At 66.4% G+C, this 57,671-nt stretch carries 47 protein-coding genes (2 of these 47 cut by a window edge); 28 read left to right on the forward strand and 19 right to left on the reverse strand.

Translation table 11 applies throughout. From position 1 onward, the window contains the following. Nucleotides 1-398 carry the 3' portion of a TetR/AcrR family transcriptional regulator gene (locus IHE57_RS06840; protein ID WP_209371933.1) on the forward strand. Its footprint begins 310 nt before the window's first position, so only the last 398 of its 708 coding nucleotides appear in the window; its start codon lies beyond the left edge, outside the window; its stop codon occupies nt 396-398. Beyond that, nucleotides 395-2,134, forward strand: a complete 1,740-nt coding sequence (locus tag IHE57_RS06845; protein ID WP_209371935.1) for an MDR family MFS transporter — start codon at nt 395-397, stop codon at nt 2,132-2,134. The genes IHE57_RS06840 and IHE57_RS06845 overlap by 4 nt, the downstream gene beginning before the upstream one ends. 137 nt (nt 2,135-2,271) lie before the next feature. On the opposite strand, the gene IHE57_RS06850 is transcribed toward IHE57_RS06845, so the two are convergent. Both IHE57_RS06850 and IHE57_RS06855 read right to left on the reverse strand, forming a co-directional pair. Next, nucleotides 2,272-2,619, reverse strand: a complete 348-nt coding sequence (locus IHE57_RS06850) for a hypothetical protein (RefSeq protein ID WP_246475898.1) — start codon at nt 2,617-2,619, stop codon at nt 2,272-2,274. Next, complete coding sequence (locus IHE57_RS06855; RefSeq protein WP_209325323.1) at nt 2,616-4,196, reverse strand: acyl-CoA carboxylase subunit beta; 1,581 nt, start codon at nt 4,194-4,196, stop codon at nt 2,616-2,618. Before IHE57_RS06855 ends, IHE57_RS06850 begins: the two co-directional genes overlap by 4 nt. Nucleotides 4,197-4,263: 67 nt before the next feature. Between IHE57_RS06855 and IHE57_RS06860 the strand changes: the two genes are divergently transcribed. After that, nucleotides 4,264-5,127, forward strand: a complete 864-nt coding sequence (locus IHE57_RS06860) for a biotin--[acetyl-CoA-carboxylase] ligase (protein ID WP_209371944.1) — start codon at nt 4,264-4,266, stop codon at nt 5,125-5,127. After that, nucleotides 5,124-6,728: an adenylate/guanylate cyclase domain-containing protein gene (locus IHE57_RS06865; RefSeq protein ID WP_209371946.1), complete on the forward strand. Its 1,605-nt coding sequence runs from the start codon at nt 5,124-5,126 to the stop codon at nt 6,726-6,728. Before IHE57_RS06860 ends, IHE57_RS06865 begins: the two co-directional genes overlap by 4 nt. Before the next feature lie 58 nt (nt 6,729-6,786). Here the strand turns inward: IHE57_RS06865 and IHE57_RS06870 are convergent, their stop codons facing one another. From IHE57_RS06870 to IHE57_RS06880, 3 genes are all read right to left on the reverse strand, one after another. Continuing rightward, the gene (locus tag IHE57_RS06870) at nt 6,787-9,534 is read right to left on the reverse strand and encodes a DNA gyrase/topoisomerase IV subunit A (protein WP_209371948.1); all 2,748 of its coding nucleotides are present in this window, start codon (nt 9,532-9,534) and stop codon (nt 6,787-6,789) included. Between the two features lie 148 nt (nt 9,535-9,682). Further along, the gene (locus IHE57_RS06875) at nt 9,683-10,237 is read right to left on the reverse strand and encodes a TetR/AcrR family transcriptional regulator (protein ID WP_209371950.1); all 555 of its coding nucleotides are present in this window, start codon (nt 10,235-10,237) and stop codon (nt 9,683-9,685) included. A gap of 326 nt (nt 10,238-10,563) precedes the next feature. Continuing rightward, complete coding sequence (locus IHE57_RS06880; protein WP_209371952.1) at nt 10,564-13,236, reverse strand: bifunctional acetate--CoA ligase family protein/GNAT family N-acetyltransferase; 2,673 nt, start codon at nt 13,234-13,236, stop codon at nt 10,564-10,566. Nucleotides 13,237-13,315: 79 nt separating this feature from the next. Here IHE57_RS06880 and IHE57_RS06885 point away from each other — a divergent pair, with 79 nt between their 5' ends. The 8 genes from IHE57_RS06885 (at nt 13,316) to manA (ending at nt 24,603) form a co-directional block, all read left to right on the forward strand. Further along, on the forward strand, nt 13,316-13,903 hold the full coding sequence (locus tag IHE57_RS06885; RefSeq protein ID WP_209325317.1) for a DUF5998 family protein: 588 nt from the start codon (nt 13,316-13,318) through the stop codon (nt 13,901-13,903). Then, nucleotides 13,903-15,081 carry an alkaline phosphatase family protein gene (locus IHE57_RS06890; protein WP_209371954.1) on the forward strand — a complete coding sequence of 393 codons (1,179 nt, stop codon included), beginning with the start codon at nt 13,903-13,905 and terminating at the stop codon, nt 15,079-15,081. Before IHE57_RS06885 ends, IHE57_RS06890 begins: the two co-directional genes overlap by 1 nt. Nucleotides 15,082-15,143: 62 nt before the next feature. Next, nucleotides 15,144-16,346, forward strand: coding sequence for a 5-(carboxyamino)imidazole ribonucleotide synthase (locus tag IHE57_RS06895; protein WP_209371956.1), 1,203 nt, complete (start codon nt 15,144-15,146; stop codon nt 16,344-16,346). A 16-nt stretch (nt 16,347-16,362) separates the two neighbouring features. After that, nucleotides 16,363-16,890: a 5-(carboxyamino)imidazole ribonucleotide mutase gene (gene purE / locus IHE57_RS06900; RefSeq protein ID WP_209371964.1), complete on the forward strand. Its 528-nt coding sequence runs from the start codon at nt 16,363-16,365 to the stop codon at nt 16,888-16,890. Between the two features lie 37 nt (nt 16,891-16,927). Then, on the forward strand, nt 16,928-18,076 hold the full coding sequence (locus tag IHE57_RS06905) for an acyl-CoA dehydrogenase family protein (RefSeq protein WP_281389136.1): 1,149 nt from the start codon (nt 16,928-16,930) through the stop codon (nt 18,074-18,076). Between the two features lie 294 nt (nt 18,077-18,370). After that, the gene (locus IHE57_RS06910) at nt 18,371-19,891 is read left to right on the forward strand and encodes an LCP family protein (RefSeq protein WP_209325312.1); all 1,521 of its coding nucleotides are present in this window, start codon (nt 18,371-18,373) and stop codon (nt 19,889-19,891) included. 264 nt (nt 19,892-20,155) lie between these two features. Next, nucleotides 20,156-23,008 carry an NlpC/P60 family protein gene (locus tag IHE57_RS06915; RefSeq protein WP_209371966.1) on the forward strand — a complete coding sequence of 951 codons (2,853 nt, stop codon included), beginning with the start codon at nt 20,156-20,158 and terminating at the stop codon, nt 23,006-23,008. 281 nt (nt 23,009-23,289) lie between these two features. Further along, on the forward strand, nt 23,290-24,603 hold the full coding sequence (gene manA, locus IHE57_RS06920; protein ID WP_209371968.1) for a mannose-6-phosphate isomerase, class I: 1,314 nt from the start codon (nt 23,290-23,292) through the stop codon (nt 24,601-24,603). Nucleotides 24,604-24,784: 181 nt separating this feature from the next. Here the strand turns inward: manA and IHE57_RS06925 are convergent, their stop codons facing one another. The 4 genes from IHE57_RS06925 to IHE57_RS06940 all read right to left on the reverse strand — a co-directional run bounded on the left by IHE57_RS06925 (nt 24,785) and on the right by IHE57_RS06940 (nt 28,146). Further along, a complete protein-coding gene (locus tag IHE57_RS06925) occupies nt 24,785-25,447 on the reverse strand; it encodes a 3-oxoacid CoA-transferase subunit B (protein WP_209325309.1) in 663 nt (220 codons plus the stop codon). An 11-nt stretch (nt 25,448-25,458) separates the two neighbouring features. Continuing rightward, the gene (locus IHE57_RS06930; protein ID WP_209371970.1) at nt 25,459-26,229 is read right to left on the reverse strand and encodes a CoA transferase subunit A; all 771 of its coding nucleotides are present in this window, start codon (nt 26,227-26,229) and stop codon (nt 25,459-25,461) included. Next, nucleotides 26,217-26,915, reverse strand: coding sequence for a hypothetical protein (locus tag IHE57_RS06935; protein ID WP_209371972.1), 699 nt, complete (start codon nt 26,913-26,915; stop codon nt 26,217-26,219). Before IHE57_RS06935 ends, IHE57_RS06930 begins: the two co-directional genes overlap by 13 nt. Before the next feature lie 103 nt (nt 26,916-27,018). Further along, nucleotides 27,019-28,146 (reverse strand): coenzyme F420-0:L-glutamate ligase, encoded by a 1,128-nt coding sequence (locus IHE57_RS06940; RefSeq protein ID WP_209371974.1) that lies wholly within the window; start codon nt 28,144-28,146, stop codon nt 27,019-27,021. A 350-nt stretch (nt 28,147-28,496) separates the two neighbouring features. On the opposite strand from IHE57_RS06940, the gene IHE57_RS16695 reads away from it, so the two are divergent. Genes IHE57_RS16695 through IHE57_RS06955 form a run of 3 tightly spaced genes read left to right on the forward strand, consistent with a single transcriptional unit; the run spans nt 28,497 to nt 33,444 of the window. Beyond that, nucleotides 28,497-28,937 carry a WhiB family transcriptional regulator gene (locus IHE57_RS16695; RefSeq protein WP_343071877.1) on the forward strand — a complete coding sequence of 147 codons (441 nt, stop codon included), beginning with the start codon at nt 28,497-28,499 and terminating at the stop codon, nt 28,935-28,937. Next, nucleotides 28,934-31,990 (forward strand): glycosyltransferase family protein, encoded by a 3,057-nt coding sequence (locus IHE57_RS06950; protein WP_209371976.1) that lies wholly within the window; start codon nt 28,934-28,936, stop codon nt 31,988-31,990. Before IHE57_RS16695 ends, IHE57_RS06950 begins: the two co-directional genes overlap by 4 nt. After that, on the forward strand, nt 31,987-33,444 hold the full coding sequence (locus IHE57_RS06955) for a DUF5719 family protein (RefSeq protein ID WP_209371978.1): 1,458 nt from the start codon (nt 31,987-31,989) through the stop codon (nt 33,442-33,444). The genes IHE57_RS06950 and IHE57_RS06955 overlap by 4 nt, the downstream gene beginning before the upstream one ends. A gap of 88 nt (nt 33,445-33,532) precedes the next feature. On the opposite strand, the gene IHE57_RS06960 is transcribed toward IHE57_RS06955, so the two are convergent. After that, nucleotides 33,533-33,895: a metallopeptidase family protein gene (locus IHE57_RS06960; protein WP_209325303.1), complete on the reverse strand. Its 363-nt coding sequence runs from the start codon at nt 33,893-33,895 to the stop codon at nt 33,533-33,535. A gap of 88 nt (nt 33,896-33,983) precedes the next feature. Between IHE57_RS06960 and IHE57_RS06965 the strand changes: the two genes are divergently transcribed. The 3 genes from IHE57_RS06965 to ahcY all read left to right on the forward strand — a co-directional run bounded on the left by IHE57_RS06965 (nt 33,984) and on the right by ahcY (nt 37,365). After that, nucleotides 33,984-34,340: a DUF3499 domain-containing protein gene (locus IHE57_RS06965; protein WP_209325480.1), complete on the forward strand. Its 357-nt coding sequence runs from the start codon at nt 33,984-33,986 to the stop codon at nt 34,338-34,340. After that, on the forward strand, nt 34,337-35,821 hold the full coding sequence (locus tag IHE57_RS06970; RefSeq protein ID WP_209371987.1) for a phosphohexomutase domain-containing protein: 1,485 nt from the start codon (nt 34,337-34,339) through the stop codon (nt 35,819-35,821). Before IHE57_RS06965 ends, IHE57_RS06970 begins: the two co-directional genes overlap by 4 nt. 71 nt (nt 35,822-35,892) lie before the next feature. Then, nucleotides 35,893-37,365 (forward strand): adenosylhomocysteinase, encoded by a 1,473-nt coding sequence (ahcY, locus tag IHE57_RS06975; protein WP_209371989.1) that lies wholly within the window; start codon nt 35,893-35,895, stop codon nt 37,363-37,365. A 91-nt stretch (nt 37,366-37,456) separates the two neighbouring features. Here the strand turns inward: ahcY and IHE57_RS06980 are convergent, their stop codons facing one another. Further along, nucleotides 37,457-38,281, reverse strand: a complete 825-nt coding sequence (locus IHE57_RS06980) for an RDD family protein (RefSeq protein ID WP_366933881.1) — start codon at nt 38,279-38,281, stop codon at nt 37,457-37,459. Between the two features lie 66 nt (nt 38,282-38,347). Here IHE57_RS06980 and IHE57_RS06985 point away from each other — a divergent pair, with 66 nt between their 5' ends. After that, the gene (locus tag IHE57_RS06985; protein WP_209371991.1) at nt 38,348-39,346 is read left to right on the forward strand and encodes a stage II sporulation protein M; all 999 of its coding nucleotides are present in this window, start codon (nt 38,348-38,350) and stop codon (nt 39,344-39,346) included. 13 nt (nt 39,347-39,359) lie between these two features. On the opposite strand, the gene IHE57_RS06990 is transcribed toward IHE57_RS06985, so the two are convergent. Genes IHE57_RS06990 through IHE57_RS07010 form a run of 5 tightly spaced genes read right to left on the reverse strand, consistent with a single transcriptional unit; the run spans nt 39,360 to nt 44,681 of the window. Continuing rightward, on the reverse strand, nt 39,360-40,646 hold the full coding sequence (locus IHE57_RS06990) for a DUF58 domain-containing protein (RefSeq protein WP_209371993.1): 1,287 nt from the start codon (nt 40,644-40,646) through the stop codon (nt 39,360-39,362). Then, nucleotides 40,647-41,681: an AAA family ATPase gene (locus IHE57_RS06995; RefSeq protein ID WP_209371995.1), complete on the reverse strand. Its 1,035-nt coding sequence runs from the start codon at nt 41,679-41,681 to the stop codon at nt 40,647-40,649. Continuing rightward, the gene (locus tag IHE57_RS07000) at nt 41,678-42,931 is read right to left on the reverse strand and encodes a DUF4350 domain-containing protein (protein ID WP_209371997.1); all 1,254 of its coding nucleotides are present in this window, start codon (nt 42,929-42,931) and stop codon (nt 41,678-41,680) included. Before IHE57_RS07000 ends, IHE57_RS06995 begins: the two co-directional genes overlap by 4 nt. Next, nucleotides 42,928-43,635 (reverse strand): DUF4129 domain-containing protein, encoded by a 708-nt coding sequence (locus IHE57_RS07005; RefSeq protein WP_253720015.1) that lies wholly within the window; start codon nt 43,633-43,635, stop codon nt 42,928-42,930. Before IHE57_RS07005 ends, IHE57_RS07000 begins: the two co-directional genes overlap by 4 nt. Continuing rightward, nucleotides 43,632-44,681, reverse strand: coding sequence for a DUF7847 domain-containing protein (locus IHE57_RS07010; protein WP_209371999.1), 1,050 nt, complete (start codon nt 44,679-44,681; stop codon nt 43,632-43,634). The genes IHE57_RS07005 and IHE57_RS07010 overlap by 4 nt, the downstream gene beginning before the upstream one ends. Before the next feature lie 135 nt (nt 44,682-44,816). Between IHE57_RS07010 and mtrA the strand changes: the two genes are divergently transcribed. From mtrA to secA, 7 genes are all read left to right on the forward strand, one after another. After that, nucleotides 44,817-45,497, forward strand: coding sequence for an MtrAB system response regulator MtrA (mtrA, locus tag IHE57_RS07015; protein WP_181275618.1), 681 nt, complete (start codon nt 44,817-44,819; stop codon nt 45,495-45,497). After that, nucleotides 45,494-47,416 carry an MtrAB system histidine kinase MtrB gene (gene mtrB, locus IHE57_RS07020; protein ID WP_209372001.1) on the forward strand — a complete coding sequence of 641 codons (1,923 nt, stop codon included), beginning with the start codon at nt 45,494-45,496 and terminating at the stop codon, nt 47,414-47,416. Before mtrA ends, mtrB begins: the two co-directional genes overlap by 4 nt. Further along, on the forward strand, nt 47,413-49,137 hold the full coding sequence (locus IHE57_RS07025; RefSeq protein WP_209372003.1) for an LpqB family beta-propeller domain-containing protein: 1,725 nt from the start codon (nt 47,413-47,415) through the stop codon (nt 49,135-49,137). The genes mtrB and IHE57_RS07025 overlap by 4 nt, the downstream gene beginning before the upstream one ends. A 92-nt stretch (nt 49,138-49,229) precedes the next feature. Then, entirely contained in the window at nt 49,230-49,952 is a 723-nt protein-coding gene (locus IHE57_RS07030) for a ComF family protein (RefSeq protein ID WP_209325293.1), read from the forward strand. 66 nt (nt 49,953-50,018) lie between these two features. Further along, nucleotides 50,019-50,681, forward strand: a complete 663-nt coding sequence (gene hpf, locus IHE57_RS07035) for a ribosome hibernation-promoting factor, HPF/YfiA family (RefSeq protein WP_209325292.1) — start codon at nt 50,019-50,021, stop codon at nt 50,679-50,681. Nucleotides 50,682-50,901: 220 nt separating this feature from the next. Continuing rightward, nucleotides 50,902-52,143 (forward strand): winged helix-turn-helix domain-containing protein, encoded by a 1,242-nt coding sequence (locus tag IHE57_RS07040; protein ID WP_253720017.1) that lies wholly within the window; start codon nt 50,902-50,904, stop codon nt 52,141-52,143. Nucleotides 52,144-52,197: 54 nt separating this feature from the next. Then, entirely contained in the window at nt 52,198-54,888 is a 2,691-nt protein-coding gene (secA, locus tag IHE57_RS07045; protein WP_209372005.1) for a preprotein translocase subunit SecA, read from the forward strand. Nucleotides 54,889-54,906: 18 nt separating this feature from the next. Here secA and IHE57_RS07050 read toward each other — a convergent pair whose 3' ends face one another. Both IHE57_RS07050 and IHE57_RS07055 read right to left on the reverse strand, forming a co-directional pair. Further along, nucleotides 54,907-55,290: an Rv3235 family protein gene (locus IHE57_RS07050; RefSeq protein WP_209372008.1), complete on the reverse strand. Its 384-nt coding sequence runs from the start codon at nt 55,288-55,290 to the stop codon at nt 54,907-54,909. A 101-nt stretch (nt 55,291-55,391) separates the two neighbouring features. After that, nucleotides 55,392-56,108: a LysM peptidoglycan-binding domain-containing protein gene (locus IHE57_RS07055; protein WP_209372010.1), complete on the reverse strand. Its 717-nt coding sequence runs from the start codon at nt 56,106-56,108 to the stop codon at nt 55,392-55,394. Between the two features lie 149 nt (nt 56,109-56,257). On the opposite strand from IHE57_RS07055, the gene IHE57_RS07060 reads away from it, so the two are divergent. Continuing rightward, nucleotides 56,258-56,773, forward strand: a complete 516-nt coding sequence (locus IHE57_RS07060) for a hypothetical protein (RefSeq protein ID WP_209372012.1) — start codon at nt 56,258-56,260, stop codon at nt 56,771-56,773. Nucleotides 56,774-56,810: 37 nt separating this feature from the next. Here the strand turns inward: IHE57_RS07060 and IHE57_RS07065 are convergent, their stop codons facing one another. After that, complete coding sequence (locus tag IHE57_RS07065; protein WP_181275627.1) at nt 56,811-57,032, reverse strand: helix-turn-helix domain-containing protein; 222 nt, start codon at nt 57,030-57,032, stop codon at nt 56,811-56,813. A gap of 141 nt (nt 57,033-57,173) precedes the next feature. Between IHE57_RS07065 and IHE57_RS07070 the strand changes: the two genes are divergently transcribed. After that, nucleotides 57,174-57,671 carry the 5' portion of an SAF domain-containing protein gene (locus IHE57_RS07070; protein ID WP_209372014.1) on the forward strand. The gene runs 150 nt beyond the window's last position, so the window shows 498 of its 648 coding nt (coding positions 1-498); the start codon lies at nt 57,174-57,176; its stop codon lies off the right edge, out of view.

Here is a 57,671-nt window from a genome sequence, read left to right on the forward strand (position 1 = left end):
AGCACCTCCTCGGCTTCATCGTCGCGACTCGCATGAGCAAACGCGAGGAGATGCACCAGTACCACCTCATGCTCAAGCAGGATCCCTCGCTGCTGCAGCTGCAGATGGCGCGGATGGGCAACAACGAACGGCTCTTCCGACGCATCATCCAGCGTCGCCTCGATGGCACGCCCCGCACGGCCTCGGCGCCGGTACCGCCTCTCAGCGAGACAGCGGTCGCCTGCGACGCCGAGGACGATGAGCCGGTCTCGCTGCGCGCCGAAGCCGTCGCCGCGCTGGCGATGATGGCGCTGAAGGCGACTTTCACCCGACTGCGCAGGCTCGAGGGCGATCCGGGCCCCGTGATCGAGGGACTCTTCACCGAACTGCGCACGATCTTCAAGGAGGAGTCAGCATGAGTGCTGCACCCACGACGGAGGACAGGGCTCCGATAGTTCTGACGAAGAAGACGATCGTTCTCATCTTCTCCGCCCTCATGGCCGCGATGTTCCTGGCCACTCTGGATCAGACGATCGTGTCCACGGCGATGCCGACCATCGTCGGCGAACTCGACGGTGTCGAGCATCAGGCCTGGCTGGTCACCATCTACCTGCTGGCGATGACGATCGTCATGCCTCTCTACGGCAAGTTCGGCGACATGTGGGGACGGAAGATCATCTTCCTGGTGGCGATTGCGATCTTCGTCATCGGTTCCTTCGGCTCGGGCCTGTCGCAGAACTTCTGGGAGCTCATCGCCTGGCGCGGGTTCCAAGGCCTGGGCGGCGGCGGTCTGATGATCCTCTCGCAGGCGATCATCGCCGACATCATCCCCGCCAGCGAGCGCGGAAAGTACATGGGACCGCTCGGCGGGCTGTTTGCGATCTCGAGCGTGCTCGGGCCGGTGCTCGGCGGATTCTTCACCCAGCATCTGGACTGGCGCTGGTGCTTCTGGATCAATGTGCCCATCGGCATCATCGCGTTCTTCATCGGGCTCTTCGCCCTGCGTCTGCCCAATCACAGATCCGATCAGAAGGTCGACGTCCTCGGCATCGTTCTGATGATCGCAGCGACCTCGCAGCTCATCCTCGTCACCAGCTGGGGCGGACACGACTACGACTGGGACTCGCCGATGATCATCTCCCTCATCATCGGCACGATCGTTGCGGCAGCGCTGTTCGTCCTCGTCGAGTCGAAGGTCTCGAACCCGATCATCCCCATCGGACTGTTCAAGAACCCGACGTTCGTGCTCTCCACCGTCATCGGCCTGCTCCTCGGGTTGGGCATGTTCTCCGCAATGGCGTTCCTGCCGACCTTCATGCAGATGGCCGCGGGCACCGATGTCACCGGGTCCGGACTGCTCATGCTGCCGATGATGGCCGGCGTCATGCTGACATCGATCGTCTCGGGCATCATCGTGTCGAAGACCGGCAAGTACAAGATCTATCCGCTCGCCGGCACCCTCATCGCCGGCGCCGCACTGGCCTGGATGACGACGATGACGGCCGACACCTCAATGGTCGTCATCGGTCTCATGATCTTCACCATGGGCTTCGGCCTGGGACTGGTCATGCAGATCATCGTCCTGGTCATCCAGAACTCCGTGGCTCCGCAGCTGGTCGGCACGGCTACCTCGACGAACAACTATTTCCGTGAGATCGGCGCCTCGGTGGGCACCGCGCTGTTCGGTTCGATCTTCACCTCTCGTCTCTCGGACAAGATCGCCGAGGCGATGCAGGACCTGCCGGCGAACGCAGCCAATGCCGCTGCAGGCGCGCCGGCGACTGATTCTCTGACCCCGGAGTCGGTGGCGGACCTGCCCGGTCCGGTCCACGATCTCGTGGTCAACGCCTACGCCGACGCCCTGGCGCCCTCGTTCTGGTACATGGTCCCGGTGTTCCTCATCGCCTTCGTCCTCGCCTGGTTCCTCCCGCAGCTCAGACTCTCCGACGTCGCCGGAATGGTTGCTCGCGGCGAGGCCGTCTACGGAGAGGACATGGGCGGAGCCGCACGGGGGACGGCAGACTCGGAGAGCCACCGTCGCCTGAGCACGATCTCGGTCGAAGGGGAGTCCGATCCCGCACCGGGAACCGCCGCCGGCACGTTCCAAGTGGCGGCGGGCGTGGATCCGGCCAAGGACCAATATCGTCTGAAGTAGCCGCTGAGCTTCGGCCTCCGGCCGCCCGCCTGCGCCGAGAGGACCACTCAGCGTCGACCGGACCGGTTGCAACCGGTCCGGTCGACGCAAAGTGGTCCTTTCGACGGCGCTCGCCCTTCAAGCGTGTCCCGCGGGGGTCAGCGTCCCAGGGTCTGCGTCCAGGCCTGCGGGAGGCGCCGACGCACATTGCGGCGTGGGGCGCCGAACCCTGCACGGTCGTGCCTCTTCGTCTCGATCTCGTTCAGCGCCGCCGCCTGATTGGCTGCATAGGCACGAGCCACCTGACGGATCGCGACCACAGCGGCCACTGCTGCTGCGCTGGCCATCTCGTCGCTGACCGGTTCGCCGTCGTGAGCGAGGACCCGCGAACGCGTCTCGACCGAGGCGGAGACCACGGAGTCGGCCGCGGCCCCTTCGGCAACTCCGGTCAGCTCGTCTGCCGCGGCCGGTTCCTCGACGGGCAGTCCCTGTGCACCCTCACTCATAGTGGGATGTTACCGTGCTTGCGCGCGGGAGCGTCGACGTGCTTGTTCTTCAACGCGCGCAGGGAACGCACGATCCGGCTGCGGGTCTCGCTCGGCTTGATGACGGCGTCGATGTAGCCCTCTTCGGCGGCCAGATACGGGTTGAGCAGAGCGTCCTCGTAGTCCTGAATGAGCTCGCCCCGCACGGCTTCGACGTCCTCACCGGCCTCCTCGGCGGCCTTGAGTCTGCGCCGGTAGACGATGTTCGCCGCACCCTGGGCGCCCATGACCGCGATCTGCGCGCTCGGCCAGGCGAGGTTGATATCGGCCCCGAGCTGTTTCGACCCCATCACACAGTACGCGCCCCCGTATGCCTTGCGGGTGATGAGAGTGACCAGGGGGACCGTGGCCTCACCATAGGCGTAGATGAGCTTCGCCCCGCGGCGGATGATGCCGCCGTACTCCTGATCGGTGCCGGGCAGGAAGCCGGGCACGTCGACGAAGGTGAGGATCGGGATGTTGAAGGCGTCGCAGAGGCGAACGAAGCGAGCGGCCTTCTCCGAGGCGTCGATGTCCAAGGTGCCGGCCAGCTGCATCGGCTGGTTGGCGATGATCCCGACGCTCACGCCCTCGACCCGGCCGAACCCGGTGATGACGTTCGGAGCGAAGAGCTCGGAGACCTGCAGGAACTCCGCATCGTCGAGGACGGTGGTGACGACGTCGAGGATGTCGTAGGGCTGCGAAGGCGAATCGGGCATGAGGGCATCGAGCGCCTCGTCCTCGGCCGTCAGCGAGAGATCGGACTCGAACTCATCGGCATCGGCCGGATCGATGTTGTTCTGCGGAAGGAACGAGAGCAGATCGCGCACATAGTTGACGGCGTCCTCCTCGTCACTGGCCAGGTAGTGGGCGTTGCCCGAGACGGTGTTGTTCGTCCGGCCGCCGCCGAGCTCCTCGTGGCCGACCGACTCGCCGGTGACGGTCTTGATGACGTCCGGACCGGTGATGTACATGTGGCTGATCTGATCGACCATGATCGTGACATCCGTCAGGGCGGGCGAGTAGACAGCACCGCCGGCCGAGGGGCCCATGATCAGCGAGATCTGCGGGATGACCCCGGAGGAGGCCACATTGAGGCGGAAGATCTCGGCGAACAGGGCGATCGACCCCACGCCCTCCTGGATCCGGGCGCCGCCGGAGTCGTTGATGCCGATGATCGGGCAGCCGAGCTTGAGCGCGAGCTTCTGCACCTTGACGATCTTGCGTCCGTTCGCCTCCGCGAGCGACCCGCCGAGGACAGTGAAGTCGTGAGCGAAGACTGCGACGGTCTTGCCCTCGATCGTGCCCAGCCCGCAGACCACGCCGTCGCCGTCGGGACGGTTGTTCTGCATCCCGAACTGGTGGTTGTGGTGGCGGGCGAATTCGTCGATCTCCTGGAAGGAATCGGCATCGAGGAGAGCGGTGATGCGTTCACGGGCGGTCTGCTTGCCGCGCTTGTGCTGATTGTCCACCGAGCGCTGGTTGCCGGTGTGGGCAGCGTCCCGGCGCTGGGTGAAGTGCTCGATGCGCTCGGCTGTAGTCCGTGGGGTATCCGTCATGCCTCCACAATAACGACGTGAGAGCGCTTCATTGTGCACTCCCACCAAAAGAATCTAGAGTGGTCTGGTGAACAGCCAACACAATTCCCTTCTCGTCGACGTCGAATCCGTCGTCCGCGCAGCCGCGGACCGTGGTCTCTCACTCCCGCGTCTGATCTGGGACGATACCTGCGCGTCCACGAACGACGAGTTGGCGCGTCTCGTGAGAGAGGGCGTCGAAGCGCCGGCCGAGTTCACCATCTGCGGCACCGATTTCCAGAGTTCCGGCCACGGTCGTCTCGGGCGGACCTGGACGGTCCCGGCCCGTGGCTGTCTGACCTGGTCGATCCTTCTCACTCCTCCGGCCGGGTTCTCGAAGTGGGGATGGATTCCGCTCATCGCCGGTGAGGCCGTGCGCGCCGCCGTCGCCGAGGCGGGTGTGCCCTCCGTGATCAAATGGCCCAACGATGTGCTCACCGTCGAGGGGAAGAAGCTGTGCGGCATCCTCGCCCGAATCGAGTCCCTTCCGAGCGGACCGAGGATCGTGTTGGGGATGGGGCTGAATACGCGACTGCAGCCGGCCGATCTGCCGCGGGCCGATGCGAGTTCCCTGGCCATCGAGACCGGGACCGAGGGTTCAGAAATTGATCATGAAGCGTTGTTACTGTCGATCCTGAGCACACTGATCCCTTGCTACAGAGAGCTGACCGACTATGGCGATGAGGATTTCCGTGACAGCCCCACCGCGCAGAGAGTGCGTGAGCACATGGTCACGCTCGGAACGCAGGTCAGGGTGGAGAGGCCCGACGGCTCGGAGCTCATCGGGACCGCCACCGGCCTCGATTCCGGAGCCGACCTCATCATCGACGATCGGGTGTCAGTCAGCGCCGGTGACGTCCACCACCTGCGTCCGGCTCCCACTCCGCCCGACCACGAGGGAGGTGAGCGATGATGGCCGTCTCCGACTTCACCGCCGGATTCGATGTCGTCGGTCGCGAGCGCCTCGGTTCGGCCGAGGTCGGTGAGCACGACGGGCAGACGCCGGAGGGTTCCGGTGCCTCGGAAGCAGCTTCGCAGAACTCGGCAGCAGGGGACGCGGAGGCCCGGGACGTCGATCGTTCGCACACCGATCCGACGCGCGACGTGGAGGTCGCCGCGGACGAAGCGGCCACCGCCGAGGCGGAATCGTCCGCAGGACCGAACTCGCTGCCGATCATCACCAACGAACGGCTGCGAGAACACACCGCGGATGCCGCTCCGGCGAGAGCCGGAGCATCCCCAGCCTCGGTGCACGGCATCGAACACGGCGACGACGATCTGGTGCGCGGTCTCGAGACCGCCCCTGCCGGCTCCTCCGACGACACAGCCGCGGCCGAGAGAGACGCCGATGCTGAAGGAGACTTCTTCGGAGGGCTGTACGAAGATCCGCGCACCGCGGCGCTGCAGATCGTGGAGGAGGGCGAGGACGAGGACGATGCGGCCGACTTCGACGACACGATCTACGAGACCCGCACGGCCGCCGAACGCCTCGAGGAGATCCTGCTCGACGGCAAGCGCGTCCTCGACCGGCGCGAGGCGGCCAAGCTCGGCGGCATCTCGACGGTCTCGGCGCGCAAGATGTGGCGAGCACTCGGAATGTCGCAGACCGACGAGGGGGAGAAGGCCTACACCGTCAGCGACGCGCACGCCCTGAGGATGTGGGCGAAGCCCGTCGCCGACGGCCTCATCGATCAGGACACCGCGCTGTCCCTGGCCCGCGCCATCGGACAGACCACCGACCGACTCGTCGTCTGGCAGATGGAGACGCTCGTCGAGTTCCTCACCGAGGAGAAGGGGCTGTCCGACCCCGAGGCGCGCCGGGACGCCCTCCAGGTCGTCGAGGACATGATCGACCCTCTGCAGAAGATGCTCACGTATTCGTGGCGGCGCAACCTCGCCGAGGTGATGGGTCGGCTCAATGTCAATGTCTCCGACGGTCTGGCCATGGACAACCGGCAGGGCTGGTACGATTCCTCGATGCCTCTGGCGCGGGCGGTCGGTTTCATCGACCTCGTCTCCTTCACCCGTCTGTCGCAGCAGATGGAGCCCAGACAGCTGGCGAACATGGTCCAGGAGTTCCAGGGGATGGCCTACAACATCGTCGCCACAGGGGGCGGGCGTGTCATCAAGACCGTCGGCGACGAAGTGTTCTTCGCCGCCTCCACTCCTCTGGCCGGCGCCGAGATCGCCATGACTCTCATGGAACGCGTCACTGCCGCCGAGGACCTGCCGCAGGCCCGCGTCGGGTTCGTCTGGGGTCGAGTGCTCTCGCGTCTGGGGGACATCTTCGGGTCGAGCGTCAACCTTGCGGCGCGCCTGACCGCAGTCGCCGACCCCGGGACGATCTTCACCGACGAAGAGACCGCGCGCGTGCTCTCGGCCTCCGATGACTACGTCTTCGAACCCCGACAGTCGATCTCGCTCCACGGGCTCGGTGAGACCGCCATCGGCGAAATGAAGCGCGGCACCGCGGCGCGCATGCGACTCGATCTCGACGACGAAGGCGAGTCCTGAGCGCAGCCGCGCTCCTCAGAGCACCGACGCTCGCCTCGCTCCGGCGGCGACGCTCGGTTCAGAACAGGGCGGAGCCGTCATCCTCTTCGTCGTCATGGGAGACGATGACGGCGTCCTCGGTGTCGAACTTCGCCCGTGCGATCTCGTCCTCGGCATCATCGACATCGAGTCCGAGCCCGTCGACGCTCGTCGCCAGTCCCTGCTGACCGTGCTGTGCCGCGCCCGCGGTCGTCCGCTTCGCCGCAGCCTTCGGCTTCCCGCCGCTGGCCCTCGAACCCGGCTCAGGTGAGGGAACGGACCCATCGGGATCCGAGTCGGCACCGGCCGAATGGTCGCTCGCTTCGGCCCCGCCCAGGCGCGGCAGCGTGCCGATGACGTCGATCTTCGACTCCAACGGAGAACCGGTACCGTCCCGACGCGAGAGCTCCGCGGGCAGCGTCCGGGCACCCCCGCCGATGGCAGCGGCCTGGGGTGAGTCGCCGACCCACGCCAGTGACAGCTCGGTCTCGCCCTTGAGGAACTTGTGCGCACGCACCCCCGAGGTCGCCCGCCCCTTGGTCGGGAACTCGGAGAACTCGCTGACCTTGATCGAGGAAGAGGGCGCGCCGTAGAAGTTCTCCCCGCTGGCGATGGTGACCACGGCGAAGCTGCCGAGAGCGGCATCGGCGTCTCCGTCCTCATCGGTCTTCGCCGCCTTCGGAGTCATGCCGAAGAAGATCACCTGCGCTTCGGCGCCGACCTTGATTCCCGCGACGCCCGAAGCGTTCCAGCCCTGGGCTCGCAGGCCGCCGGCGTCGAAGGCGAGCAGCTGGGCGTTCGACGTCACGAACACGGCGAGGGAATCGTCGATCGCCTCCGGCTGCGCGACACCGACGACGGTGTCCTTGCCCTTGAGGGTGAGGACCTCCCATTCGTTCTTGTTCGGCCGTCCGGCCACGGACACCCGCTTGACGACGCCCTGGGCCGTGCCGAGGACGAACTCGCGATCGAGGTCGACGAGACCGAGGATCTTCTCGTTCTTCTCCAATGCCGCGTACTCGGCGATCTTCACGCCACCGGCGACATTGGGTCTGGATGCGGCCGGGGGCAGCGCGGGCAGGTCGACGACATCGACCATGTGCAGGCGCCCTGCGGTGGTGACGGCTCCGACCTTGCCCTGGGTCGTGGTGACGATCTCCGAGCGCAGTGCATCATGGCTCGAACGCCGGCCGTCGCGTGCCAGGGGTGCGGCATCCGAGGTCCGAGCGATGCGGCCGGAGGTCGACAGCAGCACCCGGCAGGGGGAGTCGGCGATCTTGAGGTTCGTCGGGGCTTTCTTGCCCTTGGCGGTCAGCTCCTTCATCGATCCTTCGATGAGGACTGTGCGCCTCGGCGATCCGATGATCTCGGCCGTCGTTTCGAGTTCGGTCGCGACGAGCTCCCGCAGCTTCGCCTCATCGGCGAGCAGGGATTCGAGATAGTCGATCCGCTTCTTCAGCTCGTCGCGTTCGGCCTCGAGTTCGAGTCGGGAGAACTTCGTGAGTCGGCGCAGCTGCAGATCGAGGATGTAGGTCGCCTGCAGCTCGGAGAGTTCGAAGACGTCCATGAGCCGTGTCCTGGCCGTGGCCGCGTCGTCCGAGGAGCGGATGAGCTGGATGACCTCGTCGATGTCGAGGATTGCGATGAGGAGGCCCTCGACGAGGTGGAGCCGGTCCTTGGCCTTGCGCAGCTGGAAGACCGTGCGGCGACGCACGACGTCGATGCGGTGGGTGAGATAGACCATGAGCAGGTCTCGCAGACCCAGAGTGGAGGGCTGGCCCTCGACGAGGCAGACGTTGTTGATGCCGAAGGACTCCTCCAAGGGCGTCTGCCGGTAGAGCTCGGCGAGCACGGCCTCGGGATTGAAGCCGTTCTTGACCCCGATGACCAGACGCAGGCCGTTCTTGCGGTCGGAATAGTCGTCGATCGAGGCGATGCCGGTCAGCTTCTTCGCTCCGACGGCGTCCTTGACCTTCGACACGACCTTCTCCGGGCCGACGAGGTAGGGCAGCTCGGTGACGACGATGCCCTTGCGGCGGGCGCTGATGTTCTCGATCGAGACGGTGGCGCGGGTGCGGAAGGTGCCGCGGCCGGTCTCATAGGCCTCGCGCACACCATCGAGACCGATGATCCGGCCTCCTGTGGGCAGGTCAGGGCCCGGGATGAAGCGCATGAGTTCGGCCAGACCGGCATCCGGGTTGCGGATGAGGTGGGCGCAGGCGGCGATGACCTCACCGGGATTGTGCGGGGCCATGTTCGTGGCCATGCCCACTGCGATGCCCGAGGCGCCGTTGATGAGCAGGTTGGGAAAAGCGCTCGGGAGCACTTCGGGCTGGGTCAGCGTGTTGTCGTAGTTCGGGACGAAGTCGACGACGTCTTCGTCGAGTCCTGCGATCATGTGCATCGACGCGGTGGTCAGTCGGGCCTCGGTGTAGCGCGGGGCCGCGGGCCCGTCGTCGAGCGAACCGAAGTTGCCGTGGCCGTCGACCAAGGGCACACGCATGATGAAGTCCTGGCTCAGACGCACCAGTGCGTCGTAAATCGCCGAGTCGCCGTGCGGGTGGAGCTTGCCCATGACGTCGCCGACGATGCGCGATGACTTCACATGGCCGCGTTCCGGTCGCAGCCCCATATCGCCCATCTGGTAGACGATGCGCCGCTGCACCGGTTTGAGGCCGTCCCGGGCATCGGGCAGCGCACGGGAGTAGATGACCGAATACGCATACTCGAGGTACGAACTCTCCATCTCTGAGGAGACGTCGACATCGATGACTCTGCCTTCGGGCATGGAACTCCTTTGACGCACGAACTGTTCGATTCTCGTGCCCGTCCGCGCCGCAGGCGTGCTTCAGTGCAGGAGGGCACCCGTCGATTCTAGCGTTCGATTTGAGCTCTCCGGCTCAATCGGGCGTCAGCGCAGCGTTCGTGTCGGAGGCTCAGGCCGACTCGCGGCTGTTGTGCAGCCAGGAGAAGAACTCCTTCATATAGGCCTCGACATTGGCCCGTTCGGCGGTGCCGGAGACGAGCTCGCTGAACATCATGCCGGCGATCGAGCTGTTGACGCGGCGAGCGTAATCGGCGTCGACGCCGGCGAAGCGCATGATGAAGTCCTGGATCGCCCGGAGGTTCTTCTCCTTGGCGGCGACGGCCTCGGGAGGCAGCGCCGGATCGAGACTGAGCATCATCATGGTGTAGAACCGGTTGCGGTCGGTGGTCAGCCAGTTCATGCAGAAGTCGATGGCGACCTCGATGGGATCGGCATCCGGTGCCCGCACCAGTTCGGGGATGCGTTCGAGCTGCTGGGAATTCAGTTCGCCGATGCGCTCCATGATTCCGGTGATCAGCGCATCGCGGGTGCGATAGACATTGGATGTCGAACCCACCGGCAGTTCGGCCAGCGCATCGACCGCCCGGTGAGTGAGTCCACGGACTCCCTGTTCGGCGACTACGGCGATCGCGGAGTCGGTGACTACGTCTCTGCGCGAAATCATGACTGTGAGGCCTCGCTCTCATGGGACACCCGCAGTTGCCGGTGCCGTGGTCGGTGGGTGGCCAGTGGCTGGCCACAGACAGTGGCCGCCGGAGCGGCCACTCACTGAAACACGAATTCATAACTTTTCGTGCTGAACGGATACAGACACTACCTGTCAACCCTGCGAATTGGTATAAGACTCGCCAATCTGCCAGGCGGTTCCCAATATTCGGGGTGCGTCCTCGGCCGGTGCTGACGCGATGCTCAGCTTCTGGCGGCGGACGGCAGAAGCTGAGGAAGGGCCGGCCGGAGCCGCGGGCGCGGATCCGAACATCGCTTCGTCTCTCAACTGAGGAGTCGTCGGGTGCCGTCGATGCGAGTCGGGTCGGGCAGCAGGTCCACGTGGGCGCTGAGCACATGGCCATCGGTCTCCGTGGCGACCATGGGGTGGATGACGAGCTCGAGGATCTGCGGATGGTTCTCCACGAGCACCGACAGTCGCTCGAGCACATTCCTCAGCGGCTCGATATTCATCGGCGGCAGGCCCCGATAGCCGAACAGACGCGGGGAGGCCTTGATCGACCGGATCATGTTCCCGGCCTCCTTGTCGGTGATCGGCGCGACCCGGTGTGCGACATCTCCGAGCAGCTCAGTGGTGTCACCGGCCAGGGAGAAGGCCAGCAGCGGGCCGAGCAGCGGGTCCTCGCCCGCGCGCAGCACGCAGGGGACTCCGTGCGGGGCCATGGCCTGGACGTCGACGAGCGGCTCCTCGTCACCGGCCAGCTGCCGGATGGTGTCCTGGATCGCGGCGAAATCCTCGGCGAGCTCTTCGGGGGAGTCGATGTTCAGGCGGACACCGCCGAGTTCCATCCGATGGCGGAGCACCTTCGTCACGGCCTTGAGGGCCACTGGGTAGCCGATCCTCTCGGCCGCGGCGAGTCCCTCCTCGACCGAGGAGGCCGCGATGTAGGGCAGGACCTCGATGCCGTAGGCCCTGAGCAGCTCCCGTGTGTCATCGCGTTCGAGGCGGACCGGGGTGCCCGGCTTCGCCTCGGTCAGGGCCGCGTCGATGATCGTCCGGACCTTCTTGTCGTCGAGATCGTCGAGTTCGATGTACCGACCGTGATCGGCCGCACGCCAGCGCGAGTAGTCCGTCGCTCGGGCCAAGGCCCACACCGCATCCTCCGGGCCGATGTAGCTGGGCACTGTCCGCGAGACGCGCTTGCCCTCGTCGTCGGCGAGGTAGCTGGTGAGCTCGTCATGCACGCCATGGATGCCGAGGAAGCAGGCGACTGTGGTCTTGCCCGAACGGGCGGCGGACTCGGACAGCATGGCTGCGATCTCCGACTCCTCAGCACCGGCCGAGGGGGTGAAGGTGACGATGACGGAATCGATGTCGGTCCGAGCGAACATGGCATCGAGTTCGGCCCGGAAGGCCTCGGCGTCGACTTCGGGGTGGAGGGAGACCGGATCGCACTCGACATGCAGGCCTTCGGACCGGGCTCGCTGTACGATCAGGGTGCCCATCGCCGCCGAATTGCCGATGACTCCGACCCGCCGTCCCTCGGGCAGCTTCTGTGTGGCGAAGACCTGAGCGAGGTCGAAGAGCTGGTGGACGGTGTCGGCTCTGATCACCCCGGCCTGTTCGAGCACCTGGTCGAGCGTGTTCGGAGCCAGCGACGAGGTGCGCACGATATGACCGGGCGGCAGCTCGCGGCCGGTGAGGTCGGATTTGATGACAACGACCGGCTTGACCCGCGAGACGCGGCGGGCGATCCGAGAGAACTTCCGCGGATTGCCGATGGACTCGAGGTAGAGACCGACGGTCTGCGTGGCCGGGTCCTCCTCCCAGTACTGGAGCATGTCGTTGCCCGAAAGATCGGCCCTGTTGCCTGCGGAGACGAAGGTCGAGATGCCCAGACCGCGTTTCTTCGCGGCCGCCAGCAGTGCGGTGCCCAGAGCCCCCGACTGGCTGAACAGGCCGAGCGTGCCCGAGGCGGGCAGGAACGGGGCCAGTGAGGCGTTGAGCGAGATGTCCTCGGCCTCATTGACCAGACCGAATGAGTTCGGACCGACGACGCGCATGCCGTAGGCGCGCGAGGTTGCGACCATCCGCCTCTGCAGCTCCGCTCCCTCGGGGCCGGTCTCGGCGAAGCCGGAGGAGATGACGAGCACGGCCTTGACGCCGTGGGCGGCGCAGTCCTGGACGACCTCGGTGACGGATTCGGCCGGAACCGCGATGACAGCGAGATCGGCGGTGCCGGGCAGTGCGTCGAGGCTCGGGAAGGCCTGGACCCCGGCGATCTGATCGGCTTCGGGGTGGACGACCCAGAGACTGCCGGTGAATTTCGCGGCGGTGATGTTGCGGATGAGCAGGTGACCGGTGGAATTGCGTTTGCGACTGGCGCCGATGACCGCCACCGAGGTGGGATGGAGGACGGTGCGCACGCTCAGGGCCTCGGCCCTGTGCTCGCGGGAGGCCTGGACCTCGATCGACCGCGCGGTCGGATCGATGTCGAACTTCACGGCCACGACTCCGTCGTCGAATCCGCGGGAGACCTCGTAGCCGGCGGCCTGGAAGACCTGGAGCATCGAGCGATTCTGCGGCAGCACCTCTGCGGTGAATCGCTGGATTCCCGATTCTCGGGCCGCCGCGGCCAGATGCTCGAGCAGGATCGAGCCGATTCCGCGCCCCTGATGGGCATCGGCGATGTTGAAGGCCACCTCGGCCTCGGTGTCGGAGATCCTGTCGAAGCGTCCCACGCCGATGATGTCATTGCCGATGAGCATGATCAGGGCGACACGATCGTGGTGGTCGACGTTGACGAATCGATCGAGATCCCGCTGCGGCAGACGCGGCAGCGGAGCGAAGAAGCGCAGATAGACGGACTCCGGCGACTGAGCTTCGTGCATGCGCGCCAGAGCGTCGGCATCGGCAGGAGTGATCGGACGCAGATGGGCGGTGCCGCCGTCCCGGAGGACGACATCGGCTTCCCACCCGGCAGGATAGTTTTCCATGGTCCCAGCATATGCGTCCGGCTCCGATTGCGGTCGACCTCGCTGGGAAGTGTCAGGGGAGTGGGGCACAATGGAGGACATGGCATTACCCGAGGTTCTCGTACACGATCTGCAGTCGGCCGGCTACTATCCTCAGCTGACCCAAGGCATACTCGCCGACTCCCTGTTCGACGAACCGGTACTGGCTCACTTCGTCCACATCGACACCCATGTCGACATCGAATCCATCCACCGGCACGTCACCGCGTTCGTCCTCACCGAGACCCGTCTGCTGCTGGCGCACGTCGATGACGACCCGAATTCCGAACCGGGGTCGAATCCGCGGGCCGTGACCAGCAGCGAGGACATCGAGCTCGACAGACTCGGTACGGTCATGGTCGGCCGCACCTTCGCCGACCCCGCATCCTACACACCTGGCGACAAGCCGGTCGAAGTCTCCCTCACCCTGTCGTGGGGTGCCTCCAAGCGGATCGAGGCCTTTCCCGAAACCTGCGGGGACCCCAATTGCATGGGCGATCACGGCTATGGCGGCTCGGTCTTCGCCGAAGACGTCATGCTCCGGGTCTCGGCCGAGGCCGAGGGCCAGGCCGCCGTCGACCGCATCGCCGATTTCGCCGGAAGGCTGCGGGCCGCGGTCTTCCACGCCCGGCTCAGATCGCGTCGTTGATGGGTGAGACGACACCGCGGCCCCAGGACGGCGCGCCGCTGTTGGGGCCACCGGACTACTCCGGCCCTGTCCTGTCAGACATCGTTCCTGCCGCGGCACTCGGCCTCGGCGCGGGGAGCATCTTCGACACCGAGGTGCAGGAGCGCGCGCGCAGGCTCGGTCTCGACCGCCACTCACGGACCGCGATCGTCGTGCTCATCGACGGGCTGGGGGAGCAGCAGCTGCGGCGCTACAGCGGCTACACCCCCTTCTTCCGGTCCCTGGCCGACACCCGCAGGACCCTGTCCGCCGGGTTCCCCTCGACCACGGCGAACTCTCTGTCGTCCCTGGCCACGGGCCGTCTGCCCGGTGCGCATGGAGTCGTCGGCTACCGAGTGCTCGACCCGGAGAAGGACGCGGTGTTCAACCAGCTGACGTGGAACCTCGACGTCGATCCGGTGGCCTGGGTGCCCGACGCCACGCTCTTCGAGCGGCTCACGGACGCCGACGTCGACGTGGTCAGCCTCGGCGAGAGGAAGTTCGCCGGCCGCGGGCTCAATCGCGCTTCCCTGCGCGGAGGCCGCTTCCGAGATTCGAAGACCCTGGAGGAGCGCTGTTCGCAGGCCCTGGCCGAAGCTCGGGCGCCGGGGCGCCGACTCGTCTATCTCTACTGGGGCAATCTGGACAAGACCGGTCATGTGCACGGATCGAACTCGGCAGCTTGGACCGAGGAGCTCGAACGAGTCGACCTCGCTCTGTCCCGTTTGGCCGCCGATCTTCCCCACGATGCGACGATGCTGGTCACTGCCGATCACGGGATGGTCGACGTCGACCACGATCGTCGTCTCGACCTCGCCGATGCTCCCGAGCTCAAAGCCGGTCTCAGGCACGTCGGCGGGGAACCGCGGGCTCTCCACCTCTACGCCGAACCCGGTGCCGAGGCGGACGTCGGCTCCGCCTGGCGGGAGACGATCGGTGAGCGCGGCCTCATCCTGCCGAAATCCGAGGCGATCGCGCGCGGGTACTTCGGCCCTGTGGCCCCGCACGTGTACAGCCGGATCGGCGACTTCCTCATCATCTGCGCCGATGAGTTCGCGGTCGTCGACTCCCAGGTCGAATCCGCCTCGGCGCTGGCGCTCATCGGCCACCACGGTTCGACCACGGAACGGGAGCTCGAGATCCCGCTCCTCGTCGTCTGAGACCCGGATACGCGGCCCGAATCGCGGACCACGAGCCGTGTCCGCCGGTGGCGAGCGTTAGGATGGCAGACGTGACTTTTCCTCGTATCGGTGTCATTGGCGGCGGCCAACTGGCACGCATGCTTGCCCCTGCCGCAGAAGCCCTCGGCATCCGGTTCTCCGTTCTGGCGGAGACCGCTGAGGCCCCCGCCACTCAGGTCATCAATGAGGTGACCGTCGGCGACTACACTGACTATCCGACGCTCAAGGCCTTCGCCGAGACCGTCGACGTCATCACCTTCGACCACGAACACGTTCCGCCGGAGCACCTGCAGGCTCTGGTCCGGGCCGGCCACACCGTGCGTCCGGGACCGCAGGCCCTCATCTTCGCTCAGGACAAGATCCGGATGCGGACGAAGATGGACGAGCTCGGCCTCCCCAACCCCGCCTGGGCGGAGATCACATCGGCCGCCGACATCGAGGCCTTCGCCGCCCGAGTCGGCTATCCGTTCATCCTGAAGACACCTCGCGGCGGCTACGACGGCAAGGGTGTCCGCGTCATCGACAGTCTCGAGGGGGGCGTCGACTGGCTCAGCGAGGTCCCGCAGCTGCTCGCCGAGGAGAAGGTCGACTTCACCCGCGAACTCGCGGTCATGGTCGGGCGGTCCCCGATGGGGCAGACAGCGGTGTGGCCCGTGGTCGAGACCTGGCAGCAGGACGGGGTCTGCAAAGAGGCGATCGCGCCGGCACCCGACCTGGACGCGGAGAAGGCGAAGGCGATCACCCAGGCGATCCTCAAGGTCGCCGGCACCCTCGAAGTCACGGGTGTCATGGCCATGGAGACGTTCGAGACCTCCGATGGCTTCCTCATCAACGAATTCGCCATGCGCCCCCACAACACCGGGCATTGGACGCAGGACGGGTCGGTGACGAGCCAATTCGAACAGCATCTGCGCGCCGTCCTCGACCTGCCCCTGGGCAGCCCGGCGGCTCGGGAGGACGTGTCCGTGATGGTGAACATCCTCGGCGCCGAGCACGTCGATCTCTACCAGCCGTATCTGCATGTCATGGCCCACGATCCCGCGGTCAAGGTGCACCTCTACGGCAAGAGCGTGCGTCCGGGCCGCAAAGTCGGACACGTCAACGCCTACGGCGAGGACCGGCAGCTCGTGCTGGCCCGGGCCCGCCACGCTGCGGATTTCATCGCCGGCGTCGACGTCGATCCGCACCCCGTGATGCCCACGCCCGGCGACCTCCTCGCCGATCGAGACCCCGGAACCGCCTGAGACGAAGGAAGCACAGATGAGCGCAGCACACGAAGACGTCACCCCGGCAGCGGCCCCTGTCGGCATCGTCATGGGGTCGGATTCGGACTGGCCGACGATGCAGGCCGCGGCCGAGGCCCTCAGCGGACTCGGGGTCCAATCGAGCGCCGAGGTCGTCTCCGCTCACCGCATGCCCGAGGACATGGTCGCCTGGGCGAAGTCGGCGGCCGATCGCGGTATCCGGGTGATCATCGCCGGTGCCGGGGGAGCGGCCCACCTGCCGGGGATGATCGCCTCGATGACCTCGCTTCCGGTCATCGGCGTTCCCGTGCCCCTGAAGCATCTCGATGGAATGGACTCCCTCCTGTCCATCGTGCAGATGCCGGGCGGTGTGCCCGTGGCGACCGTCTCCATCGGCGGAGCGAAGAACGCGGGCCTTCTGGCTGCGCGCATCCTCGGTGCCGGAGACGGTGAGGAAGCCGCGAAGCTGCGGAGCCGATTGGACGCCTATCGGGAGGAGCTGCGACAGGTCGCCCTCGACAAAGGTCGCGCATTGCAGGAATAATGGCCTTGCTGAACGTTTGATAAGTCATAGGAGAATGATGTTCGACCTCTACCAGCCCAGCGAAGAGCACGAAGAGATCCGCGCCGCGGTGCGCAATGTCGTGGAGAAGAAGATCGCGCCGTACGCGGCCGAGGTCGACGCGGACTCCCGCTATCCGCAGGAGGCCCACGATGCGCTCGTGGAGACGGACTTCTTCGCCGCCCATATCCCGGAGGAGTACGGCGGAATGGGCGCTGACGCCCTGGCGGTGTCGATCATCATCGAGGAAGTGGCGCGCGGCTGCGCCTCCTCCTCGCTCATTCCGGCCGTGAATAAGCTCGGCAGCATGCCCGTGCAGCTCGGCGGCAGCGATGAGATCAAGCAGAAGTACTTCCCCTCGGTCGCGGCAGGAGAAGCCGGCTTCTCCTACGGTCTGTCCGAACGTGAGGCCGGTTCGGACACGGCTTCGATGAAGACCCGTGCACTGCGCGACGGTGACGACTGGATTCTCAACGGAGTGAAGACCTGGATCACGAACGCCGGCGAATCCGAGTACTACACGGTCATGGCCGTCACCGACCCCGACGGTCCGCGCGGCCGGAACATCTCGGCCTTCGTCGTCGAGAAGTCGGATGAGGGATTCACCTTCGGCGAGAAGGAGCGCAAGCTCGGCATCAAGGGCTCGCCCACACGCGAACTGCTCTTCGACAACGTCCGTCTGCCGGGAGACCGGATCGTCGGTGAGCCCGGAGAGGGGCTCAAGATCGCCCTGCGCACCCTCGATCACACCCGGGTGACGATCGCCGCGCAGGCCGTGGGCATCGCCCAGGGTGCCCTCGACTACGCCTTGTCCTATGTCAAGGAACGGCAGCAGTTCGGCAAGGCGATCGCGGAGAACCAGGGCATCCAGTTCATGCTCGCCGATATGGGCATGAAGCTCGAGGCGGCTCGTCAGCTCACCTACACCGCTGCCGCGAAGAGTGAGCGCTTCGACGATGATCTGACCTACTTCGGCGCCGCGGCGAAGGCCTATGCTTCGGATGCGGCAATGGAGATCACCACCGATGCCGTGCAGCTGCTCGGCGGTGCCGGCTACGTCGTGGACCATCCTGTGGAGCGGATGATGCGCGATGCGAAGATCACCCAGATCTACGAGGGCACCAACCAGATCCAGCGCATGGTGATGGGACGTCAGCTGCTTCGCTGAGGCTTCGTCCACGCAGACACCGCGGGCCGTCCGAATCGGGCGGCCCGCGGTGTCTGCGTGCTCTTCTGTGAAGAATCGCACAGGCGGGGAATCCGACATGCACGGCGCGGATGTGCCGGAATCGGAAGTCCGCAGGCGACACAATGGTTGAACACAGTGGACTCTGAATTCCGTTTGGCACAGTGGTTCCCGGTGCGACTCCGGTCGTGCCGACCGTGCTGAGCGTGGCCGCCGGCACAGGTCCGCGTGTGGCTGGCGAACAGTGACGACCGCAGACGAGACGAAGGGAAGGCAGTGGCCGAAACGAGATACGTGGACCCGATCCGCTACCCTTCGTACTCCTCACAGCCGACACGGGATGTGCGGGCCTGGCTGCTCCTCCTCGTCACCGTCATCGTTCCGGGCGGCGTGCAGCTGCTGTTCGGGCACCGCCGCTGGGCGAAGATCTCGCTGTCGATCACAGTGATCAGCTGGCTGCTGGCCATCGTCGCCGGGGTGATCGTCCTCTTCGACCGGACGTTCCTGTTCACTATCGGCACGAATCCCTTCATCCTCACCTTCCTCACGATCTGGATTCCGGTCATCGCCGTCAACTGGGTCGTCTGCCTCTTCGACTCGCTGCGTCGCATCCGCCTCGTCACGCTCTCCCAGCGGGCCAGGAAGCGCTTCGTGGCAGCGTTCTGCGCCCTCCTGCTCATCGTCGTCGGTCCGCTCGCGTGGGGGACGACGATGCTCAACTCGCAGCGCGGTCTGATGAGCGACCTCTTCGCCTCGGGCAAGGCCCTCAAACCCGTTGACGGCAGGTACAACATCCTGCTGCTCGGTTCCGACGCAGGTAAGGGACGCACAGGCATCCGGCCTGATTCCCAGTCCCTGGTCTCGATCGATGCGAAGACCGGCAAGACGGTCATCGTCGGTCTGCCGCGGAACATGGAGAACGTGCCCTTCCCCGAGGACTCCCCGCTGCACAAGCATTATCCGCAGGGGTTCAACTGCGGCAGCGAGTGCCTGCTCAACGCGGTGTTCCAGCAGGGGGAGAGGCACAAGGACGAGTTCGAGGACCCGAAGCTCGCCGGGGAGCAGGCGACCATGGACGCGGCCTCCGCGATCACCGGGCTCGAGGTCCAGTACTATGCGATGATCAACCTCAAGGGCTTCGAGAACCTCATCGACTCCCTGGGCGGGATCACCCTGGTCTCGGGCAAGCGGGTGCCGATCTCCTCGAAAGTCGACCCGACGACGGGTGAGCACGGCCCGGTCAAGGGGTGGATCGAGCCGGGCAAGCAGAAGCTCGACGGCTATCACGCGCTGTGGTTCGCCCGCTCCCGGGAATTCTCCAGCGACTACGAGCGGATGATCCGGCAGCGCTGCGTGCAGACGGCGATGGTCAAGCAGCTCGACCCTTCGACGGTGCTCACCCGCTACCAGGCCATCGCCAAGGCCACACCGGGGGCCGTGTCGACGAACATCCCATCCTCGCAGGTCGACTCGTTCGTCGACCTCGCGCTCAAGGTCAAATCGCAGAAGATCGAGTCCCTCGATCTCACCCCGCCGCAGATCACTCCCTCGGATCCGGACTTCGATGTGGCACGACAGCTCGTAGCCGATAAGATCGAGGAGGCGTCCAAATCCTCGGAAGAGGACAAAGGCGCCGTCTCGGCCCCCGGAGGCGACCTGTCAGCAGCCGCCGGAGTCGATGCGGGACTCGATCCGGACCCCGGTTCCGGGCCGCAGCTTCTGGCACAGGGTGCCGGCGGCACCTCGGCTGACGACGGCGAAGAAGCCGAGGCGAAAGCGATCTGCTACGTGCCCTGAGGCATCGGATATGTGGTCGGTCGGGATCGGCAATGACCGATATCGACTCCTGCATGACGATTCCGGGAAAATCTTTTGCTCGGTGTGTCCCTTGCCAATACTGGGAACCACACCGGTGTAACTAGAATATTCTTCTTTGTGGCTAGTCTGACACGCCGAAAATGTGTAACAATTTTGAGATGTTGGGGTTGCCCACCGTACTGCCAACGGTGCAGGAGACCTCGAGGCCTGAACTTCCCTGTCTTCCTCGAAAAGGCTGTAACGATGAAATATCTATTGCCCACTGTCGCGGGCTGCGCATCTGTCGCGCTCGTCGGCACCTTAGCGGTCACGGCGCCGGCGGCCATTGCGGACACGTCGTCGCCGGATGTGTCCAAAGAGGCGCTGGACGTCAGCAAGGACGGACTCAACGTCCCCGGCGCCCGCGATTCCAGTGATTCCACCGCCACTGCCGCCAACCAGAGCGCCACGAGCAATCTGCCCAACATCTTCAAGTCGCAGACCGCGCTCGCGTCGACCAAGGTTCCGAACATCGTCAACGCCGCCGCTTCGGCGTCGACCGGCACGGTCAACAACGTCTCGACCGGCCTGTCGTCAGGAAGCGACGAGGCTGCGCCGTCCGAGGATTCGACACCGTCCGAGGGCTCGACACCGTCCGATGCGGAGCAGACGCCCGCCGAGGACGAGAAGAGCGAAGATCAGAAGACCGAGGACGACGGCGCGGAGGATTCCTCGCAGAAGTCGGACTCGAAGGACGATGAGGACATCTCCGGCTCTGTTCGCCAGAAGACCGAAGACGGTGTGAACATCGCACTCATCTCGGACGTCCTCGACGTGCCGTCGAACAACCCGAGCCTCATCGGCTTCACGTTCTCCGAGACGAAGTCCAACATCCGCATTCAGGTCCGCGTCAAGCACGGCTCCGAGTGGGGCAGCTGGGACACTCTCGACCAGGAACAGCAGGAGGAGGCCCAGAACAAGGGCTCCGAGCCCATGACGGTGTCGAACGCCTCCGGTGTGCAGATGCGCATCCTCGGCGATTCCGCGCCGAGCGACGCCGAACTCGTGCTCGTCGATCCCAAGCGCGATTCCGGTGATGCTCAGGCAGTGGCCGAGAACGCTCCCGTCGAGCTCGATCAGCAGGCCTCTGGTGCCTCTGAGGGTGCCGATGCGGCGACGGAGGAGTCGGACGACGCCGAGGCGGCTTCTGCCGAGAACGTCGCCGCCAATGGCGCGACGGTGACGAATCAGAACTACGTGCCGGGGTCGTCGAGCGTCTCCACCGTGGCGAAGAAGGTATCGAAGCCGAAGATCGGTTCGCGCAGCTCCTGGGGCGCGAAGGCCTACAAGGGCAGCCCTGACTACGCGAGCGGGATCAAGCAAGCTGTCGTCCACCACACCTCCGGTTCGAACAGCTACTCGGCTGAGGACGTCCCCGGAATCATCCGCGGCATCCAGGCATACCACCAGCAGGGACGCGGCTGGAACGACATCGGCTACAACGTCGTCGCGGACAAGTACGGCCGTCTCTGGCAGGCGCGTGGCGGCGACATCTCGAAGGCCGTGATCGGCGCGCACGTCTCCGGGCACAACACCGGCACCTTCGGCATCTCCGTGCTCGGCACCTACAACAGCTCGGCGCCGCCGAAGAAGACCCGGGATGCCGTGGCCTCGGCGATCGCGTGGAAGTTCTCCATCAATGGGATCTCCTCGGCGACGAAGTCGAATCTGGTCGGACACCGCGACCTGGGGCAGACCGACTGCCCGGGCGACGCCTTCTACGCGAAGCTGGGCGAGGTTCGTTCGACGGTCAACTCCATCCTCAAGACCGGTGAGCAGCCGGACGAGAAGAAGGACGATTCCAAGAAGGACGACAAGAAGAAGGACGACGACAAGAAGGCGGACAAGCCGAAGTCGAAGACCACGATCGAGAAGTACGCCGAGAAGCACAAGCTGGGCAAGGCGCTCGGCAAGGAGCAGTCGGTCAAGGGCATCTCGGGCGCGAAGTCCCAGAAGTTCGAGAAGGGCGTCGTCTACTGGTCCAAGAAGACCGGCGCATACCACTTGTCGGGTGCGATCGCCTCGTCGTACAAGGGCGATGCGATCACCGAGTTGGGGCTGCCCACCTCTGCGGAGAAGGGCGGCCTCAAGGACGGGGGCGCTGCACAGCGGTTCCAGAAGGGGTCGATCTACTGGTCCAAGGACACCGGCGCGCACTACACCAAGGGCACGCTCATGAAGTACTGGGGTGACAAGGGAACCGTGAAGGGCCACCTCGGTTACCCCAAGTCCGACGTCGTCTACAAGGACGGGCGCGGCGAGCAGCTCTTCGAAGGCGCCCGTCTGGTCTGGGCCGAGGGCTACGGCACGACGGAGTTCTCTCCCAAGGGTTCGATCGCCGGCGGCGTGACCGATGACAACGCCGCGGGTGATTCGACCCCGCCGGGGGACGAGCCCGCCGATGACCAGTCGCCTGCAGACTCCGGGGAAGGTTCTGCAGACGACAAGGACTCGAAGGACGACGACAAGTCCAAGGACGATTCGAAGGACGACGACAAGTCCAAGGACGACTCGAAGAAGGACGATTCGAAGGACGACGACAAGTCCAAGGACGACTCGAAGAAGGACGACTCGAAGTCCGACGACAAGTCCAAGGACGACTCGAAGAAGGACGACTCCAAGAAGGACGACTCGAAGAACGACGACAAGTCCAATGACAAGGACAAGAAGAAGGACAAGCCGACGAAGGCCGAGAAGATCGCGGCCCAGCGCGCGTCCATCATCAAGGAAGCGAAGGCCCACCTCGGCGTCAAGTACGTGTGGGGCGGCACCTCGCCGAAGTCCGGCTGGGACTGCTCGGGCTACACGCAGTACGTCTACGGCAAGCACGGCATCGAACTGCCGCGTACGACCAGTCAGCAGCGTAATGCGGGCAAGGAGATCTCCATCAAGGACGCCAAGGCAGGCGACCTGATCTGGATCCCGGGACATATCGGAATCATCTCCGAGACGAAGGGCCAGATGTACGATGCGGGATCGACGCGGACGAACACCACGAAGCGCAGCTACAGCTGGATGCTCAACCGCGGCGCCAAGGTCATCCGCGTGATCGGCTGACCGACAGCGTCCACAGCAGGCGTTCGATAGCCTCACTGACAGTGCCCTGCAGGGATCCGATTCCGGATCACCGGCAGGGCACTGTCTGGTTCCCGTCCGTTCTCAGCGGTGGCAGGCATCGACGGAACGCGCTGCGGATGACAGGCGGTGAATAGTGTGTGACTCCGTCTGAACAGTGCATGAAGTGCACTCGCACGCTTCGCCGCTGAGGCTATCGTGGACAGTGCACACCCGGAGCACGAAGCGTGATCCGGCACGATCCGTCCAAGGGGGCCAGAACAGTGCATCGACTGCACAACACGGTCAAGAACTTCGAATGGGGCAGCACCGACGCGATTCCCGCGATCCTGGGCACGGTCCCGGACGGAACCCCCTGCGCGGAACTCTGGCTCGGAGCGCACCCCATGAGCCCCTCACAGCTCGACCTCGATCGGGAGCGGAGGAAGGCGGCAGCCGATCGCCTCGGACGCCTCGGCGGTCCGTCGTCCCCGGCACCGGTGGCGACCGAGTCTCGGCCGGGACCGAATCTCATCGAATACCTCGCAGGCGACCCGACCGGTCTGCTCGGTCATGAGTCCGTCGAGTCCTTCGGCGCCCGGCTGCCGTTCCTGCTCAAAGTGCTCTCGGCCAGGAGGGCACTGTCGATCCAGGTGCACCCGAATCAGGAGCAGGCGCGAGCCGGATACGCACGAGAGGAGGCTGACGGCCCCTCGCTCGACGCTCCCGAGCGCAACTTCAAGGACGCTTCGGCGAAGCCCGAGCTCATCTACGCTCTCACGGACTTTCATGCGCTCACGGGATTCCGTCCCCGCAAGGCTGTGCGCGCGATGTTCGAGCGCATGCTCTGCCAGCCGCTGACACCGCCATCGCTGGACTTCCTCGGTGCCGTCATCGCAGCACTGAAATCCTTCAGCGAGGCGAAGGGCCTCTCACGTGCCGTCGAACTCGTGCTCGGGGATCCGAGGGCGATCGGCCTCGTCGACGAGGTCGCCGCGCACGGCATCGATGAGCTGCCCGTCGGGCATGTGAGCCGACTCGGCAGCGCCGTCGACCCGGCGCAGACCTTCTGCGAACTCGTCGACGACTATCCCCACGATCCCGGTGCGCTTGTGGCGCTCATGCTCAACCGCGTGCACCTGCAGCCGGGAGAGGCCTTGGCGATGGACGCCGGAGTGCTGCACGCATACCTCTTCGGCACGGGCATAGAGATCATGGCTTCGAGCGACAACGTCCTCCGCGGAGGGCTGACGTCCAAGCACGTCGATGTCGCGGAGCTGTCGAAGATTGCGGACTTCCACGCGGGAATGCCGCGGATGGTCGAGCCCGACCGCGACGGCGTTCTGCTCGGGTCCACCGAGGACTTCGCGCTGCAGGCCCTGCGCTGCCCGCGAGCGACGAGGCTCGAACGTCGAGGTGCGGCAATCGCACTGTGCACCTCCGGGACGGTCACGCTGACCTCTCTCGGGTCCTCTGTGGCCCTCGAACGCGGAGAGAGCGTCTTCATCGCGGCCAACGAGCCGACGGTGACCGCTGACGGCCACGGAGACCTGTTCGTGGCGACCACCGGTCTGGAACCCGCACCCTCGCTGGGCTGAGAGACAGATTCTCGCGCGGCCGCAACGAGAAGTGGTCACGTTCGGATACAGAATCTCAGATCTGATATCCGAACGTGACCACTTCTCGGGCGTTCGGCAGGTGACAGCGGGCGGAAAGCCCGACGCCCTCGCGCGGCTCGCCCGTTTCTCGGTCAGCGACCCGCCGGTCGCCCGGAGGAAGTCAGGCGGCGACCTCGATGGTGGGCACCTCGTCGGGAACGCGCACCTCGGCGCCGGTCTTCTCCTTGACCTCGTCCACGGTGACCCCGGGGGCGAGCTCGACGAGGGTGAAGGAGTCGCCGCTGACATCGAGCACGGCGATATCGGTGATGATGCGTTCGACGACGCCCTTGCCGGTCAGCGGCAGCTCGCAGGACTTCCGCAGCTTGTGCGAGCCGTCCTTGGCCACATGGTCCATGATGACGATGACGCGCTGGGCGCCGTGGACGAGGTCCATGGCGCCTCCCATGCCCTTGACCATCTTGCCCGGGATCATCCAGTTCGCGATGTCGCCGTTCGTGGCGACCTGCATGGCGCCGAGGATCGCGGCATTGATCTTGCCGCCGCGGATCATGCCGAAGCTCGTCGCCGAGTCGAAGTAGGCGGCGCCCGGGTTCATCGTGACGATCTCCTTGCCCGCATTGATGAGGTCGGGATCGATCTCATCCTCGGTGGGGTAGGGGCCGACTCCGAGCAGACCGTTCTCGGACTGGAGGACGAGGTGGACGTCCTCGGGCAGGAAGTTCGGCACCAGGGTGGGCATGCCGATGCCGAGGTTGACGTAGCTGCCGTCTTCGAGTTCCTGGGCGGCGCGGGCCGCCATCTGATTGCGTGTCAATGACATGGTGTGTCTCCTCAGGCTTCCCGTACGGTGCGCTTCTCGATGGGCTTGTCCGCCACCTGTTCCGGCGTCAGCGGAACCACACGGTGGACGAAGACGCCGGGCACGTGGACATCGTCCGGATCGATCTCGCCGGGTTCGACGAGCTTCTCCACCTCGGCGATGGTGATGCGAGCGGACTGGGCGGCCGGGGGATTGAAGTTCCGGGCCGAGGAATGGAAGACGAGGTTGCCGTGCCGATCGCCGATGGCGGCCCGGACGAGGGCGTAGTCCGGGGCCAGCGACTTCTCGAGGACGTATTCCTTCTCTTCGCCGAAGGTGTTGAAGACCTTCGTCTCCTTCGCCGGCGACTCCTTGACGACAGTGCCGTTCTCGTCGTACTTCCAGGGCATGCCGCCCTCGGCGACCTGCGTGCCCGCACCGGTGATCGTGTAGAAGGCCGGGATCCCGGCGCCGCCGGCACGCAGCTTCTCGGCCAGCGTCCCCTGCGGGGTGAGTTCGACCTCGAGCTCGCCGGAGAGGTACTGGCGGGCGAATTCCTTGTTCTCACCGACGTAGGAGGCGATGATTCGACGGAGCCGGCCGTCGGCGAGCAGAATGCCCAGACCGCGTCCATCGACACCGGCGTTGTTCGAGATCACTTCGAGGTCCTCGGCTCCCTGGTCCTGGAGGGCGCGAATGAGGAATTCGGGCACACCCACGACACCGAAGCCGCCTACGGCGATCGATGATCCATCTGCAATGTCGGCCACCGCCGCTGCGGGGGTATCAACTACTTTGTCCATGTGCCCAGTGTGCCACGGACCACTCCGAGCTCGTCTGCCAGGTCCATGATTCGAGCCTCGTCGACTCCGTTGGTGAGCAGGACCTCGCCGCCGCCGAGGAGGTGGCTGAGGAATTGCGGCCACTCAGCGGGAAGCGGTGTCGATTTCGACACGAGGAGTCCCTGCGGGCGCCCGGCTCCGTCACTCGCGTCGTCCTGTCGCGTCCAGTCGATGCGCTGCCCGTCGAATTCGAGTGTGCCTGTGGCGGCGAGCCGTCGGGAGGCGACATCGGGATGGGCGCGGATGGCGGAGTTGACGTCGATGAAGTCCTCGCCGACCGGGGTGCTCAGAGCCAGGGCCGGCGGGTTGAAGACGAAGACCTCTTCGGCCGCGGACACGGACTCGTCGTCCTCGTGTCCGCAGGGGACGATGGCCAGGTGCTCCTGGGCCGGAGGCGTGTCCGAGATGACCACGCGACCGTCGGCGAGGAGGACGCTGAGGATCGCGACGAGTTCGCGCCAGTGCAGGCCCTGCGGCAGGGGAGCGAAGAGGGTGAAGTCGGGGCCGAGATCGAAGTCGCCGAAGAGGCCGACGCCTTTGTTCACCCAGTTCGAGACGACCGGTCCGGTGAGGTCGAGACTGTCGTGGTCGGGACCGCGCCAGAGCAGGACCGGCCCGCCGGTGTGTGTGATGGCTGTGAGATCCATATCCGCCTTCATCGTTGTCTGGTGTGTGTCATTGCCGATTGCGGCCCGTTCGCCGAGGTGGTGCGCGAGCGGATTCCGGTTCTGTGGCCCGAAGCGCCGCTGGTCAGGGGACGATGAGTCCGATGTCGATGGTCACCCCGCGAGGGAAGGCCCCGAGTTCTCCGTCGACCCACTGGTAGTGCGTGGATGCGCTGAGGTCCTCGGCGAACAGGGCCGTGTGGAGTCGTTCGACGAGGGAGCCGAGTCCGACCATGGCTTCGAGCAGAGGGGGACCGCCCGACTGTGCTGTGGCCGGAGAGTCAGAGGGGCTGAGCGTGATGCGCGAACCGGATCCCTCGATGCGCATCCTCCAGGCCGCATGTCCGGGAGTCCGCGACTGTCCGGCGCGGACGACGCGAATTGCTCGGGAGACCCTTTCGAGGATGTCATCTCCGTTGTCGCCGGCAGGGGCGCCGCCGGGCAGATCGGTCACACCGAGGCCTCGCTGGACGGCTTCGACATGTCCGTAGCGGAACCAGTCGTCGCGAAGTTCGCGCGACAGAGCCCTGGCCCCGTCTCGGCCGTTGTCGAGATATCCGCCCCCTCCTCTGACCAGAGCCATCGGCAGGCCGCGGGAGGAGCCCTTGACCAGGTCGGCCGCGGCCGCGATCTCATCGGCGACGGCGCGCACCGTCACCGTCTGGACGCGACCGTCGTCGTCGGGACGGCCGCGCTGATCGTCGAGCCCGGAGAGTCCGGAGAGGCCGAGGGCGATGTCTCCGACCCCGACCCGCCAGGGGCGCGAGCTCGTATCGGAGACGACCAGGCCGATGCGGACGGAGAACGCCTGCTCGACCCGCTTCCGCAGAGCGTCGGCGGATCGGTCGCTGTCGAGCGGGTGGAGGACGACCGTGCCGCCCGAGTTCGACTGGTCGAGGCCCGCGGCCGCCTGCACGGTGCCGGCCGGAGTGCGCACGACCTGAACAGTGGTGCCGGAGCCGTAGGAGCGTTCGGCGACGAGATGAGTGCCGGTGGCTGCGACGAGCTCTTCGAACTCGGCCCGGTCGGCCACGGTGCGCAGCCGGCCCTCGGCCTTGGACACGACCTTCGAAGCGATGACGAGGATATCGCCGTCCTTGAGGTCGATGCGGTTGCGGCGCAGCGCGTTGATGAGGATCGCGGCGAGGTCGGATCCCGGTGCGATCTCCTCCTCGACGGGAGGGGCGTAGACGGTGAGGAGACGGTCATTCATGCTCGGCCGCCGGTGATTCGACTCTCATTCCTCCATAATCCCATCGACGGCGACTCATTTCTAAATTCTCCAGATTTGCTCAGGACTGTCCTACAGGTTGTGCCCGGCAGTCATCGCATTCCCTATATATGGGGTTCCGGGCGCGTGTGCATGTGAAGGTGTGTTCGAATATGCGTTCAGGTCGTACTCCAATACTCCATGAGGGCTTGACGGAGCGGTAATGACACACGTGTAATTTATACCTAAAGGGGAACGCGCCGAGCATGAATCCTTCAGGGTTCGACCGTACATCGGACTGATCGCCTCAGTCACGGTGACGGACCTGCTCAAGCGTGAGAAAGGGGAAAGCCGTGCAAAGCGCACAGAGAGAATGGCGGGAGAGGGAAGACTTCACCGCCGCACCGGGAGTCACCTCCCGTCGTGCCGAAGACTGGTTCGTCGAGCCCGGAGCACGTACACCCGATACGCTGCCTGATCCGCTGGCCGTCGATCCGAGCGATCTGACACCTCTGCCGACGGACAACTCCGCTGTCTCGCCGCTGTCGCTGCTCCTCGGAGCCGCGGACGACGGAGAGTTGTCGTGGCAGGACCAAGCGCTCTGCGCACAGACCGACCCCGAGGCGTTCTTCCCGGAGAAGGGCGGATCGACTCGAGAGGCCAAACGAGTCTGCGCATCCTGTGAAGTCCGCTCCGAATGCCTCGAATACGCTCTGGCCAACGATGAGCGATTCGGCATCTGGGGCGGTATGTCCGAGCGCGAACGCCGCCGGCTCAAGAAAAAGGTCGTGTGAGCCCAGCCGTCACCGCCGTTGTCGCCTCGGGCGACGACGCCAGCAAGGTTGAGCTCGAAACAGCTCTGCGTCCGCACTTCCCCGAGATCCCGGTGGTGGATCTCGGGGGACGCTCCGTGCGTGAGGCGTCTGAGATCCCCGTTGTCGCGGAATCGGACTTCCTGTGGTTCCTCACCCCCGACGCCCGCCCGGAACCCGACTGCCTCGATGAGCTCCTCGACGCCATCGGGGAGACCGAATCCGTCGCCGCCGTGGGACCGAAGCTCATGCGCGGCGATCGCATCGTCTCGGCCGGGGTGAGCACCACCTCGGCGGGGGAGCGCTTCAACCCCGTCGGTACCGGCGAGATCGACCAGGGGCAGCGCGACGGTCGGACGGAGACGCTCGGCCTCGACCTGCCCGGCATGCTCGTGGCCACGGACGAGCTCGAACGGATCGGCGCTCCCTCCCGCGTGCTCGGCCCCGCCTACCGCGGAATCGAATACTCCCGGCGCCTGCGCGATCTCGGCCGTCGCGTCGTCCTGGCCCCACGGGCGCGCATGGAGATCTCCGCCCGGGCCGCCGCCCAGCTGGGCTCGTCTCCGCTGCCGCCGGTCTCGAAGTTCCAGATCCGCACCGAGCAGCGCTACCGTCTCAGCCTCGCCAGTCCCGGGCTGCCCTCGCTGTTCTGCCGACTCGTCCTCGTCAATCTGGGACACATCCTCGGCGGCCTGCTGTCGAACGACTTCCGCTCCGCCGGCTGGCATCTGAGCGCCCTCTTCGGGCTCGCTGCGGACATGACCGCCACCTCGCCGCTGCGCCGGGCCAACGCTCGCCGCAGCCGACTGGCCAAACGGACGACCACCTCCCATGTGGCCGCTCTCTACGCCGATGCCGACGAACTCGCGGTCCAGCGCAGATCCATGAGCGGCGATGCCGCGGAAGAGCACCCCGCCGAAGTCCCGGACGGAGGAACCGACGCCGAGGCCGAGCTCAACCCGGTGGGCGATACCGAGGAGGCCATCGACTCGTTCTCCAGACTCGAGGTCTCCGGCGGCTCGAGCCTGCTCCGCGCTCCTCTGACCTATGTAGTCGTGGCGGCCGCGGTGATGAGCGGCTTCGTCTCCTTTCGGCTCTTCGGCCCCGGCCACCTCGTCGGCGGCGCGCTCGGCTCCACAGACATCGGAGTGGGAGAGATATTCTCCCGCCTGCTCGACCGTCACCTCGACATCTCGACCGGGGCGGCCGTACCCTCCGACCCTTACCACCTCGTTCTCGGGATCCTCTCCCTGCCCTTCCTCGGCCATGTCGACATCATGGTCAGGACTCTGCTGCTCGCCGCCCCGATCCTCGCCGGCATCGCCGCCTATGCCGGTGCCGGCTGCGTGCTTCCGCGCCGCTGGGTGCGCGGATTCGCCGCTCTCCTGTGGATCGCCTCCCCGCTCTTCACCGCCGCGCTCTCCGACGGCCGCCTCGGTGTGGTCTTCGTCTGGATCACCGCCCCCCTCGTGGCACTGACCCTGCGACGGAGTCTGCGCACCGGGTCGATCGCGGCCGCCGCGGGCAGCGGGCTGCTGCTGTTCGTCATCATCGCCGGAATTCCTCTGATGCTGCCAGTGGTCCTCCTCGGCACCGTGCTGCTGGTTCTCACCGGTCGCGGGCTGCGCCACCTGTGGCTGTCGGCGCCGACCCTGTTCCTCGGCTGGCCGTGGCTGTGGGCAGCGGTGCGTGAACCGGGGGCGCTTCTGGTCATGCCCGGGCAGACACTCGCCCCGGAGCCGGCTCCCACCTATCTTCTTGCCGTCGGATTCCCGGAGCCGATCGATATGTCGTGGCTGGCAAGCCTCGCTGCCTCCGTCGGCATCGATTCGATCTCGTCCGGCGTCCTCCAGATCTGGGCACCCATCCTCGTCCTGCCGATGCTGGTGCTGGCCTTCTTCACCCTCATCGAGGCGCGACTCGAACTGTCCCGGCTGGTGTGGGCCGTGGCCCTCTACCTCAGCGGGCTCGTCCTCGCTGCGATCCAGGTGCATCTGCCCGCGCAGACGGGTGCGTTCCACCTCATCGGCTCCTATCCGGCGGCAGGGCTGACACTGGTCAGCCTCGGATCGATCCTGCTGCTCGGACTCGGCGCCGACCGCACTGCGGCGACCCGGTCCGGCAGCGGACGGATGCCCATGCGCGGGCTCGTCGGGCTCGTCGCAGTCGCCGCCATCGGTCTCATCGCAATCGGCGCCGGGCGGGCCGCAACCTCGACCGATGCCGTCACCGCCAGCGAGGACAGCACGGTCCCGGCACTGGCCGCGGATCGCGCCGACGGCGATGCGCGAGCTCGGACCCTGCGGCTGGACAATGTGGACGGGGAGGTCCTCGCCACTCTCATCTCCTCAGCCGACGGCACTGTGCTGGGCACTTCGACCGTGACCGCGGCCGAGACCGTCGGGGGCTGGCCGTGGGAGAGGCGACCGCTGCCCATCTCGGAGGATGGGGTCCTCGCCGCGCAGGCGGCGGCCGCCCTGTCCGCCGATGACACCGGTGACGTCAGCGAGATCCTCGGCCAGCTCGGTGTCGACTTCGTCCTCGTCGGCTCCGATGCCGAGAACCTGCAGAACTCGGTGTCCGTGGCACAGGGACTCATCCCGGTCGGTCCCACAGAGTCGGGTCAGCTGTGGCGCGTCGACAAGCCCTTCAGCGGGCGGTTCCTCATCCGGGACGGCGAAGGAGCAGTGAGCTCCGCGACGATGCACGGCACCACCGCCGAGGTGCCCGCCGGGAAGGACGGGCGCACCCTGATCGTCGCCGACGCCTCCGACGACATCACCGCAAGCCTCGACGGTGAGCAGCTGCCGCCGGCGAAGCAGGCCGATGAGTCCTGGGCGAGCGAATTCGACCTCCCTGCCTCCGGCGGACAGGTCGAGATCTCACTGAACTCACCGCTGTATCCGGTCGGCGTCATCGCCGGCTGGGCGCTCGGCGTGCTCAGCCTCGTCGTGGCCATTCCCTTCGGCGAGGCCGATCGGCGAGGCAGGAACTCCCGCTCTGCGGGCCGGAGCAGCGAGGAGACGACAGCATGAAGCAGCTGCGCAGCATCGTGACCTTCGGGGCCATCGCCGTGCCCGGAGTGCTCGTCGCCACGACCTCTTTCCTCACCCCACTGACCCCGGGCACCCTCGACCGCAGCCCCGAACAGGTGCGTATGCCGACGGCCGACACCCGCGTCGTCTGCCCCGGCCCGCTCCTGACCGACAGCGAAGCCGAAGGCACCGACGCCGAATTCGTCGACGATTCGAAGGTCTCGACCCGGGTGGTCTCCGCCTCGGCACCGATCGGAGCGGCCGACGGATCGACCTCTTCGGCCCGGTTGCAGGTTGCCGACCTCGGCGGCTCAGTCGATTTCGACAACCCGGCCGGGCAGGGGTTCGTCTCCGGAGACGACAGCATCGACTCGACGAAGCTCGTCACCGGCTTCGCCCGCCCCGGCGCTCCCGCGCTCACCACGGGGCTCGAGACCATCGAAGGCAGTTCGGGCGACCTCACCGGTCTGGCCACCCTCACCTGTGCGCAGGCGTCGAGCAGCTTCCGGATCCTCGCCGGATCCGGTGTCACCGGATCGAACTCCCAACTGCTGCTGAGCAACCCCGGTGATGTGGCCGTCCAGGCGAAGGTCGCTGTGATGACTCCTTCCGGCCGGTCGGGCGATCCCACCGAAGTGAGCATCAGAGCCGGCGAGCAGAGGGCTGTGCGACTGGGCGGTCTGGCAGCCGGAGCCGAGTCGCTGGCCGTCGACGTCACCGTCGACGGGGGAGTCGTGGCCGGTTCCGTGCAGGAGTCCGTCCTCGACGGTCTGAAGCCCCAGGGCATCGATCTTGCCGCCGGTGGCGCCGATGCCGCCCGGCAGCAGGTACTGACCGGTCTGAACGGCAAGGATGTGCGTGTGCGAGTGGCGAACCCGGGCAAGGACCTTGCTGAGGTCTCGCTCAAGGCCTACGGACCTGACGGGGAGATCGACATCCCCAGATCCTCGATGACCGTGGTCGGCCACGGGGTGGCCGAGGCCGAACTCGGCGACCTCGAGGCCACGAGCCTCGTCGTCGACTCGGACCGGCGGATCCAGGCCGGAGCCTTCATCGGCCAGGACGGAGACGACGGCGCATCCGACTTCGGCAGCGTCGCGATCACGGACTCCCTGGCCGAGAGCCAGCTCCTGGCGCTGCCGCGCACCGGCAGCAGCTCCCTGCATCTCTCACCCGGCCAGGGACGGGTGCAGGTGCAGGGAATGCTCGACGACGGTTCGCTCACCGACCCGCAGTCCGTGGATCTCAATCCCACGGGAACGACCGTGCTCGATCCGGCCGAGGTCTCCGACGAAGCGGTGCGGGCACTGGTCCTCAAGGGCACACAGGCCCAGGGGTCCCAAGCCGACGGAGTGCATGCGACCCTCGTCGTCGCCACCGACGACGGAATCTCCACCGTCGCCCCGGCCCCGGCCCCGGCCGGCGTGGCCTACCGCGACATCCGCCTCGGCTGAGACACTGTTCGGTTCGCAGCGATCGACCTGGCTGGGAATCGACAGGGCAGGGCATGGCTGCACCGAGACGAGGGCCGGGGGCCGCACATCAGGTCCGGCGCAGGATATCGACTTGATCGGCCACGACCTCGGCGATGAGAGCATCTCTGACTTCGCTGCCGGCGTGGTCCTCGATGACCCGTCGGTAGAGGACGATGTGAGTCGTTCGATTCGCAGTTGCGGGGAACACACGTCCGAAGCTCGGCTCGGTCGAACTCGCCGGCGGGACGGCATCGACGGCGAGCACCACATCGGCGAGCAGACCCGGCTCCCGCTCGCGCAGACGAGCGAATTCCGCGGCCGCGACCTTGGCGAAGCTCTCGGCCCGAGTCAGCCGCGCCGGCACCTGCGCACGGTGCAGCGGTGACCGCAGACCGCGTCCGTGCCGGTCACGATGTCGCCTTGCTCTCATAGCACGTCATTCTACGTGCGAGGCCGCTGCGCCTGAACGAATCGCCGCTCCGCGGCGTGTAGAGTGGTGGACTGTGTCAGCCGTGAGAATGTGTTCAAAAGTCAGCTGCTCGCGTCCCGCCGCAGCCACCATGACGTACGTGCACGCTGATGCGACCGTCGTCATCGGTCCCTTGGGCAGGCGGGCCGAGCCGGGTGCCCATGACCTGTGCGCCGAACATGCGGCGAAACTGACCCCGCCCGTGGACTGGCAGCTCATCCGCATCGATTCCGGGCAGGCACCGCCCGAGCGCAGCCATGACGACCTCCTGGCCATCGCCGATGCGGTGCGGGAGGCAGCCGACCGCGCGGACGCGACCTCACCGGGCCGCGAACGCAGCACAGCGGACGATCCCGCCGCGACCGGCCGCAGACACGGCCATCTGCGGATCATCGGCGACTCATGAGCGAAGCGGGCCCGCAGCCGTCCGCACCCGGTCCGACAGCCTCGCTCGCAGCGGACTCGGAACTCACGCATGCCAGGGTCACGGCTTTGGCAGCCGCCGTCGGTGCCTACGACATCCGCGGACGCATCCCCGATCAGCTCAACGAGGACATCGTCTTCAGCCTCGGATGGGCGACGGCCACGACGATGGCGGAGCTCCACACCGCCTCCGAGATCGTGATCGGCCACGACATGCGGCCGAGCTCGCCCGGGTTCGCCCGAGCCTTCTGCGCCGGGGTCGAGTCCGCCGGATCCACGGCGACCCTCTTGGGCCTGTGCTCGACCGACCAGCTCTATTTCGCTTCGGGCATCTTCGGACTGACGGGAGCGATGATCACAGCCAGCCACAATCCCGCCGACTACAACGGCATCAAGATCTGCGGCCCGCATGCCGCCGGCGTCAGCCTGGAATCCGGGCTGTCGCGGGTGCAGGAGCTCGCCCCCGCAGCACCGGCAGCCGACGGCCGGACCGTCGCCGCCGATGCTCGGACGGCGGCGATCATGCGGAAACGCTATGTCCGCCGGGTGCGTGAACTCACCCGCGTCGACGAAGTCACGGGTCTCAAGGTCGTCCTCGACGCCGGCAACGGCATGGCCGGCCGCCTCCTCGGCGAGGTCTTCGGCACCGACGCCGGAGACGATCGAGTGCCCTTCGAGGTGATCGGACTGTTCACCGAGCTCGACGGCACCTTCCCCAACCACGAGGCGAACCCTCTCAGGCCCGAGAACCTCGTCGACGCCGCGCATGCTGTCGTCGATGCCGGCGCCGACCTCGGGCTGGTCTTCGACGGGGATGCCGACCGCTGCTTCTTCATCGACGAGACGGGAGCGACGATGTCGGCCTCGGCCGTCGGCGCACTCGTCGCCGAACGTGAGATCGCACGGGCCCGGTCCGAGGGGACCGAACGGCCGACCGTCATCCACAATCTCATCACCTCCCGCAGCGTGCCGGAGACGATCATCGCCGCCGGCGGACGTCCGCTGCGTTCGAAGGTCGGACATTCGGGCATCAAGACGCTGATGCGCGAAACCGGTGCGGTCTTCGCCTGCGAGCATTCCGCGCACTTCTACTTCGAGGAGTTCTTCGGCGCGGATTCGGGCATGCTCGCCGCCTGCCACCTCATCGCCGCCCTCGCCGAATCAGCGGCCCCGGCCTCCCGTCTCGTCGCAGACTACGACCGTTTCGTCCAATCCGGGGAGATCAACTTCACCGTGGCCGATCCCGACGCCGTGCTCGCCGAGTTCGCCGCGCAGGCGGGCCAGTTCCCGCCGCACACCGTCGAGGACCTCGACGGCATCGGATTCCTGGGCGAGGACTGGTGGGTCAACCTGCGCAAGTCCAATACCGAACCTCTGGTCAGGCTCAATGTCGAGGCGGCGGACGAGGCGCAGATGAAGGCACTGACCCGCCGAGCAGGCGATTTCGTCACCGCCCGCGGCTGACTGCTCCGCGCGTGACGGGACAAGTCACGGATACGGGCAATAGACTCGAACACGATCCGATTGTCCGCCGTATGGGAGGTACCGTGCTCGATTCCACCGACTTCAAGGTCGCCGATCTGTCGCTCGCCGAGGCGGGACGGCACCAGATCCGCCTGGCCGAACGGGAGATGCCCGGGCTGATGGCCCTGCGGGAGGAGTACTCCTCGTCCGCTCCCTTGGCCGGGGCCCGCATCGCGGGCAGCCTGCACATGACCGTGCAGACCGCGGTGCTCATCGAAACCCTGGTCGCGCTCGGCGCGGAAGTCCGGTGGGCCAGCTGCAACATCTTCTCCACTCAGGACGAGGCCGCCGCCGCGGTCGTCGTCGGCTCCGGCACCCCCGAGGCCCCTGTCGGAGTCCCGGTCTTCGCGTGGAAGGGGGAGACGCTCGAGGAGTACTGGTGGGCAGCCGATAAGATCTTCGACTTCCCCGAGGGCCCGAACCTCATCCTCGACGACGGCGGCGACGCGACCATGTACGTGCTCAAGGGCACCGAATTCGAAGCCGCCGGGGGCGTGCCCGCCGCGGCAGAGGACGACCCGGAGGAGTACAAGGTCCTCCTGACTCGGATCGCTTCGGCGATGGAATCCGCACCTGGCCGCTTCGCCCGCCTCGCCGCCGGTATCAGGGGCGTGAGCGAGGAGACCACGACAGGAGTCAACCGCCTCTATCGTCTGGCCGAACAGGGGGCGCTGCCGTTCCCGGCGATCAACGTCAACGACTCGGTGACGAAGTCGAAGTTCGACAACCGCTACGGCATCCGCCATTCCCTGCCCGATGGCCTCAACCGCGCCACCGATGTGCTCATCGGCGGCAAGATCGCCGTCGTCATCGGCTACGGGGACGTGGGCAAGGGAGCCGCCGAGGCGCTGCGGGGGCAGGGCGCTCGCGTCATCGTCACCGAGATCGATCCGATCTGCGCGCTGCAGGCGACGATGGACGGATACCAGGTCGATCACCTCGCCGAGGTGGCCCCGCAGGCAGATATCATCATCACGACGACCGGCAACACCCGTGTTGTCGACATCGCAGTGCTGCAGACGCTCAAACCCGGCGCGATCGTCGGCAACGTCGGCCACTTCGACGACGAGATCGACCTGGCAGGTCTCTCCCGGCTGCCCGGGGTGGAGAGGATCGAGATCAAACCCCAGGTCCACGAATGGAGCGTTCCGGTGCCGGCCGATGCCGGACTCGGCCGTACGCGCACGGACTTCCTCGTCCTCTCCGAAGGCCGTCTGCTCAACCTCGGAAACGCCACCGGTCACCCGTCATTCGTCATGAGCGCGTCCTTCAGCAACCAGGTGCTGGCACAGATCGAGCTGTGGACTGCGCATGAACGCTATGACGACGCGGTGCACCGACTGGCGAAGGAACTCGACGAGAAGGTTGCGCGTCTCCACCTGCCGGCACTCGGGGCGAAGCTGTCCGAGCTGAGCAAGGAACAGGCCGAGTACATCGGCGTGGACGTGGCCGGGCCCTATAAGCCCGATCATTACCGCTACTGATCCGCCGGGCCGTTCCGGGGCGATGCCGCCGTCTCTCGTCGTCCGGTGCCGTGCGCACGGTCGGCTGTGGCCACTCTGCGCCGGCGCAGCCTCAGCGCCGGCGCAGGCTCAGACCGTGGGGGAGGGCATCGACCCCGGTCCGGAAGGCGGAAGAGCGAGCCGAACGCCGATTGAGCTTCTCGATCTCTGCGGCGCGCTGCCGGTGAATCACCGCAGAGAGGAACTGTTCGGGGAAGGTTCCCTCCGGCGGAGCGGGAGCGACGTAGGGATTGAGTTCGGTGGCGAGCTCGATCGCCCGCTGCCATCGGGATTCGGAGCCGAGCTGCGGAGCCATGGCGAGGAACGCCACGATGCGCCGATGCAGTCCCGCGGGCAGTGGGGACACGTCTGTGCGTGCCAGCCAGTCCTGCAGCTGCGGTGCCACATGTGTGCGGACAGGCGGAGGCGGGGCGCTGCGCTCGCTCACCGCCACGGTTCCAGCCATATAGTCGCCCAGGCGCTTCGCCTGCGGTGAGACGAGACCGGACAAGGCCGCGATCCCGCCTCCGGTGGAGAGGATCTCGAACGGCCAGAGCAGCGCCCGGACGAACGAATGGCGCAGCCGCACCGCACCGCCGTCGTCGCGGACGATGCGCAGACCGAGGGCGAGCTTGCCGAGGGACCGGCCGTGTGTGAGCACCTCGATGAGCATCGGCAGAACCACGAAGACGGCAATCGTCATGACGGTCATCACCGAGCCCAGGAGCAGTCCGTTGAGGTCGGAGGTCTTGAGCAGGAGCCAGAACATGGCGACGAGCAGGCCGATGTTCACCAGCGAGTAGGCGATGTAGTCGATGAGGCAGCTCAGCGCCCGCGCCGCCAACGCGGCGGGGCTGACGCTGAGTTCGACGGCTTCACCGGTCACCAGAGTGCTCACCCGACCATCGTGTCATATCTCGTCGGCCGCCGGGTCAGGGCAGGCGGCCTCCGTTAGGGTTGAGGCATGGATCCGAATCTTCTGGCCGAGCTGCACGGCGACGACTGGCAGGAGCTGTCGGCGTTGGCGAAGAAGAACACCCTGAGCCCGAACCAGACGAGACGGTTCCTCGAGCTCTATCGGGCCGCGTCGAAGGACCTGTCGCGGATCATGACCGTCGCCCCGGACTCACTCGAGGCCGCCCGCCTCTCCGCCATCGTCCACCGGTCGCGCAATCATCTCTCCGCTGTGCCCAGCGGGGGACTGTCGGGGCTGTCACGCTTCTTCGTCATCAGCTTGCCGCTGTCGCTGTACCGGCTGCGGTGGGACTTCGCCATCGTGGCTCTCGCCTTCCTCGCGGTCGCGGTCGTCTCCGGGATCTGGGCGGGGACGCATCCGGAGGTGCTGGAGACGTTCGGGGATCGGGAGTTCCGTCGGCAGTTCGCCGAACACGATTTCGTCGAATACTACAAGGAGAACCCGAACGGGTTCTTCGCAGTCGGGGTGTGGACGAACAACGCCTGGATCGCCGTGCAGTTCGTGCTGCTCGGCATCACCGGCGTCTACGTCGTCGCCGGACTGTTCTCGAATGCCGTCAACGTCGGATTCTCCGGAGCCATGATGTTCGAATTCGACCGTGCCTCCGACTTCTTCCTCTACATCCTGCCGCACGGGATTCCGGAGATCAGCTGCATCATCCTCGCCGCAGCGGCCGGACTCAGGCTCTTCTCCGCCTGGGTCGTGCCCGGACCGAGACCGCGGCGGGACAGACTGGCGTCGGAGGCCCGTTCCCTGCTCCTCGTCGCCGGAGGACTCGTGCTGCTGCTCTTCGGATCAGGTCTGATCGAAGGGTTCGTGACTCCGAACCCGATTCCACCCGTGCTCAAGATCGCCATCGGGGTGCTGTACACCGCGGCCGTCGTCGCCTATGCCCGCTTCTTCGGCAGGCGGGCGGCGCAAGCCGGTCTCAGTGCAGATCTCGAGGAGCATCAGGCAGGCTACTCGGTCATCTCGACTGACCGTTAGAACAGTAGCGGGCTCACAGCCCTCCTGTGACCTTGAGCCGGATGTAGTGGTCGGCGAGGGCACCGGGGAGGTCTTCGGGCGAAGCTTGGATCGAGGCGATTCCGAGCCCGCGCAGACGGGTCTGCAGCGATGCCGCCGTCAGCAGCTCCTCCTCGGCCGCGGCAGCCGTGAAGATCTCCTCGACGTCGCCGCGGGTCTCGGCCAGTTCCCGCAGCGCGGGGTCTTCGACGCCGGCGATGACCACCCGATGGTGGGCGGTGAGGGTGGGCAGGACGGGGAGGATGTCATCTGCGAGCCTGGTCTCATCGAGCGCCGTCATCATGACCACAAGCGCCTGCTGGCGAGTCGTGGCCAGCACGGCGGCGGTGATTGTCTCCCAATCCGCGTCGTAGAGCTCCGGGTGCACCGGTGTCAGCGCCGCCGACAGCTCATGGACGGGATCACGGGCTCTGAGACTCGAAGCCACGGCGCGGACCCGGGCATCGGCGACGATGACGTCGACGCGGTCTCCGGCACCGGTGGCCAGGGCTGTGAGCAGCAGCGAAGCCTCGAGGGCGGCGTCGAAGACCGTGCCCTCGCCGCAGCGGCGAGCGGCCAAGCGTGAGGAATCGACGACGATGACGATTCGGCGGTCCTTCTCCGGCCGCCAGGTCTTGACCACGAGATCGGAGGCGCGGGCACTGGCCCGCCAGTCGATGGAGCGGACATCATCACCGTCGACATAGTCCCGCAGCGAATCGAACTCTGTGCCCATACCGCGGATCATCACGGCGGATCTTCCCTCGAGCTCACGCAGCTTCTGCGTCTTCGACGGCAGTTCGCGGCGGGACGCGAACGGGGGCAGCACCCGAATCGCCGCGGGCACCTCGACGCTCTTCTGCCGGGCGATGAGCCCGAGCACGCTGCGGCTGCGCACGGTCACCAGATCGGCGTCCAGAGCGCCTCGGCGCACCGGCCGCAGCTCGGTGCGCACCTGAGTCTCCTCGCCGGCGGCGAGCACATGGCGTGACCGGGTCTGCACTGCCCCGGCGCTCGGAGCCCAGGCATCACGGACGTCGATGCGCAGGAGGCGAGGGGAACCGTTGATGAGGGTGAGGATGCTGTGGGTGTCGTCGCCGAGCCTGACCTGCGGCCCGGGAGTGCGCTGCAGCCGCAGAGCGTGCACCGGAGGCACGAGGAAGAAGTCGACCACCGCGGCGAGGACGAGCACCGCGATGACGATCAGTGCCGTCGGCCATGCGGGCACCAGCATGATGGGCACGAGCCCGAGGAGCGTGAGCAGGAACAGCCGGGCAGTCATTCAGCGTGGCACTTCAGTTGTGGCGAGGATCGAGTCGAGGACCTGGGCGACGTCGAGTCCGTCCATCTGCGCCTCGGGACGGAGGATGACCCGGTGGCCGAGTGCCATATGCGTCAGAGCCTTGACGTCATCGGGCATGACGTAGTTCCGTCCGCTCAGCCAGGCATGCGCCCGGGCCGCGCCGAGCATCCGTGCGGCTCCGCGCGGCGAGACGCCCAGAGCCAGTGAGGGCGCCTGCCGGGTGGCGCGGGCGAGATCGACGATGTACGTGATGATCTGAGGAGCGATGTAGATGCCTGAGATCGCTTCCCGGGCCTTCGCGATGAGATCGGCATCTGCCGCCGGCCGCAGGCCCGCGGCGGAGAGACGGGCGGCGTCGAAGCCGCGCGCATGGCGATCGAGGATCTCGAATTCGTGGTCCCGGGCGGGCAGGTCGAGCACCAGCTTGAACAGGAAGCGGTCGAGCTGGGCTTCCGGCAGCGGATAGGTGCCTTCGTATTCGACCGGGTTCTGCGTGGCAGCGACCATGAACGGTTCGGGCAGCCTGCGGGAGCGGCCGCCGACGGAGACCTGGTGCTCCTCCATCGCCTCGAGCAGCGCCGACTGCGTCTTCGGCGGGGTGCGGTTGATCTCGTCGGCGATGAGGACGTTCGTGAACACCGGTCCGGGACGGAACGAGAAGTCCGAGGCCGAGGCGTCGTAGACCAGCGAGCCGGTGACATCGCTGGGCATGAGATCGGGGGTGAACTGGACGCGTGAGCTCTCCAGGCTGACCGCGGCGGCGAAGCTGCGCACAAGCAGGGTCTTGGCCACGCCGGGTACGCCTTCGAGGAGCACATGGCCCTGGCACAGCAGCGCGATGAGCATGCCGGTGACTGCCTGGTCCTGCCCGACGACGGCCTTGGCGATCTCGGTGCGCACACCGGTGAATGCCTCTCGCAGCGGGTCCGCGCCCGGTGCTGTGGCCGCGGCCGGGGAGTCGGGGCCGTCTTCGCGGCGCTGCGGGGCGGTGTGTTCCTGAGGCGACTGGGTCATGGGATCTCACTTTCGATCTGGGTGAGCTGATGGACGAGGTCTGTGAGCTCGGCATCCGTGCGCGCGGATGCCGTGACGAAGACATGGTGGAGATCACCGGGATCCCGCCCGGTGGCACCGGCGACGGAAGCGATGATCTCGTCGGTGCGGGCCTCGGAGCCCAGCGACAGGCGCTTTGCGATCCGCAGCAGCGCCGCCGTACGCAGAGTGTGCAGCGCACCGTCCCGGTCGTGGCTGCGGGCGCTCAGCGCAGCCCTGCCCCGGACGGTCTCCACCGCGGGCACGATCACGGGCAGGCGTTCGACGGCCAGCGGCCCGAAGCGCCGTCCGAGCACGAGCATGAGGATGAGGGCGCAGGGGATCAGCCACAGTCCGCCGGCGAGGAACCAGCCGGGCACGAAGTCGATCGTCGACGGCGGCGGCTGTTCGGCGTCGTCGAACTGCGGATAGTAGACGACGAGGTGCGGAGTCTGCGCGAGTTCGGACAGGACGAGTGAGGCGTTGCCTTCCTCGTCGATATGCTCGTTCGTCACCCAGTCGGAGTTGCCGATGACACTCAGCGGTACGGGACCGGCGGCGTCGGTGATCAGCTGTCCGCGTGCGGAGCCGGGGGCCACCTCGGCGCCGTCGATCTCATCGACTCCCGGCCCGGCGAACGGGTAGCAGGCGGTGATGCCCTCGGTGCCCTTGGCGGTTTCGGCGTATTCGACGCCTCCGGTGGTCACCGTGCCGGCCGCCTGCGGTCCAGGCGCAGCGCAGTCCGGTTCCGAGGTGGGGTCCGGGCTGCCCAGCGGACTCGAATTGTCGTTGACGGCGATCCGATCGGTGAATTCCCCGATCGCCGGACCCGGGTCGACGAGGACCAGACGGTTTCCGTGTGTGCGCAGCGTCGATTCGAACCCGTCGACGTCCCCGCTCGACATCGCTTCAGCGTTGGCGGGGATGAGCAGAGTGGTGTCCGGTCGTGCGGCCGCGGCGCGGGCCTGCTCCTGGTCCTCGGTGGTGGTCACCTCGACATCATGGGCACGCAGCGTCTCCACCAGGGCCTTCGTTCCGTTTCGGGCCGTGGAGTCGTAATGCAGCGGATCGTCTGTCGCGGCGTCGGAGGTCATGAGCAGAGTTGCGATGACCGTGAGGAGGAGGACGATGGCCGCCGCGATCCACACTCCTGCCGAACGCAGTCGGGCGCGAAAGGGAACATGGGCGCTCGAGCGGGTGCCACGGGCGGCCACATCCGACTGGGCGCTCATGGCATCGCTCCTTCCCTCTGCCCGACGGGCAGCGAGCTCAGAGTCCGATCCAAGTCGCACAGATCCGCATAGACCGCCGCCAGATCCCGGTCCGGCCGCGCACGCGTGCCGATCTGCTCGCCGTAGAGGAGATCGTTGAAGACCTCGGCGGCATCGTGGACGGCGACAGCATGGGCGGGCAGCGCAGCCTCGGCCTCGTGTGCGATCTCGCTGGCAGTCGCCGAGGTTTCGAGTGAGACGACGCCTCTGCTCGAGAGCACGGCGAAGATCGCCCGGGACTCATCGATGACTGCGGCCCGGAAGTCCCCCGCCCGCGCGGCCCGCGCCGCACTCTCGCGCCACGGCCCCGGCTCCGGCAGAGACACGACCGGGTCGAAGGCCGACAGCGGCAGCCCGGTCCGCCTCAGTCCTGCCCGACGGATGCGCCAGACGACGAGGGCGATGACCGCGGCCAGCGCAAGTGCGACGATGAGCAGCAGCCATGGCGAGTTGGCCCGCAGAGCAGCGTTGACGAGCGAGTCCCACAGGGACGAGATCCAGCGGCCGATCTGCTCCAGCGGTGTGAGGTCGTTCTCCGAGTACTCCGGCTTCGACAGTTCGCGTTCGACCCATTCGCGGCCGGTCCGACGGTCGATGGCCATCGACTCCGGTCCGAGACGTCCGATCGGCTGCGGCGAAATGTGCCCGAGCAGTGAGGCGATCATCCTTCCTCCTCGGCGCGGATGAGGACGAGGTCGAGGCCCTCCGTGCGCATCTGCTGATCGAAGAAGCAGACGGTCACGAGGCAGGAGAAATACGCGAAGAGCACGGCCGAGGAGATGAGCGTCAACGCCAGAAGGAGGGCGGCGGAGACGAGTCCGATGGCGATCTGGGCGGACTCCGAGCTCTCCATCGTGGCCATCCCCACAGCGAGGACGAACGAGATGACGAGGACGAGCGGGGAGATGACGAGCTGGACGAGCTGGTTGGACAGGAAATACCCGAGAGCCAGTTGGCCGAGCAGCCGCCAGAACCCCCGGCCGGTCAGCGCCCAGGACCGTTTGAGTCCGTCGCGAACGCTCAGGTCCTCGACTGCGATCGCAGAACCGAGGAAGGCCAGCCGCAGGTTGAGCCAGAGGAGCGCGAAGAGCCACAGGAGGGCGGCCAGCCCTGCCCAGACGAATGCGAGGACGGGGGAGTCGACCATTGCGAACAGCGCGGTGGGGGCACCGAGGGCGAGCAGGAGGCCGAGGTTGATCGCACACATGAGAGCAGCGGCGAACACGAGCCGCCGTCGCCGGCCGGCCAGCGCGGCCCAGGCCTGCGACAGAGTCGTCTTCCGTGCGCCGAAAGAGGCACGGGTGCCGGTGGCGACGAGACCGGAGAGCAGATGGGCGAGGCCGAGGCTGAGCAGGCTCAGGGCCGCCGACCCCAGTTGGGCGAGCACGAGGAATCCGGAGGTCGCATCGTCATTGCTGCTGAGGTCGCTGAGGAAGGGGAGGAACTGCAGGGCCGCGAGTGTTCCGGCGGCGGTGAGCAGCAGGCTCCAGAGCGTGAAGACGATGAGCGAGGAGCCGATGCTCAGACCGGGGACGAACCGGAGCAGCCGGAACCCCGAGTCGAGGGCCTCGATGAAGGTCAGGGCGCGTTTGGGCAGCAGACCGCGCGGTGGTGGCGGGCGCCAGCCGTATGGCCGCGGAGACGGAGAGCGCATCTGCCACCGACCCGTGTGCCAGTCGACCTCGGAGGTCCACGCGTTCGATCGTCCCATCACCGCACAATCCTGCCATGTTTCACCGACGGGTGCCGAGCAGCGTCCACCTGGTGCTGAGCGCTTCGGCATCTGCCCGATAGGGTAGGAGTGTCGAGAACCGAAGAACTGGCGAACATAAGGGACAATGGGAGCATGAACGCTCGAATCCTCGTAGTTGATGATGACACGGCCTTGGCCGAAATGATCGGAATTGTGCTCAAAAGCGAAGGCTTCGAGCCCTTCTTCTGTGCCACGGGCGATCAGGCCTTCGAGGAGTTCCAGAAGGTCGGTCCGGACCTCGTCCTCCTCGATCTCATGCTCCCGGGCAAGGACGGTCTCGAAGTCTGCCGGGAGATCCGCGAGGTGTCCTCGGTTCCCATCATCATGCTCACGGCGAAGTCCGACACCGTCGACGTCGTCCTCGGTCTCGAATCGGGCGCCGACGACTATGTGCCGAAGCCGTTCAAGCCCAAGGAGCTCGTCGCTCGTGTCCGTGCCCGCCTGCGGATCTCGGAACCCCAGGCGCCCGAACTGCTCACCGTCGGTGATGTCGTCGTCGATGTCGCGGGGCACACCGTGACGAAGGGGGGTTCGCCGGTGTCGCTGACACCCCTCGAATTCGATCTGCTCGTGGCCTTGGCTCGCAAACCCTGGCAGGTGTTCTCCCGCGAGACTCTCCTCGAAGAGGTCTGGGGCTATCGCCATGCCGCCGACACCCGCCTGGTCAACGTGCATGTGCAGCGCCTGCGGTCGAAGATCGAGCGCGACCCCGAGAAGCCCGACATCATCGTCACCGTCCGCGGCGTCGGCTATAAGGCCGGCAGAGCCGCGTGAGTTCCGACTCGGCCGCGGGCGGGACCCTCCGCACCGCGGCCTCGGCGCTGCGAACGTTCTGGAACTTCATCCTCAGATCGTTCAGCCACTCCCTGCAGGTCAGGATCGTCGTGCTCACCATCGTGCTCACCTCGGTGGCCATCTTCGGCGTCGGCACATACATGTCCCAGCAGATCGCCCGCGGGCTCTTCGACACTCGCCTGGACTCCCTGTCCTCGCAGACGCGGTCGATCCTCTCCGAGCTGCGGTCCCTGGCCCCGGTCGACGGCCAGGCGGTGACTCAGGACACCCTGTCCTCGCAGCTGTCATCGATCTACAACCGCTCGGCGGGCTCTGTGTATTCGCTGACCCTGGAGCCGAAGGATCCGAACACCTCGTTCTCGACGATCACCGCCGGCGAGTCGAGCGAGGAAGGGGAAGCGGCCGATGTGCCCGTCAGCGACGAACTCCGCGATGCCATCCGCAAGGCACCGACGGACGACAAGCTCTATCAGTCGGTGAGCCTGCCCGACGGCACCGGTCCCGGACTGCTCATCACGCAGGAGCTGCAGATCCCCGGCGCCGGACAGTTCCAGCTCTACTACCTCGGCGATCTCAGCGAACAGCAGGACACCCTGGACTTCGTCCAGCGATCGATGCTCGTGGCCGCCCTCGTCCTCGTCGTGCTCATCGGTGCAGTCGCCTGGATCGTCACCCGCCTCGTCGTCACTCCTGTGCGCACGGGCGCCGAGGTGGCCAGGCTCATCGCCGACGGCGACCTCGACGAACGCATGCCCGTGCACGGCAACGACGAGATCGCTGTGCTCGGTGAGAGCTTCAACGATATGGCCGACACCCTCCAGCATCAGATCGAGCAGATGGAGAGGCTCTCGGTCCTGCAGCGGCAGTTCGTCTCCGACGTCTCGCACGAACTGCGGACGCCCCTGACCACGATCCGCGCCGCGGCGGACCTCATCTACGACTCCCGCGACGAACTCGACCCGGTCACCGCCCGCAGCGCGGAGCTGCTGAACTCGCAGGCCGAACGCTTCGACAGTCTGCTCTCGGACCTGTTGGAGATCTCCCGCTACGATGCCGGTGCCGCGGCGCTCGTGGCCAAACCCGTCGACATCGGCGCGATCGTCACCGCCGTCGTCGAGACGGTCTCGATGGTCGCCGAACAGATGTCGACGGGCGTCGTCGTCCACGCTCCGTCCTCGCCGGTGATGGCCGAGGTCGACCGGGTGCGCATCACCCGCATCGTGCGCAACCTCGTCGTCAACGCGATCGAGCACGGTGAGGGCAACCCGATCGACATCTACGTCGCCTCCAACGCCGAGGCGGTCGCGGTGAGCGTCCGCGACCACGGCGTGGGCATGAACGAGGAGCAGGTCGAGCACGTCTTCGACCGTTTCTGGCGAGCCGACCCGGCCCGCAAGCGCACTCTCGGCGGCTCCGGACTGGGGCTGGCGATCTCACTCGAGGACGCGCACCTGCACAACGGCTGGCTGCAGGTCTGGGGCAAACCCGGGGAAGGCTCGTGCTTCCGCCTGACCATTCCGCGCCGGCCGGACCAGGAGATCACCTCCTCGCCGCTGCCGCTGCCGCCCCGTGACGCTCAGATCAAGGGCGCGGCCCTCGTCGCTGGTCCCCTGTCCTCCGACGGTTCCGTGCGGATCCAGACCGGTTCGATCCCGATCGTCGTCGAAACCGATCAGCCGGAGCCGTCCCGGACGGGCTTCGCCGAGGCGCCCGAGGGGACCGGGACCCACAGCGAGGCGCCGACGACGGAGACGGTCGGTGAGCAGAAGGAGCTCCCGGCACTCGCCGAGGCGGACGCGACGACCGACGCAGGTGCCGAGGAATCCCCGGTCGACGACAGCGGATCCACCGGAGAGGCGTCCACCGGCGAGGACAGCAGCGAAGGAGGAAGGCCATGAAGAGCACCAGGTCCAGACGATCCCGAATGACGATGCTGCTCCTGTCCATGTGCGCCTCCCTCGCCCTCGTCGGCTGCTCATCGATCCCGACCTCCTCACCCGTCGGGCACATCGAAGACGACTCGGGCGACCCTGCGGCCAGCAACGCTCGGATCCCCGACGGGCCGGAGCCCGGCGACAGCATCTCCGAGATCGTGCGCGGCTTCCTGGCCGCGGGTGCGGGAACCGGCAACAACTTCTCCGTGGCCCGATCCTTCCTCACCGAGGCCGAAGCACAGGAATGGAGCCCGCAGGAGTCAGTGTCGGTGATGCCCAATGACACGGATCTCGACTCGCTGAACTCCGAGGTCACCTCCGACCAGAAGACCCTGACGATGTCGGCCCCGGTCGTCGGCCTCGTCGATTCCTCGGGCGTGTACAGCTCTACGAAGCCCGGAACGCAGTCGACCATGGAGTTCTCGCTGCGGCAGGAGAACGGGGAATGGCGGATCTCCTCCGCTCCCAACGGGCTGCTCATCTCGCAGACCGACTTCCAGACGATCTTCCTCAACTATTCTCTGGAGTTCTTCACTTCGGACTACTCCTATCTCGTACCGGACTCACGTTGGTTCCTGCGGTCGTCCTCGACGCCGACGGCGCTGATGAACGAACTGCTCAGCGGCCCGGCCCCCTATCTCTCATCAGCGGTGATCACGGCGATCCCGGATGGGGCGAAGCTCAGCGATTCGAATGTCGTCACGATCGAGAACGGCGTCGCGCACGTGGCGCTGGGAGCGCAGAGTCCTGCCCCCTCAGAGCGGGAGAAGGGCCTGATCAGGCAGCAGATCGCTGCGACGCTGCAGGTCATCCCCTCGATCTCGAGCATCGAACTGACCATCGGCGGACAGGTGGTCCCCGCGAGTCTGCAGCCGAAGACCGACTCCTCGGTCCAGGTGGACGGACCGCCGGTGGTCCTGGCCGACGGTCATCTCTCGCGTGTCTCCGGCACCACCGTGGCCAAAGTCGAGAACAGCCCGAACCTGGAGAAGGCGAAGGCGAGCGACCCCGCGGTGTCTCTCGACGACTCCCTCTACGTGTATCTGCAGAAGAACGGCAAGGAGCTCATGCGGCTGAAGTCCGATGCCGTCGACGCGACATCGATCCTCAATGGCAAGAAGCTCGTGCGCCCCAGCATCGACAGGTTCAACACCACATGGACCGGTGAATCCGCGAACAAGGGTGAGCTCAAGGCTGTGGGACGCGACGGGAAGGTGTTCACCGTGGCCGCCGATTTCCTCGCCGGTCGCCGGCTCGTCGACGTCGAGGTCTCTCGTGACGGCACCCGGGTGGCCCTGCTCAGCCGCCACAAGGGGGAACCCGATCGGATCGACGTCGTCGGGATTCCGCGGGACAAGGCCGGGAATCCCGGTGACAGCGTGTCCGAGTCACCGATCGCCGTGGGCGCGAACTTCGACGAGGTCAAGGACGTCTCGTGGGCCGGTTCGACCTCTCTCGTGGCCCTGGCGGCGGAACGGGGGGAGAAGGCCCAACCGTTCCGCATCGGAGTCACGGGCCCCTCGGCGCAGCTCGGTGAAGTCTCCGACGGAAGCCGCATCTCCGGTGGGGTGGACGGGCGTTCGATCCTCGTGACCAGCTCCGCCGGTGAACTGTATTCCTACAATTCCAATGCCTGGCAGAAGCTCGTCGATGTCGCCGCCAAGGACCCGTCCTACCCCGGCTGACCGGGGCACGTCCGCCCCGAGCGGCACACGAGAGCCTTCAACGGGCTGTGCGCAGCGGACTTCTGCCGGCCTCGGCGTAGTAGATTTCTCCCATGGGGCTGCTCGGGGAATTCGGCGAACTGCTTCTGCCCAGACGGTGTGCCGGGTGCGGGCGGGAGAACGTCTCCCTGTGCACGCGGTGCCTGCAGCTGCTCGGCGGCATTCCCCGGGCGATGGAGCCGCGCTACGGCCGGATCCCGATCGTCGGAATCTGCGAATACGATTCCCGGATCTCTCGCATGGTCGTCGGCTTCAAGGACGAAGGCCGCAGGGACATCCTCGACCCTCTGGCCCTGGCGCTGGCCCGCGCGGTCGTCGCGGCACTCGACCTCGTCGACTATGCGGGTGGTCGGATCCGGCTCTTCCCGGCTCCCAGCTCCGACCGGGCCAGACGACGACGCGGCGGATCGCATACGGTGCTCCTGGCCCGGCGCGTCGCCGAGCTCGCGCCGGAGCTGCCGCTGGAGGTCCACGATGTGCTGCTTGCGCGACGCTCCCGCGATCAGGTCGGCCTCGGGGCGCATGACCGAGCCGAGAACGTCGCCGGAACGCAGCGCCTCGACCAGCGGGAGCTGGCGAAGATCAGGCCGGTCACGTCTCGACAGGGTGCCTGCGGGCCGCCTGTCGCTTTCGTCGTCGACGACTTCTCCACCACCGGTGCGACCCTGGCAGAAAGCGCACGATTACTAGCATCGGTGCAGATCAGACCCGCTGCCGGAGTAGTTCTCGGTCTCGGGCGCGGGGGCACTCGATTTGTCTCTCCCTTTACTGTATAACGGTGTTTACCCATCCAAGGGCATGGGATCGGATGAATCCGAAGAACGAGTCGCTAAGGACACATCATGGACATTGTTGTCAACGGCCGTCAACTGACCATCTCCGACAGCTTTCGAGCCCACATCGAGGACAAGATCGCCAAGGTCGAGCAGCTCGCCCCCCGGGCTCAGCGCGTCGAGGTGCATGTCACTCATGAGAAGAACTCCCGCCAGCCCGAGACGAGCGAGCGGGTCGAACTCACCGTTGTGGCGAAGGGGCCGGCAATTCGGGCAGAGGCCATGGCAAGCGACAAGTATGCGGCACTCGATCTGGCCTGGGCGAAGCTGGTCGAGAGGCTCAGGCGGGCCCGGGATCGGCACAAGGTTCCGCGCTCCGGACTTCATCGCAAGGAATCGACCGCCGAGGTGCTGGCGAAGATGCCGGTGGCCGAGCCGATGATCCCCGACGCCGACTCCGAGGCCCCGACGGCGCAGAAGACCGAGAACGTCGATCGGACGAACGGTCGGATCAGAGCAGAGGGCGACTCACCGGTGGTGCTGCGTGAGAAGACCTTCGCAGCCGCACCGATCGGCATCGAAGAGGCACTCAACCGGATGGAGCTCGTCGGTCACGACTTCTACCTGTTCATCGACGAGGAGTCGAGCAAGCCGTCCGTCGTCTACCGTCGCAAGGGGTGGAGCTACGGAGTGATCGCACTCGATCACGAGCTCGAGGAAGTCGCCGACTGAGCTCGGCACCGGGTCCGTGCGGACGAGCGGTGTCGTGAACTGCGCGCCGGACACCTGAGGATGACACGATCGCCGAGGCGGGAGCACCGCCTCGGCGATCGTGTTCCCTTTCATGGGCGCGAGGGCCGACGGAACCCCGCGGCCGCGCTCGGTCAGCGGCCGGGTCACTCCGGCCGTCGCTGACACCCTCGACTTCAGCGGCATGGCCTAACGTAGGACCATGCAGAAGATGACACGGGAAGCGGCGCGCAGGACGGCGATCGCGGCGACGGGACTGGACAGGCCGCGTCCGTCGACGGTCACGGCGCGGCATCTGAAATCCGTCTTCGCCACCATGGGCCTGACACAGATCGATTCCGTGGCACGTGTCGTCCGCTCCCACTACCTGCCGTTCTTCTCCCGCCTGGGGCCTTATCCCCGCGCGACGCTCGACCGGCTGCTCTACTCCTCTCCGCGGATGGGCGTCGAATACTGGGCGCACGCGGCGGCGTTCGTCCCTCCCGAGACCTGGAAGCACTTCGCGCGCAGCCGCGCCGAATGGTGGCGCAACGACTACGGGCAGCGGCACCCGGAGACAGGGGAGCGATTCCGGGCCCTGCAGTGCTCCGTCCTCTCGGCTCTGACCACGGCGCCGAGAACGGCACGGGAGGTGGCCGAACTCGTCGACCACGATCTGCCCGAACGCCATCGGGGGCACTGGGGATGGAACCCCAGCCAGGTCAAGCTCGCCCTCGAGTCACTGTTCTCCGCCGGCGTCGTCAGCACCGCTGGACGCAATGACCACTTCGAACGGATCTATGCGCTCACCCGCGACGTCTCGGCGGAACTGCCCGAGGTCCCCCTGTCCTACGGGACCGGCGACCGTCCAGGGCTCGGCCTGGAGCCGAGTGCTTCCCGGCCGCGGGGCGTCTCAGGAGTGGAGAACGACGTCCTCGAACTCACCCGCATCGCCGCGCGGGCGCTGGGCATCGCACGCCCGGAGGATCTCGCCGACTACTTCCGGCAGCTGCGTGCACCGACGGATGCAGCCATCGGCAAACTGCTGTCCACCGGTGAGCTGCGCGAAGTCGACGTCGACGGTGCTGCGGCGCTGCGATGGCATCGGGCACGGACCCCGCGAGAGGTGCATGCGCGCGCCCTGCTGGCCCCCTTCGACCCGTTGGTCTTCTACCGCCCGCGCATCGAATGGCTCTTCGACTTCCACTATCGGATCGAGATCTACACCCCGGCGGCCCAACGCGTGCACGGTTACTATGTCACGCCGTTCCTCCTGGGCGATCGGCTCGTCGGCCGCGTCGATCTGCACCGGGACAGGGCGGCGGACGCTCTGCGCGCCCACCGCGTGAGCTGGGAGGCGGGGGAGGAGCACACCGACGAGCTGCTGCGCGAACTGCAGACGATGGCCGAGTGGCTGGGATTGGGCGCAGTGGACCTCGAGGGCACTCACCTGCCATTAAGCTAGAGACTATACAGTCGTTCGAGTCGTTGTCCGGCAGTCCTGCCGATTAGGAGAAAAGTGGCTAATTTCCTCGAGAAGCTTCTGCGCACCGGAGAAGGCAGAACTCTGAAGAAGCTCCGCCGATACACGGACGCCATCAACCAGCTCTCCGAAGAATTCAGCGCGATGACCGACACCGAGCTGCGTGAGGAAACCGGTCGATTCAAGGAGCGCTATCAGGACGGAGAGAGCCTCGACTCCCTGCTTCCCGAGGCCTTCGCCACCGTGCGCGAGGCGTCGAGCCGAACCCTGGGCCTGCGCCATTTCGACGTTCAGCTCATGGGCGGCGCCGCCCTGCACCTGGGCAACATCGCGGAGATGAAGACCGGTGAGGGAAAGACGCTGGTGGCCACGGCTCCGGCCTACCTCAACGCCCTGACCGGAGAACCGGTTCACATCATCACGGTCAACGACTACCTGGCCACCTACCAGTCCGAGCTGATGGGGCGAGTGTTCCGGTTCCTCGGCATGGAGACCGGCTGCATCCAGGCGAACATGCCCTCGGACCTGCGCCGCAAACAGTACGCCGCGGACATCACCTACGGCACGAACAACGAATTCGGCTTCGACTACCTGCGCGACAACATGGCCTGGTCGGCCGACGAACTCGTGCAGCGCGGGCACGCCTTCGCCATCGTCGACGAGGTCGACTCGATCCTCATCGACGAGGCCCGCACCCCACTCATCATCTCCGGCCCGGCCGAAGGCGATGCGAACCGCTGGTACGGCGAGTTCGCCAAGGTCGTCAAACGGCTCAAGACCGACCGCGACTACGAAGTCGATGAGAAGAAGCGCACCGTCGGCGTGCTCGAACCGGGCATCGAACGCGTCGAGGACTACCTGGGCATCGGCAACCTCTACGATGCGGAGAACACTCCGCTCATCAGCTTCCTCAACAACGCCATCCGCGCCAAGGAGCTGTTCAAGAAGGACAAGGACTATGTCGTTCTCGACGGCGAGGTCCTCATCGTCGACGAACACACCGGCCGAGTGCTCAAGGGCCGCCGCTACAACGAAGGCCTGCATCAGGCCATCGAGGCGAAGGAGGGCGTGAAGGTCCAGGCCGAGAACCAGACTCTGGCCACGATCACCCTGCAGAACTTCTTCCGCCTCTACGAGAAGCTCTCGGGAATGACCGGCACGGCTGAGACCGAGGCCGCCGAGTTCATGTCCACCTACAAGCTCGGCGTGGTGCCGATCCCGACGAACAAGCCGATGCAGCGAGTCGACCAGTCCGACTTCGTCTACAAGAACGAGGTCGCGAAGTTCGCTGCCGTCGTCGACGATATCGTCGAACGCCACGAGACCGGACAGCCCGTCCTCGTCGGAACCACGAGCGTCGAGAAGAGCGAGTACCTCTCGAAGAATCTGGCCAAACGCGGTGTCAGGCACGAAGTCCTCAACGCGAAGAACCACGCGCGTGAGGCGTCGATCGTGGCGATGGCCGGCCGCAAGGGTGCGGTCACCGTGGCCACGAATATGGCCGGTCGCGGCACCGACATCATGCTCGGCGGCAACGCCGAGTTCCTCGCGGTCTCCGAGATGGAGAAGCGCGGACTCGACCCGGCCGAGAACGAAGAGCAGTACGAGGCCGAATGGCCGGACGTGCTCAAAGCGGCCGAGGACAAGGTCAAGGAAGAAGCCGAAGAGGTCGTCGAACTCGGCGGTCTCTACGTCCTCGGCACCGAACGTCACGAGTCCCGGCGCATCGACAACCAGCTGCGCGGGCGCTCCGGCCGTCAGGGCGACCCCGGCGAATCCCGGTTCTACCTGTCGCTGACCGACGACCTCATGCGCCTGTTCGGTTCGGGTGCCGCGGAACGGATCATGGCCACGGCCAACGTGCCTGACGATGTTCCGCTGGAGTCGAAGATGGTCACCCGTGCCATCCTCTCGGCCCAGTCGCAGATCGAGCAGCGCAATGCCGAACAGCGCAAGAACGTCCTCAAGTACGACGATGTCCTCAACCGTCAGCGCACCGTCATCTACGATGAGCGCCGGCGCGTACTCGAAGGCGCCGACCTCGAGGAGCAGGTCGCGAACTTCCGCGAGGAGGTCATCGACGCCTATGTCGCTCAGGCCACGACGGGCCCGGTCGAGGACTGGCAGGTCGACGAACTCTTCGACGCCCTGGGCAAGATCTACGAACCCTCGATCACCTCCGAGGACCTCGCCGAGGAAGTCGGAGGGCTCGGCAACCTGACGAAGAATCGGCTGAATCAGGAGATCCAGTCGGACCTCGATCTCTTCTACGCTCAGCGTGAGGAGGAGCTCGGGGAGGAGGCCACTCGTGAGCTCGAACGGCGCGTCGTGCTCTCCGTCATCGACAAGCGCTGGCGTGAGCATCTCTATGAGATGGACTACCTGAAGAACGGCATCGGGCTGCGCGCGATGGCGCAGCGCGATCCGCTGGTGGAGTACCAGCGGGAGGGCTACGAGATGTTCACCACCATGCAGGACGGAATCAAGGAGGACGTCGTCCGCCTGACGAACACCCTCAAGGTGCAGGTGAGCACGTCCGAGCCTGCCTCCGGTGAGGATTCCGAGGTCGAGATCGACGCGGCCGAGCTGCGTCATACCACACCGAAGATGCAGCTCTCGGCACCGTCGGAGGACGGCTCTTCCGCAGTCTCCGAGTCCGATGAGGACGAGGAGCCGGCCCCGGGCAATCGAGCCCAGCGCCGGGCGAAGAAGAAAGCGAAGAGCTGAACCCGAGGCCTTCGAGCCTCACATCGTCTGCAGCGCCGTCAGCGTCCACCGGGTGGTGAGCAGTTCCAAGCGGACTGCCACCGCCCGGAATCGATTCGGGGTGCGCACGATGACCGTGACCTCGGCGACCGTCGCATTCACCCGGCAGACATGCGCGGTGCCCGGCTGGACCACTCGAGGCGAACTGAGATCGCTCGGCGGACGTGCCGGAGCGACCTCGGCGCGCAGCTGGGCCCGGTGATCGATCTTCGCCAGCAGCTCCGGGTCGACCCAGCGCGCGATCGTGTCGATCCGGCGGACACCGGAGAGGATCTCGAGGCAGGCGACGGCCAGCGAGGTGGCCGTGGCCGCGATGCGTTCGCGGTCAGCGACGGACTCACGGGCATGGTCATGACTCTGCACGCAGCTGTGCGCCCCTCGCCTCGTCGGCGAAGTCAGAGCTGCGGTCTCCCGGCGGGGCACCGGAGCGGGTGCTTGCGGACGGCTGAGAGTGAGCGGGGCGGTCACGGCTGTATCTCCAATCTATGGCCTGCGATGATGAGGCTCGGATCCGGTCCGATCGTCTCTCGGTTCGCCGAATAGATCTCGTCGACGAGGTCGGGAATGTCCTCGGAACCGTCGGCGAATTCGGCCGCGATCGACCATAGGCTCTCTCCGCCCGCGACCTCGTGGATAGCGTGCCGAGGTGCCTGGGGAGACGGCCATGCGGGGTCGCGCATCTGCTTCTCGTCCGCGTTCGCGGAATCTCGCCCCGCGGTTTCGTCGGTCTCGGTCGTGTGTGCCTCGTCCTCGGACGCCTCGGTGGGCGGCGGCTGCACCGTCGGCCAGCCGGGATCGATCGGGGCAGCGGCCATCGCCTCGGCGCCGGGCGGATGCGATATCGGCCCTGCTCGCCCTTCCCGCATCGGCACCGCGTGAGCTGCCTGGACGACGAGGCTCGCCGAGACCACGGTGAGCACGCTGGAAGCCAGAAGTCGGGGCATCGCACGAACGGCGAACACAGCGAGTGCCGTGCGGACACGGCCTGAGGGAAGCATGCGCAGGAGCAGTGCGACGAGGGAGACGAGGCCGAGACGTGCGAAGGCCACGGCGGCCGCCGCGATGACGACGATGACGACGATATCGCTCGTCGTCCGAGGCTGAGGAAGGCGCGTCCATGCGATCACGAGAGATACGAGCAGAACCAGCCATGAGATGGTGCAGACAAGCAGACGATACATCTGGACATCCTCCGTTGGATTTATAAATCTATGATGACGTTGGGTGCAGTTTGCTGTCAATGGCTGCTTTGCAACTACACGGCTGTAGTTCGGTTCCAGCCCGATTCGCCTCTTGAAAGTCGACTACAGCTGGGGCAGGCTTGGCGATTATGGATGACCGCATCGATGCACTCCTGGCAGATGTCGAAGCCGCCGGCACGGCTGCGGAGCTGCATGCCAGAAGGGGCGAGCTCGGCGACGAAGTGGCGGCTCAGGCGGCCGAGCGGACGCTGCTCGAGCGTCTGCGCGGGGCGATCGGGCAGACAGTGCAGGTGGCGCTTCCTGCCGGGGGAGTGGTCGGCACGGCGGAGTTCCTCGGCCGCGGCATCGTCGTCGTCACCGGGACGGAGACCTCGGTCATCGCGATCGGGAGCATCTGCGGGCTGCGGACGGCCTCACGCAGACATCGCATGGAAGTCGGAGGGCTCGAACGGCTGGGTATGGGGTCGGCGCTGCGTCGGCTGTCGGCCGAGCATGCGGAGGTCTCCATCGACGTCCCCGGCAGATCCGGCCCGGTCCGCGGGCGCTGCGAGTTCGTCGGCGCGGACTATGTCGAGATCGCGGGCCGGATCATTCCCTTCGCCGCGATCAGTGCCGTTCACGCCCGAGTCAACCCCTTCGGCTGATTCCGAGATGAGAGTCGAGCAAGGGGTGCCGGGAGGGTCAGTCCTCGATGGACCCCGTCTTGATCTGATACTCGGTGCGCTCGTACATACGCTGGATATAGGCCTCGATCTCGGACTTCTCGACGCGCCACTGGCCGCGGCCTCCGACCTTGATCGCCCGGAGATCGCCGGAGCGGACGAGAGCGCGGGCCTGAGCGATCGAGACATTGAGCAGTTCGGCCACATCGGTCAGTGGCAGGAAGCGGCTTTCGACGACCATGAGGTGACTTCTCCCATTCCAGATGTCTGTCTGCTTGTTGATCGAGTTTGCCAAAAACATTGCTTTGGCATCATTTGATGCCCAATACTATCACTGAGAACCACTCTCTGTCATGGAAAATTCTGCCGATCTGGAGATGCAATGGAGCTCTCGAAACGAATCCGACGTCCCAAGTGGACCGATGCCCGGCTGCTGGTGGGAGCGATGCTCGTCGTGCTCGCCGTGGTCGCGACCTATCTGCTCATCACCACCGCGAATTCCACGACTCGGGTCTGGGCGAGCGCGCGGGCGCTCGTGCCCGGCGAAGTCCTCGAACCAGCCGATCTCACCGTGGCAGAGGTCAACCTCGCTGACCTCGGCAGCAAGTACCTCTCGGCCGAGGCCGATCTGCCCGAGGGGTCGAGCGTGCGCAGCGTCGTCGCTGCAGGGGAGCTGCTGGCCGCCTCGACCGTGGCGCCGCTGTCCGAGCGCGAGGGGCGGGTCGTGGCCATCGACATCGCAGGATCCGTGCCGAGCGTCGTCGATTCCGGCAGCCTCGTCGATGTGTGGGCCCAGCCCGAGCAGAACGGGCTCGACGATCTCGGCGCCGAGCCGCAGCAGATCGTCGACTCCGCACCGGTCGCCCACATCACACGTGAT

The organism is Brevibacterium renqingii, assembly GCF_017808105.1.
Classification (GTDB): domain Bacteria; phylum Actinomycetota; class Actinomycetes; order Actinomycetales; family Brevibacteriaceae; genus Brevibacterium; species Brevibacterium renqingii.

What these genes read in the sequence shown, in the direction of transcription:
- IHE57_RS07005 (WP_253720015.1), bottom strand. Translation starts at nt 43,635, where the DNA reads ATGATCGCCTCACTGCTCGGGCACATTTCGCCGCAGCCGATCGGACGT.
- IHE57_RS06995 (WP_209371995.1), bottom strand. Translation starts at nt 41,681, where the DNA reads ATGACCCAGTCGCCTCAGGAACACACCGCCCCGCAGCGCCGCGAAGAC.
- IHE57_RS06855 (WP_209325323.1), bottom strand. Translation starts at nt 4,196, where the DNA reads ATGACGGATACCCCACGGACTACAGCCGAGCGCATCGAGCACTTCACC.
- IHE57_RS06960 (WP_209325303.1), bottom strand. Translation starts at nt 33,895, where the DNA reads ATGAGAGCAAGGCGACATCGTGACCGGCACGGACGCGGTCTGCGGTCA.
- IHE57_RS06850 (WP_246475898.1), bottom strand. Translation starts at nt 2,619, where the DNA reads ATGAGTGAGGGTGCACAGGGACTGCCCGTCGAGGAACCGGCCGCGGCA.
- IHE57_RS07040 (WP_253720017.1), top strand. Translation starts at nt 50,902, where the DNA reads ATGCAGAAGATGACACGGGAAGCGGCGCGCAGGACGGCGATCGCGGCG.
- IHE57_RS06925 (WP_209325309.1), bottom strand. Translation starts at nt 25,447, where the DNA reads ATGTCATTGACACGCAATCAGATGGCGGCCCGCGCCGCCCAGGAACTC.
- IHE57_RS06905 (WP_281389136.1), top strand. Translation starts at nt 16,928, where the DNA reads ATGTTCGACCTCTACCAGCCCAGCGAAGAGCACGAAGAGATCCGCGCC.
- IHE57_RS06915 (WP_209371966.1), top strand. Translation starts at nt 20,156, where the DNA reads ATGAAATATCTATTGCCCACTGTCGCGGGCTGCGCATCTGTCGCGCTC.
- IHE57_RS06990 (WP_209371993.1), bottom strand. Translation starts at nt 40,646, where the DNA reads ATGACTGCCCGGCTGTTCCTGCTCACGCTCCTCGGGCTCGTGCCCATC.
- IHE57_RS07055 (WP_209372010.1), bottom strand. Translation starts at nt 56,108, where the DNA reads ATGTATCGTCTGCTTGTCTGCACCATCTCATGGCTGGTTCTGCTCGTA.
- IHE57_RS06890 (WP_209371954.1), top strand. Translation starts at nt 13,903, where the DNA reads ATGGGTGAGACGACACCGCGGCCCCAGGACGGCGCGCCGCTGTTGGGG.
- IHE57_RS06865 (WP_209371946.1), top strand. Translation starts at nt 5,124, where the DNA reads ATGATGGCCGTCTCCGACTTCACCGCCGGATTCGATGTCGTCGGTCGC.
- IHE57_RS07060 (WP_209372012.1), top strand. Translation starts at nt 56,258, where the DNA reads ATGGATGACCGCATCGATGCACTCCTGGCAGATGTCGAAGCCGCCGGC.
- IHE57_RS07010 (WP_209371999.1), bottom strand. Translation starts at nt 44,681, where the DNA reads ATGGGACGATCGAACGCGTGGACCTCCGAGGTCGACTGGCACACGGGT.
- IHE57_RS06970 (WP_209371987.1), top strand. Translation starts at nt 34,337, where the DNA reads ATGAGCGAAGCGGGCCCGCAGCCGTCCGCACCCGGTCCGACAGCCTCG.
- IHE57_RS07025 (WP_209372003.1), top strand. Translation starts at nt 47,413, where the DNA reads ATGAAGAGCACCAGGTCCAGACGATCCCGAATGACGATGCTGCTCCTG.
- IHE57_RS06935 (WP_209371972.1), bottom strand. Translation starts at nt 26,915, where the DNA reads ATGGATCTCACAGCCATCACACACACCGGCGGGCCGGTCCTGCTCTGG.
- IHE57_RS06985 (WP_209371991.1), top strand. Translation starts at nt 38,348, where the DNA reads ATGGATCCGAATCTTCTGGCCGAGCTGCACGGCGACGACTGGCAGGAG.
- IHE57_RS06870 (WP_209371948.1), bottom strand. Translation starts at nt 9,534, where the DNA reads ATGCCCGAAGGCAGAGTCATCGATGTCGACGTCTCCTCAGAGATGGAG.
- ahcY (WP_209371989.1), top strand. Translation starts at nt 35,893, where the DNA reads ATGGGAGGTACCGTGCTCGATTCCACCGACTTCAAGGTCGCCGATCTG.
- IHE57_RS06965 (WP_209325480.1), top strand. Translation starts at nt 33,984, where the DNA reads ATGTGTTCAAAAGTCAGCTGCTCGCGTCCCGCCGCAGCCACCATGACG.
- IHE57_RS06955 (WP_209371978.1), top strand. Translation starts at nt 31,987, where the DNA reads ATGAAGCAGCTGCGCAGCATCGTGACCTTCGGGGCCATCGCCGTGCCC.
- IHE57_RS06940 (WP_209371974.1), bottom strand. Translation starts at nt 28,146, where the DNA reads ATGAATGACCGTCTCCTCACCGTCTACGCCCCTCCCGTCGAGGAGGAG.
- IHE57_RS06880 (WP_209371952.1), bottom strand. Translation starts at nt 13,236, where the DNA reads ATGGAAAACTATCCTGCCGGGTGGGAAGCCGATGTCGTCCTCCGGGAC.
- IHE57_RS06895 (WP_209371956.1), top strand. Translation starts at nt 15,144, where the DNA reads ATGGCAGACGTGACTTTTCCTCGTATCGGTGTCATTGGCGGCGGCCAA.
- IHE57_RS06875 (WP_209371950.1), bottom strand. Translation starts at nt 10,237, where the DNA reads ATGATTTCGCGCAGAGACGTAGTCACCGACTCCGCGATCGCCGTAGTC.
- IHE57_RS06885 (WP_209325317.1), top strand. Translation starts at nt 13,316, where the DNA reads ATGGCATTACCCGAGGTTCTCGTACACGATCTGCAGTCGGCCGGCTAC.
- IHE57_RS07065 (WP_181275627.1), bottom strand. Translation starts at nt 57,032, where the DNA reads ATGGTCGTCGAAAGCCGCTTCCTGCCACTGACCGATGTGGCCGAACTG.
- IHE57_RS06930 (WP_209371970.1), bottom strand. Translation starts at nt 26,229, where the DNA reads ATGGACAAAGTAGTTGATACCCCCGCAGCGGCGGTGGCCGACATTGCA.
- IHE57_RS07000 (WP_209371997.1), bottom strand. Translation starts at nt 42,931, where the DNA reads ATGAGCGCCCAGTCGGATGTGGCCGCCCGTGGCACCCGCTCGAGCGCC.
- mtrA (WP_181275618.1), top strand. Translation starts at nt 44,817, where the DNA reads ATGAACGCTCGAATCCTCGTAGTTGATGATGACACGGCCTTGGCCGAA.
- IHE57_RS07030 (WP_209325293.1), top strand. Translation starts at nt 49,230, where the DNA reads ATGGGGCTGCTCGGGGAATTCGGCGAACTGCTTCTGCCCAGACGGTGT.
- purE (WP_209371964.1), top strand. Translation starts at nt 16,363, where the DNA reads ATGAGCGCAGCACACGAAGACGTCACCCCGGCAGCGGCCCCTGTCGGC.
- IHE57_RS06845 (WP_209371935.1), top strand. Translation starts at nt 395, where the DNA reads ATGAGTGCTGCACCCACGACGGAGGACAGGGCTCCGATAGTTCTGACG.
- hpf (WP_209325292.1), top strand. Translation starts at nt 50,019, where the DNA reads ATGGACATTGTTGTCAACGGCCGTCAACTGACCATCTCCGACAGCTTT.